The sequence below is a fragment of the Sphingomonas oligophenolica genome, assembly GCF_039522915.1.
Taxonomy (GTDB): domain Bacteria; phylum Pseudomonadota; class Alphaproteobacteria; order Sphingomonadales; family Sphingomonadaceae; genus Sphingomonas; species Sphingomonas oligophenolica.
Map to the genome: position 1 here is coordinate 1 of NZ_BAAAEH010000001.1, position 56,921 is coordinate 56,921.

The window sequence follows — 56,921 nt, forward strand, 5'->3', positions numbered from 1 at the left end:
ATGCGCCGGGCTTCATCTTCACGACCTCGCTGTCGCCGGTGCTGGTCGCCGGCGCGCTGGCCAGCGTTCGCCACCTCAAGGCCTCGAGCGCCGAGCGCGAGGGCCAGCAGGCGGCCGCGACCATGCTCAAGAAGATGATGGCCGAAGCCGGGCTGCCGGTGATGAACTCGACCACGCACATCGTGCCGCTGATGGTCGGCGATCCGGTCAAGGCCAAGAAGATCAGCGACATATTGCTCGCCGAGTACGGCGTGTACGTCCAGCCGATCAACTACCCGACCGTGCCGCGCGGCACCGAGCGGCTGCGCTTCACCCCCGGCCCCGCGCATGACGAAGCATTGATGCGCGAGCTCACCCAGGCGCTGGTCGAGATCTGGAGCCGGCTCGAGCTGCGCAAGGCGGCCTGAGCGCCCTTCCGGCCGAAAAGCTGGCTGTTCCTGGCTGTTATTTTCCGAATTTTATTTTGCTGGCTGTTATGTTGGAGCCGGCCCCGGGATTCGCGGCATGATTTCAAATGCCTGGCGCCATGCTGGCTGTTATCGAATAACAGCCAGGTATCAGCCAGCATAACAGCCAGCTTTTTCGCCGGAACAGCCAGGTAACAGCCAGGAACAGCCAGCTCACCCGGCGCCTGTCGCCCTGTTATGATTCAAGATGAGAAAGAGCGCGGCGCAAGACTGCGCCGTCCGCGCGCCCTGCACCGATTTGGGTTCCCATTGAATCGGGTCAGCCGATCCAGCGCCAAATCCCGGCCGGTATGCCCGCCAATGGCCCATGTGCCCAGGTTGCGGCGAGCCAGAGGACGACGCCGCCAGCGAGATCATGCGGTCGATATCCGCCCAGGCGCGCCCGGCCAGCGACCGCCGCGGCATAGGGCCAATAGGAGGTCTTCGCTTCCCAGGCGCGCCAGCGCTCGGGCTCGAGCGCCTCCTTCTTGCGGTCCTGCAGCGCCGCGCCGACCAGGGCGAGCAGGATGATCGCGCAGCACAGGATGAGGTTCGACGGGATCGGGAAGACGAGGATGTGCGAAACGCCCCAGAGCGCGAAGCTCCACATCATCGGATGGCGGGTGACGGCGAAGACGCCCCGCGCTTCAGCCGGCAGAGCGCCGGGCGTGCCGGGGTTGGGCAGCGCGGGATTGCCGAGCAGCGAGCCCATCAGCAGCATGCTCGCGGCCAGCATCATCACCGTCGCGATGGTCCAGAGATCGTCATCGACCGGCCACAAGGGCTGTTCGGGCCCGACCGCGCGATAGGCGATTGCCAGCCAGCCCAGAGTGACCGCCGCGACGAGCGAATAGAGGCCGAGAAACGCGCCCTCCCCGATCCGCCCGACGATCGGCGCGCGCAAGGGGTGCGACAGCAGGAAATGCGTGCCGAGGAACGCTATCGCTGCTGCCAGCACCATGCCCGTTTCGCCCATCGCCGCTCTCCCCAAATCTCCGGTGCGAGCCTATCTCATCAGTCCACGCCGTGCATCAGCTTCTTGAGCAAGGGCGAGATCAGCAGCAGCAGCACGCCCGCGCCGATGGTCAGCATGCCGCCGGTCTGGAAGGTGGCGAGATAGGTATGCAGGCTGAGCTCGGGGTTGGTCACCTGACCGCCGACCGTCTGCACCGAGGCTGACTGGGCCGCGGCACCGGCGAGATATTCGCCGACCGAGATCGAGAGGAACCATACCCCCATCATCATGCCGACGATCCGCGCGATCGACAGCTTGGTAATCATCGACAGGCCGACCGGCGAGATGCACAGCTCGGCGATCGAATGGAGGAAGTAGGTCAGCACCAGCCACCAGAGCGACACCCGGAACACCTCGTTCGCCGTCGATCCGCTGAGCGTCAGGGTAAGGAAGCCGAGGCCTACCAGCATCAGCGCGATGGCGAACTTGACCTGGATCGACGGCTCGAGGCCGCGCTTGGCCAGCGCCAGCCACAGCCAGCTCATCACCGGCGCGAAGGTCACGACGACGAGCGGGTTGAACTGCTGAGTCGCTGCCGCCGACATGTGGAAGCCGAACAGTTCGAGCGTCGTGTTGCGGTCTGCGAACAGGGTCAGCGACGAGGCCGCCTGCTCGAACAAGGCCCAGAAGGTGACGTTGAACACGACGAGAATGATCGCCGCCAGCATCATCTCGCGCTCGACCTTGTCGCCGACTCGCCACGACCAGATCGGAATGCCGATCACTGCCGCGAGGAAGATCGCAAGCAGCGCCTTGCCGAGAAACGGCGTCGCGATGATGTAGGCGATGATACCCCCGCCCGGCGTCGCCTCGGGGGTGGTCATCACATTCTGGAAGACGAGCCAGAAGACGATCACCGAGACGAAGGAAAGGACATAGATGAGCGGCGCGCGGTCAGGCCCTTCCTGAGTCGGCGGCTCGCCATAGCCGGTGAGGCGCCCGCCATCGAACTGAAGCAGCAGATAGGCGATCAGCAGAACGAACGAGACGATCAGGAACCCCGCCCACCAGCCGAAATGGTTGACCAGCCACGGACACGCCGCCTGGCCGAGGATCGAGCCGAGGTTGATGCCGGCATAGAAGATGGTGAAGCCGGCGTCGCGCCGCCTGTCGCCCGGGCCGTAGAGCGAGCCGACAACGGTCGAGATATTGGGTTTGAAGAAGCCGTTGCCGATCACGATCAGGCTGAGCGCGACGAGCAGCATGGTTGTGTAGAAAGGCGAGCGGTCGGCACCCGAGCTGAACGCTTTCGCCGCCACCGTCCGGGCGATCTGGCCGCCGGTGCCGAGCAGCTGGACCGATCCGTCGGGAAGCCCGTGAATGGTCAGAACCTGGTTGTTCATCACGATCGTCTGTGGCGCATCGTTGACCGCCAGCGGCGTCGCGGGCGCGGCCTGGGTCACGTTGTATCGGTTGCCGTCGACGGTCGCATAAGGCTGGCCCTGCTGTCCGCCGAAGCACAGCAGGAAATATCCCAGCGCCATCACCAGCGCGCCGAACTTCACCGAGCGCTTCGACCCGAGATAGCGGTCGGCCAGCCAGCCGCCGACCACCGGCGTCAGATAGACCAGGCTGAGGAAGCCGCCGACGACTCCGTTCGCCTCATGATCAGCGAGCAGGAAGTGCTTGGTGAGATACAGCACGAGCAGGGCGCGCATGCCGTAGAAGCCGAACCGCTCCCACATTTCGATCGAGAAGAGCCGGGCGAGCTGGGGCGGATGGCCCAGCCAGGTCTTTCCTGCATAAGGCGGGACATGGCTGATGTCTGGCTCGGCCGGGCTGTCGGCGGTCGGCGTTTCGACCATGGCATGAACTCCCTGAAATCATTGATGCGCCGTCGGATGCGGCGGTCTTGGTAACAATGGAGACTAGCGGCATCCGCCGGGGTGTAAATATGCGCCCTCCTCGTTAGAGGACGGCCATGCTCAACGACACCAGCTCTCCGCTCGCCCTTCTTGCCACCCGCCGTTCCGGCAAGCCGCGCGATCTCGTCGCGCCCGGCCCGAACGACGCGCAACTGGCGCAGATGCTCGAGATCGCGGCGCGTACGCCCGATCATGGCAAGCTCGCGCCGTGGCGCTTCGTGGTGGTGCCTTCCGATCGGCGCGATGCGCTGAGCGACCTCATCACCAAAGCCTATCTGGCCGAGCGTCCGCAGGCGACCCGGCTGGAGATCGAGGCGCTCGATCAGTTCGCTCATCAGGCGCCGACGCTGGTGGTCGTGCTGTCCGCGCCCAGGCACGAAAGCCATATCCCGCTGTGGGAGCAGGAACTCTCGGCCGGGGCCGCGTGCATGAACCTGCTCCATGCAGCACATGCCATGGGATTCGCCGGCGGGTGGCTGACGGGATGGTCGGCTTATTCCGATGTCGTGCGCGACGCCTTCGGCGCCGCCCCGGAGAAAATTGCGGGATTCGTCTTCATCGGGACAGTTTCGAAGCCTCCGGAGGAACGTCCGCGTCCGGAATCGGACAAAATTGTCCGATACTGGACATAGTACTGGACTCACCGCCCAAGCGGTGTATTAAGGCACCATGACAGCGCTCAACAGCGAAGACAGCCCGGTTTACATCAAGCTGCGCGGCACCATTTCAGCCGCGATCCTGCGCGGGGAGTATCGCGCCGGGGATCAGCTTCCGTCGGTTCGGGCGCTTGCCGCCGAGCACGGCGCCAATCCGCTTACCGTTGCCAAGGCCTATCAGAGCTTTCAGGACGATGGTTATGTCGAGGTCCGTCGCGGCGTCGGCATGTTCGTACTGCCGGGTGCCGCGGAGAAGCTCCGTCTCGCCGAGCGCACCCATTTCCTGAAGGACAGCTGGCCGCGGATCAGCGCGCATATCAAGCTGCTCGGGCTCGATGCCGAGGACCTGCTCGAGCGCGAAGGGGCCTAGGGCCGCTCGGTACTTAGGCTTGTTCAGGCGGTGATACCCTTCGCCGGGGAAGAGGGAAAAATACGCACCGGAGCGGCATTTCTGCCGGCATGATCTGGGTTTAGGCCGCGAACATCTCCGGCCCGACCGAATAGAGCAGCTCCGCCTTTGCCGTCGCCGCTGCCTTGAGCCCCATCGCCTCGGGCACGATCTGCTCGACATAGAAGCGCGCCGCCGCGGCCTTCATCGCCAGGAAGGCGGGATCGCCCTCGCTGGTCGCGGCGATGCGGCCCTGGCGTTCCATCAGCCAGCCGCACACTGCCGTCGAGAGCATGGTCAGGAACGGATAGCTCGCTGCAAGCCGGTCGTCGGTGTCGCGGGTGAGCAGCGACCGGCCGATCTCGTCGCACGCGTCGATCAACGCGACCAGCCCCGTGTCCTTCGCTTCGGCGCGCATATCGGCGATCAGCGCGGCGAACACGCCGCCATTGTCCATCGCCAGCTTGCGGCCGACCAGATCGGCTGCCTGGATGCCGTTGGTGCCCTCGTAGATCGGCGTGATCCGGGCATCGCGGAAGAACTGGGCGGCGCCGGTCTCCTCGATATAGCCCATGCCGCCATGGACCTGCACGCCGATCGAGCTCACCTCGCAGCCGATATCGGTGCCGTGCGCCTTGGCGAGTGGAGTCAGCAGGTCGAGCCGTGCCTGCGCGCCCGGCTCGCCGAGGGTGGCGCGGTCGACATGGCCGGCGGCGAAATAGACCAGGGCGCGCGCTGCCTGGGTCTGCGCCTTCATCCGCATCAGCATGCGGCGGACGTCGGGATGCTCGATGATCGCGACCGACTCGCGGCTCGGCGCGCCCGCGCGCGGCGACTGAATCCGGTCGCGGGCATAGGCAACCGCTGCCTGGGTCGCCGCCTCGGCCACCTGGGCGCCCTGAAGGCCGACATTCAGCCGCGCATTGTTCATCATCGTGAACATCGCGCGAATGCCGCCAAGCTCCTCGCCGATCAGCTCGCCGACGCAATCGTCATGGTCGCCGAAGCTGAGCACGCAGGTCGGCGAGGCGTGGAGGCCCATCTTGTGCTCGATCGAGACGACGCGCACGTCGTTCGCCTCGCCGGGATTGCCCTCCGCATCGAGCCGGTATTTGGGGACGAGGAACAGCGAGATGCCCTTGGTCCCCGGCGGCGCATCGGGGGTGCGGGCGAGGACGAGATGCACGATGTTCGGCGCCATGTCGTGATCGCCGAACGAGATGAAGATCTTGGTGCCCTTGATGCTCCATGTCCCGTCGCCGCGCGGCGTCGCGCGGGTGCGGAGCGCGCCGACATCGGAGCCCGCCTGGGGCTCGGTGAGGTTCATCGTGCCGGTCCATTCGCCGGTGGCGAGATGGGGCAGGTACAGCGCCTGCTGCTCGGGCGAGCCGTGGTGGATCAGCGCCTCGATCGCGCCGACGGTGAGGGTCGGGGCGAGCGCGAGGCCCATATTGGCAGCGCCGAGCGTGTCGAGCACTGCGGTCTGGAGCGCGAAGGGCAGGCCCTGGCCGCCGGCGCTTTCGGGAACGCCGATCGTGCCCCAGCCGCCCTCGACATAGTCGCGGTAGGCCTTGCCGAAGCCCTCGGGCATGACGACGCCGTCGGGCGTCCATCTGGCGCCGACCGTGTCGCCGGCGCGCAACAGCGGCGCCCATTCGCCGGCCGCGAAATCGCCCGCGCCCTGGAGCACGGCATCGACGACATCGTCGCTCGCCGCGGCGAAGCGTTCGCTTTCGGCAAGCCTGCCGATCCCGACGACATGGTCGAGTATGAAGCGCTGGTCGGCAGTGGGTGGGGTGAAGGTCATGGCGGTTCTCTTTTTGCAGTCGGGCGGGCTATAGCCGCGCGCGATGAGCCCGCCAAACCCAGCCTTTGACACCCGAACCTTACCCTACGGCGAGGCCGCGATCGCCGAGGCTGCCGCGCTGATCGCAGCGGGCGGTGTGGTCGCGGTGCCGACCGAGACTGTCTATGGACTCGCCGCCGACGCCACTGAGTCGCGTGCGGTGGCGGGCGTTTACGCCGCCAAGGGACGCCCGAGCTTCAATCCGCTGATCGTCCATGTCCTGGACCGGGCCGCGGCGGAGACGATTGCCGTGTTCGACGACGCGGCGGGGGCGCTGGCCGACGCGTTCTGGCCCGGGCCGCTGACGCTCGTGCTGCCGCTCCGGCCGGGCGCCGGGATTGCGCCGCTGGTGACCGCCGGGCTCGACACCATCGCGATCCGGGTCCCCAGGCACCGGGCGATGCGGGCGCTGCTGGCGGCCACCGGCAAGCCGCTTGCCGCCCCTTCCGCCAATGCGAGCGGGGCGATCAGCCCGACCCTGGCCGAGCATGTGACGGCGAGCCTTGGCGGGCGGATTCCATTGATCATCGATGACGGGGCGACCGAGGCCGGGCTCGAATCGACGATCGTGATGACGGGTGACGGCGTTCGCATCCTGCGGCCCGGGCCAATCACTGAAGAAGCGTTGGAAAAACTCTTCCCCGGCGAAGGCCGGGGCCCGGTTGCGATGACCTCCGATGCTCCTTCGCCGGCGAAGATATTGGTTACGGCGCCCGGCCAGCTCGAAAGCCATTACGCGCCGACCAAGAAGCTGCGTATCAATGCAGGCAATCGTCAGCCGGATGAGTGGCTGATCGGTTTCGGCGCAGTAACCGGGGACGACACATTGTCAGCCACAGGCGATCTCGTCGCAGCAGCCGCGGCCCTGTTTTCAGCGCTTCACCGGGCGGATGCCTCGATCAAGCCCCGCATCGCGGTCGCCCCGGTCCCCGAGATCGGGCTCGGCGTTGCGATCAACGATCGGTTGCGCCGGGCCGCCCATCAGGACTGACCCATTTACCTTGTTGCGCTGGCCGCTACTCTCCCTGCCGCGACTCGAAAGGGGAGAGTGATGATGACGAACACGCAGCGCGGGCTCGCTGAACTTCTCGGCACCTTCTGGCTTGTCTTTGGCGGTTGCGGCAGTGCGGTGCTTGCGGCCGGCTTTCCGGTCGCCGGGATCGGCTTTGCCGGCGTCGCCCTGGCCTTTGGGCTGACGGTGCTGACCATGGCTTATTCGATCGGCCATATCTCGGGGTGCCATCTCAACCCGGCGGTCACGATCGGGCTCTGGGCCGGGGGCCGCTTCCCGGGCAAGGATATTCCGCTGTACGTGATCGCCCAACTGCTCGGCGCGATCATCGCCGCTTATCTGCTTTACTTCATCGCCAGCGGTACCGCGACCTTCCCGAACCCGCTTCCCGCCAACGGCCTTGCCGTCAACGGCTATGATGCGCAGTCGCCGGGCCATTATTCGATGGCCGCCGGCCTGGTCATCGAGGTCGTGCTGACCTTCTTCTTCCTGCTGGTGATCATGGGATCGACCGATGCGCGCGCCCCCGCCGGGTTCGCGCCGATCGCGATCGGGCTGGCGCTCACCCTGATTCACCTGATCAGCATTCCGGTCACCAACACCTCGGTGAACCCGGCGCGCAGCACCGGGCCGGCGCTGGTCGTCGGGGGCCTCGCCCTGCAGCAGCTCTGGCTGTTCTGGGTCGCGCCGATCATCGGCGGCGTGCTGGGCGGCTTGGTCTACAAGACGCTCGGCGGCGACGCGACGGTCAAGCCGCCGGTCCAGGGCGAAGCGATACCCTGATCGCTTCGCCCCAGGAGGTCAGGCGGCAGCCTCGGCTGCTTTCGACCGGCTCGCGAAGCTCTTGCGGAGCTTGGCCAGCTTGGGCGGGATGACCGCGAGGCAATAGGGATTGCGCTGGCCTTCGCCCTCCCAATATTCCTGGTGATAATCCTCGGCCGGATACCAGGTGCCGAGCGGCTCGATCGTCGTGACGATCGGTGCCGGCCAGTTGGGGGCATTGCGGGCGATCGCCGCGTGCGCCTCTTCGCGCTGCTCCTCCGAATGCGGGAAGATCGCCGAGCGATATTGCGTGCCGACGTCGTTGCCCTGGCGGTTGAGCTGGGTCGGATCATGCGTCGCGAAGAACATGTCGAGGATGTCGCCATAGCGCACCTGGTCGGTGTCGAAAGTGACTCGGATCGCCTCGGCATGGCCGGTATCGCCGCCGCAGACCTGCTTGTAGGTCGGGTTGGGCACGGTGCCGCCGATATAGCCGCTCTCGACCTTCTCGACCCCGATCACGTCCTTGAACACCGCCTCGGTGCACCAGAAACATCCGCCCGCGAGGGTTGCGATTTCGCTTGCCATCATGTCCTCCTGAATTGCTCCGGTCCAAGATAGGGTGGCGCCCGGCAGGGGCAATGTCCCCCCTCGAGAGTGCCCGATCAGAAGTCCTTGCTGATCCCGAAGAAATAGCCGCGGCGCTGGCCATATTGCGGCGCGCCGACGCCGACCCCCGAGCCGTCGCGGATCTCGTAGACATGATCGAGCACATTGTTGATGTCGGCGCGGATCTCGATGCCCGCGCGCTCGAACTTGTGGCTCGCGGTCAGGTTGAACACGGCATAGGGGGGCAGCTTGCCGCCATTGGGCACGGCGCCGTCGCGGCGCAGCCCCGATCCATAGATCATGCTCGCGCCCGCCCTGGTCCCGCCGCCGAAGCGATAGGAGACGCCGGCCGAGCCAGTATAGGTCTGGTCGTGGTCGAGATAGATGTAGTTCGACTTGATATAGGCGAGATCGGCCGGATCGAAGTTGAACTGGCCCGAGACGATGTCACGCCCTTGCGCCTTGGCATAAGCGAAGTTCGCATAGACCATCAGCGGGCCGTGCTGGTAGTTGATATTGCCCTCGATGCCGTCGATCCGGCCCCTGGCGTAGTTGAACGGCGTCAGGATGATCGGCGCGCCGAACTGGCCTTCATCGAGAAGGTTGGTCGAGCGGCGGTGATAGGCGTCGATGCCGATCGAAAGCGACGGGGTGATCTGCTGCTGGATCCCGACATCGAAATAGTCCTGGCGCTCGGCAAAGGGGATGGTCGCGACCGTGCCAGGCGCCTCGGCGCTGGTGCCGACGAACAGCGCGACGCTGCTCGAGGCGACGTTGGCGAAGGGTGCCGGTGAGAAATAGCGGGCATAGCCGAGATGAAGCGTGGCGCCGCCGCCCGGCGTCCACACCGCATTGATGCGTGGGCTGAACTGATGCTCCGCGCGATAGCCCTTATAGGCATCGAAGCGGCCGCCGAAGTTGAGCACGACGTGCGGCAGCAGCTTCCATTCGTCCTGGAGATAGACGCTGTAGGTCATCTCGGTCGCAGCGCTGTTTTCGGCGATGACGATCGGCTGGCCGCTCTGGACGCCATTAGCATCGAGCCGGAAGACCGAGGTCGCTGTGTTGCTGGTGCCGTGATCGCGCGAGATGACCACCCCGGCGCGGATCGTGTGGGCGTCGCTTGCCCGGTAGACCGCCTCGACCTGGCCGCCGACATTGAAGTCGTGCTTGGTCGCGCGTTGCGAGGTGCCGTTGAACAGCAGTTCGCCGAGCGTGTCGGGCATGTAATCGAGGCTTGAGTAGCGGACGAATGCCGATGCCTGGATGGTGACGGGGCCGGCATCGTGCAGGAAGCTCGCAATGCCGAAGGCAGTCTTCTCGTGCTGGCGCTCGTCGAGATTGTCGCTCAGATAGTCGGTGACGCCGCCGACGTCGTAGGAATGGGTGACGCCGTTCGCGTCCTGATAGCCTTGCGGGTGCAGCCCGCGCGGATTGGGGATCTGGAAGCGCTGATCCGAATAGCCGCCGATGAAGGAGATGCGGTTGCTGTCGTCGAGCGTATGGTCGAGCAGCGCGAAGGCCTGATATTGGTTGGTATCGTCGTGAAGCGCCGTGCGGCCCGCATCGACCGCCTCGATGCCGAGATTATTGTGGCGGAAGCTGGCGGTGACGAAGTAGTTGGTGTTGCCGCTCGACCCGCCATATTCGACGCTCGGCTCGATCGTGTCGTGGCTGCCGCCATAGAGCGACACCGAGCCGCCATTCTTGAAGCCGCTCTTGGTGGTGATGTCGATGATGCCGGCGGTGCGCAGGCCATATTGCGCCGGCAGCGCGCCGGTCTTGAGGTCGAAGCGCTCGACCAGGCGCGGCGACAGGGTCTGGCCGAACACGGCGACGCCCTCGGGCAGGATGGTGCCATTGATCCGATATTGCAGGTTGTTGTGGTCGTCGCGGACATGGAACTGGCCCGAGCCGTCCTGGGCGACGCCGGGAAGCTGGAGCAGGACCTGGTTGAACTGCTGGTTGTCGCCGCCGGGCAGTGCCTGGATCGTCGCATTGGTGACTGAATAGGTGGTCGCGCCGAGGCTCGGCTGGATCGAGGCGCGCGCGGCGTCGAGCTTGCCGGTGACGACGACGTCCTTGCTCGTGTCCTCGGCCGCGACGGGCGCGGAACCGGCGCCAGCGCCGGAGTCCGCCGGCACGGCGGGAAGAGCGGTCTGCTGAGCCAGGGCGGGCTGGGCGGCAATGAGCGAGGCGCCCATGAGCAGGGCGAACTTAAGCGGCATTCGGGAGGCTCCGGCAATTCATGGTGCGGTGCAATAAGAGTAATGTGATAAAGTATCAATAGCCGTTCGACGCCTCCCGGGCACGGCTCGACTGCGTCAGCGCTTGGCTGGCGGATTATTGCGGAGACCTGAACGACGCTGCGAATGTCGCCGTTTTTCAGCGTCCGGCGCGCCGCAGGCGCAGCCACGCGCCGAGGGACCACCAGGCAAGCGCCCAGAGCGTACCGAAACTCCATCCCGCGAGCACGTCGCTCGGCCAGTGCACGCCGAGATAGATACGGCTGACGCCGATGATCGTGACGAGCAAGGCGGTGGTGACCAGGATATAGGCGCGCGCGCCGCGCCCTTCGACGATCTGGACGATCAGCGAGGCAATGGTGAGATAGACGATCGCGCTGTTTGCCGCGTGGCCGCTCGGAAAGCTGGCCGAGCTGACCTGCACCAAATGGTCGGTCAGCTCGGGCCGGGCGCGCGCGACCAGGGTCTTCACGATCGCGACCATGATCGAACCGCTGATCGTGCCGCCGAGCACCAGCCCCATCGTCAGCCAAAGCCGACGCACCGCGAGAAAGCCCGCAGTGACCGTGACGATGATCGGCAGCACCGTCACCCCGCCGATCGCGGTGACGTCGATCATCGCGACCTTCACCCAGGGCGGACCGAGCGCTGCGCCGTGCATCGTGCCGTGCCGCATCGCGAGCAGGATGCTGCGATCGAAGCCGAGCTGGAGGCCGCGATCGATGATGAAGCCAACCAGCCCGAGGAGCAGCACCCCGACCGCGACCGCCGCGGCGCCGATCATCAGCCATGGCGGATGACGGATCGCCTCGGGTATCTGCCCGGCGGCATCGGCACCTTCGGCGTGGAGCGGATCCTCGGCGATCAGCTCGCCAGCGATGGTCATCGGCGATTCTCTTGCCTGTCGAACCCGGCGACGACGTCGCCCAGCGTCTCCATCAACGGTCGATTGCGCGAATCGGGCGTGTTGCCGAGCCGCACCACGACCAGCCCGCGCCCCGGCCCGCTGTCGGGGCTGGCGATCACCAGCTGGCCGAGATGCCCGTCGGCGGCGACAGCGGTGGCCGGGCCCTTGCCGGGGAACAGGGTCGGCTTGCCCTCGGCGCCGCCCGGGCGGTTGAGCCAGAGCTGGGCGCCATATTCGGCATTGGCCGGCGACGGCGTCTTCATGAAGGCAAGCCAGGCGGGATCGACCACCTGCCGCCCGTCAGCTGCCTTGCCGTCGAGCAGCAGGCCGCCGATCCGGCCCCAGTCGTCGAGCGTCATGTGCAGGATCGAGCCGCCGATCTGGGTGCCTGCCCCGTCGAATTCGAGGACAAAGCTTGTGACGCCGGCGGGGGCGAAGAGGCGTGTCCTGGCGAAGTCGGTATAGGCCTTGGCGCGTGCCCGGGGATTGTGGCTGTCAGTCAGCGTCCGGGTGATGATCTCGGCCAGGATGATGGTGGTCAGCGAGCTGTAGCGGAAGGCCGATCCCGGCTTCGTCTCGAGCGGATGGGCGATCGCCGCCGCGGCCATCGCCTGGGTGTGGCTGACGAACAGGGTCTGGTTGGTGTCCGAATCCTCGACCGGGTTGCCGACCTCGATGTGCTTCAGCCCCGATTCCATCTGCAGCAGCTGGCGAAGCGTGATCGCCGCGCGGGGATCGCCCGGCTTGTGCCACTCGGCGATCGGCGCGGGCGCATCGAGCTTCAGCCTGCCGTCAGTCACGAGCGCGCCGACCAGCATGCCGGTGATGGTCTTCGCCATCGACCAGCTGATGAAGCGGTTGGCGTCCGAATAGCCCGGGGCATAAGCCTTGAGCACCGGGCAGCCATTGGCGGTGATCAGGACGGCGCGGGTTTCCGGGTTGTCGGCAAACAGCCGCCTGACCGCGGGCATCGACCGCGACAGGTCGACGCCGGGGCAGGGCCGGACGGTGTAGAACGGCTTGCCCTGAGTTGGCACGTCGGCGCCTGCGAGGATCAGCGGCACCAGCGCGAGAAAGGTGGCCTTGCGCAGCATGCCCGGCACGATAGGGTGCGAGACGATGAAGGCAAGACGCATCGGGATTGGGCGAATCACGATCGGCATTGGCGTGCTGCTGCTGGCGCTGCTTGCCGCCGGCTTTCTCTATGTCCGGTCGATCACGCCGCAGCTCGAGCTCGGCACCGGCTATGCCGCCCGCGTCGCCTGTGCCTGCCGCTATATTGGCAATCGCGACCTGCAGAGCTGTCGCGCCGATTTCGAGCCCGGCATGGAGCCGATCCGCCTTTCCGACGATCCGGCCACGAAGACGGTCACTGCCTGGGTGCCGCTGATCGCCAGCCGCAAGGCGCGTTACGATCCGGTGCTCGGCTGCCAGCCCGAGCCGTTCCGGGGCACGCCGCTCGTCGTTCACTAGGCAGGCGTGCGGGGATTTTCCCGCTGTTATCCGCTGTTCCTGCGAAAAATTTTTTCTTCCGCTGTTATGTTGGATTCTGGCGGAGAATTCATTAAGCTATTTCAATATCTTGCTTCGCTTTCCGCTGTTATTCGAAACAGCGGGATAACAGCGACGGAACAGCGGCGCGTCCGCAGCGGAACAGCGGGTAACAGCGACGGAACAGCGGAATAACAGCGAGACAGCCGAGCGCGCCCGGACACGGCGCGCAATCGTTCAGATCGAACAATGTGAAAGAACAGTCGGGAGCGGCGGCGCCATCCCGTCAGCGTCGCCCAATGCGCCGTTTCGCCCCGGCCTTGAATCGCGCGGAAGGCGCCGCTTCAGGCCGCGAGCAGGGCGCGTTCGGTTTCCTCGATCCAGCCGCCGCCGAGCACCCGGTCGCCGGCATAGAGAACGGCGGCCTGGCCCGGGGCGACGCCATATTCGGGTGCGTCGAAAATCACGCGATCGCCGGCGAGCCGTGCCGGGACCGGCCTGGCCATCGACCGGACCTTCACGGTCAGGGCCCCGGGATGATCGCCGCCGAGCCAGTTGATCCCGGAGAGCGACGCTGATCCGACCGCCAGCGCGGCGCGCGGGCCGACCACGACACGCCGGGTCTCGGGCTCGAGCCGCACCACATAAAGTGGCTCGGGCGTCCCGCCGATCTCGAGACCCCTGCGCTGGCCGACGGTAAAGTGGATGAGACCGCGGTGCCGGCCGAGCGTCCGGCCGGCCTCGTCGACGATATCGCCGCTCGTGTCCGCCTCGGGCCTGAGTTTCTTCACCAGCCCGGCATAATCGCCGTCGGGCACGAAGCAGATGTCCTGGCTGTCGGGCTTCGCCGCGACGCCCAGGCCGAGTTCGGCGGCGAGTTCGCGCACGCGCGTCTTGGGCAGCCCGCCCAGGGGAAAGCGCAGATAATCGAGCTGATCCCGGGTGGTCGCGAACAGGAAATAGCTCTGGTCGCGGGCGGGGTCGACGGCGCGGTGCAGCTCGGGGCCGTGGGTGCCCTCGACGCGGCGGACATAATGGCCGGTGGCCAGGCAGTCGGCGCCGAGCTCGCGCGCGAGGCGGAACAGGTCAGTGAATTTCGGGCCCATATTGCAGCGAACGCAGGGGATCGGCGTGCGCCCGCGCAGATATTCGTCAGCGAAGCCGTCGATCACCTCGGCGCGAAAGCTCGATTCGTGATCGAAGACATAATGCGCGATGCCGAGCCGGTCGCAGACCGCGCGCGCGTCGCGGATGTCGCGGCCGGCGCAGCAGCTGCCGGCGCGGCCCACCGCCTCGCCATGATCGTAGAGCTGGAGCGTCACGCCGATCGTCTCGGCGCCGGTCCGCGCCGCGAGCGCGGCCACCACCGAACTGTCGACGCCGCCCGACATCGCGACGACGATTCGCCGCGCGTTCAGGTCGGGACCCAGCTGAAAATCACCGTCGGACATCATGCGCGCCAGATAGGCGCAGCAGCGCCGCGATGCAAAAGCTGGCCCCGTTTCAGGATTCACGGGGAGCTTTACCGGAACTTCAGACCCTCTCGCTAGGAAAGGTCGGATCGAGTCGAAATCGCCGGAAAGGGCGTATGTGGATCTGAGTTTTCCCCGTTTCGAGGCGGATACGAGCGTTACCGTCCTGCCGCCCGACCTGGCGGTGCTGATGGTGGGCATAGCCGCGCGACAGGCGGCAAGCCCGACCGCGTTGTTTCACGCGCGCCTGTTTCCGTCGCTCGCCGAGACGGACTGGTTCGCGCCCGCGCACGGTGCCTTCAATCGCTCCGTCGCTGAAATGCTAACGCAAGTGCAACAGGAATGAACCCGCCGTTTACCGAGCCGCTTTAGCCGGTGTTCAAACCATGGGCCTAGAGACGTCTTTATTAGAGAGAGGGGGCCCCCCGCCCCGATCGAGGTTGATATATGATCGAGAACCAGAAGATTCGTCCGGCGAAAGTGATTGGCCCCCTGGGCGAGCCGCTGACGCTTGACACATTGCCCCCTCCGGAGACGACCCGCTGGGTGGTCCGCCGCAAGGCCGAGGTCGTCGCCGCGGTCAATGGCGGGCTGCTGTCGGTCGACGAGGTGTGCGATCGCTATAATCTGACGGTCGAGGAATTCGCCGGCTGGCAGCGCGCCATCGACCGGTCGGGCATGCCCGGCCTCCGGGTGACGCGGATTCAGCATTACCGGTCGCTGTACGAGCGCCAGCAGAAATATTGAGGCCGAACCGCGAGCGGAACAATCGATGAAGTGACGCGTCTTTCCAGTCCGAACCCGGGTTAGCCGGGAGCAACGGAGGGAAACATGGTCGGTCTTATTGTTTGGCTCGTGGTTGGTGGTGTGTGCGGCTGGCTTGCCAGCATGGTGATGCGCACCGACGGACAGCAGGGCATCATTCTCAATGTCGTCGTGGGTATTATCGGGTCGGTGATCGCTTCGTTTCTGTTCGGCGGCGGCATCAACCAGGTGATCACGGTCACGACATTCGTCTATTCACTGATCGGCGCGATCATCCTGCTCGCGATCGTCAATCTGGTGCGTCGCGGCAGCGTCCGCTGACCTGACGCTTCAGCCCAGCAGAAAAATCAAGGGCCGCCGGGCAACCGGCGGCCCTTTTCGTGTCATTTCAACAGGAAGCGCACGCTCAGCGTGACCGACACGTCGGTCTCGCCAGCGGCTATCGGCGTCGATGCCTCGGCCTTCATGCTGCGCGCGAACATGATCGGCTGCGGCATGCTGCCGTCATTCTGCCCGTTTTCCGAGATCGAAACGATCCGCGACACCGTCATGCCGGCGGCGCGCGCATAGAGCTCTGCACGGGCGCGGGCGCGCTTCACCGCATCGGCGCGGGCCTCATCGAGCGCCGCGTCGGGCTGGTCGATGGAAAGGCTCGGCCCGTCGATCTGGTTGGCGCCCTGTTTCACCAGGGCATCGAGGATCGCGCCCGCCTTGCCGACATCGCGAAAGCGGATCGAGACATTGTTGGTCGCCTGATAGCCGGTGATCGCGGGCGGCTGATTGTCGGCATAACGATATTGCGGGCTGAGGCCGACATTGGCGGTACGAATATCGCGCGGCTCGACGCCGGCGCGCTTCAGCGCGTCGAGCATCGCGGTCATGCGCCGGGCATTGTCGGCCAGCGCCGCGGCGGCGTCGGGCCCCTGGGTCACCACGCCGGCGCGAATCGTCGCGATATCGGGAATTCGGGTCGTCCGCCCCTCGGCCGAGACATCGAGGATGGTGCCGTCGGCAATGATCGGCGTCGCCAGCTGGGCTGCGGCCGGCGCCGCGCCCATCATCAGCGATGCGAGCGGCAGGGTGGCAAGCGCCAGGGCGGCAAAGGGCTGGGCGGTTGCTGGAAAGCGCATGATATACTCCCGTGTCAGTGCAGGCCGGTTCGGCCCGCGCGACCCTGATGGCGCCGCGCGGGTCAACCTCAGCTGAACGATACGCGGTTCAGGTACGGCGCGTCATCACCAGGCGATAGAGCGCGAGCAGCACCACGGCGCCCGCGGTCGCGGCGGCATAGCTCTGCCAGCCAGCCGCGACATGCAGCCCCATCATCGGGGAGAGATAGCCGGCGAGCAGGGCGCCGGCGATTCCGATCAGGATCGTCACGATGAAACCACCCGGATCCTTGCCCGGCATGATAATCTTGCCGAGGATGCCGGCCACCAGGCCGATCAGAATCCAGCCCAACAAGCTGTTGTGCAAAAGCATCGCCTCACTCCCCATCATGTGCGGCCCGCAGGCGCGAGCCGGCGGGAAGGTCGCCCTCATGCCGGCGATATGCAACCGTTTCTTTACCATGCGGCGGCGCCGTCGTGACCGATTTGGGGCGAAAGTCTTGCGAAAACTGGCCGAAACGGCCATGGCGCGCGACTGTGCAATAGACCCCTTGAGGTCGGTGACTTATTCCTATAATACAGCTGAACAATAGTGACGGCTATCGGCCGGGACGGGGCAATGTGACGCAGATGAACTACGGGCAGCCTAAATTCGGGAGTGACGAGCGCCTGGCGCTGCCCGGAGACCTCGAGGATCGTCCCAGCCGCCGCCCCTGGATCATCGGCGGGATCATCGTGGTCGCGCTGCTGCTCGTGGTCGCCCTGTGGATGTCGCTTGGCAAGAAGCCGGTCGATGCCGGGCCGAAGACCGAGCAGCTCCCGACCGTGTCGGTTGCCGTGCCAGGCCGCCAGACGGTCGCGCGCATCGTCTCGGCGACGGGCACGCTCGCTGCGAAGCGCGAAATGCCGATCGGCGTCGCCGGCGAGGGCGGCCGGGTCACCAGGGTCCTGGTCGAGCCCGGCCAATGGGTCGGCGCAGGCCAGGTGCTGGCGACGGTGGACCGGTCAGTCCAGACCCAGACGGCTGAATCGCTCGCGGCGCAGATCAGGGTTGCCCAGGCCGATGCGACGCTCGCGCAGTCGGAACTGGCGCGCGCGCAATCCCTGGTGTCGCGCGGCTTCATCTCGAAGGCCGATATCGAATCGAAGACAGCGACGCGCGACGCGGCGGTGGCGCGGGTTCGGGTCGCGCAGGCCCAGCTCGCCCAGCAGCGGGCGACCAACGGGCGACTCGATATCCGCTCGCCCGAGGCCGGCCTCGTGCTGACCCGCAATGTCGAGCCCGGGCAGATCGTGAGCTCAGGCTCGGGCACCTTGTTCCGGATCGCCAAGGGCGGCGAGATGGAGATGCGGGCGCAATTGAGCGAATCCGATCTGACGGGCCTTCATGTCGGGGTGCCCGCGCAGGTCACGCCGGTCGGCGGCAGCGTTTCCTTTGCCGGCCGGGTATGGCAGGTCTCGCCGGTCATCGACCCGCAGACGCGGCAGGGCATCGCCCGTATCCAGCTGAGCTATGATCCGGCGCTTCGGCCGGGCGGTTTCGCGTCGGCCTCGATCCAGAGCGGATCGACCAACGTGCCGCAATTGCCGAACTCGGCGATCCAGAGCGACGAGCATGGCAATTTCGTCTATGTCGTCGGCCCTGGCGACAAGGTGGTTCGCCGCTCGATCAAGATCGGCGAGGTATCCGATACCGCGGTGTCGATCGTCGAAGGCCTGAACGGTACCGAACGGGTCGTGCTGTCGGCCGGGGCCTTCCTCAGCGCCGGCCAGAAAATCAAGCCGGTGCTCCAGAAAACGCAGGGCTAATTTGGGCTGACACAGTCTAACACAAGGCTAATGCCATGAGTTTCCGCAATATCTCCGCCTGGTCGATCCGGAATCCGGTCCCCTCGATCGTGCTGTTCTTCATGCTGACGGTAGCCGGCATCGTCAGCTTCAGCACGATGGAAGTGAACAACGATCCCGATATCGACTTCCCGGTGGTGATCGTGTCGATCAGCCAGCCGGGCGCTGCGCCGACCGAACTGGAGACTCAGGTCACGCAGCAGGTCGAGGCGGCGGTGCGCAGCCTGCAGGGCATCGACGAGATCGATTCGACCGTGACCGAGGGCAGCTCGACCACTGTCGTTCAGCTCAACATCGGCACGCCGATCGACCGCGCGGTCGAGGATGTGCGCAGCGCGATCCAGCAGGTCCGCTCCAATCTGCCCGACGGCATTCTCGAGCCGCAGATCGAGCGCGCCAACACCACCGGCAACGATCTTGCGAGCTATGCCGCGGTCGGCACCGACATGACGATCGAGCAGCTGAGCTGGTATATCGACAACAACGTCTCCAAGGCACTGCTGTCGGTGCCCGGCATGGCGACGGTGAGCCGCAATGGCGGGGTCGATCGCGAAATCCGCATCATCCTCGATCCAGCGAAGCTCCAGGCCCAGGGCCTGACCGCGACCCAGGTCAATCAGCAGCTTCGCCAGGTTAACCTGAACGCCGCCGGCGGCCGCGCCGAGATCGCCGGCTCCGAGCAATCGGTGCGCGTGCTCGGCAATGCCAAGAATGCCTATGATCTCGGCCAGACCCAGATTGCCGTCGGCAATGGCAGGTCGATCAAGCTGGCGGACATCGCCCAGGTCCGCGATCTCTATGCCGAGCAGCGCTCGGCATCGGAAATGGACGGGCGCCAGGTGCTCAGCTTCGACTTCCAGCGCTCGAAGGGCGGCTCCGACGTGTCGGTGTTCCACGGCGCCGAGGCGAAGCTGGCCGAGCTCGAGAAGCGCAATCCCAAGGTGCATTTCCAGCTCATCTTCAACCAGGTGAAATATGCCGAGGAGCAATATCGCTCGGCAATGGAGGCGATGCTCGAAGGCGCTGCGCTCGCCGTGCTGATCGTCTTCCTGTTCCTGCGCGACTGGCGCTCGACGGTGATTTCGGCGCTCGCCATTCCGCTGTCCGCGATCCCGACCTTCTGGTTCATGGACCTGCTCGGCTTCACCCTGAACAGCATGACGCTGATGGCGCTGAGCCTGGTCGCGGGTGTGCTGGTCGATGACGCGATCGTCGAGATCGAGAACATCGTGCGCCATATGCGGATGGGCAAGACCGCCTATCAGGCAGCGATCGACGCCGCCGACGAGATCGGGCTGGCGGTGCTCGCCACGACGATGTCGATCGTCGCTGTGTTCCTGCCGGTCGGCCTGATGCCGGGCGTCTCGGGCCAGTTCTTCAAGAATTTCGGGCTCACCGTCGTCGCCTCGGTGCTGATGAGCCTTGGCGTCGCCCGCCTCGTCACGCCGATGATCGCCGCCTATTTCCTGAAGGCCAAGGGACATGCATCGCACGGCGAGGGCCCGGTGATGGACGTCTATATGAGCGTTCTCAAATGGACGCTCAGGCATCGCTGGTCAGCGGTCGTCGGCGGAGTCATCTCGTTCGCGCTGACCATCTATCTGTTCAGCGCGATCCCGATGACCTTCCAGCCCGACCAGGACCAGGACAGCAGCACTGCGCTGGTCGAGATGGTGCCGGGCACGACGCTGGCGGAAACCGAGGCGGTGGTGCGCAACGTCGCGAGCTTCCTGCGCAAGCAGCCCGATGTCGATCATACCTATTCGCGTGCCTTTGTCGGAAACGGCCGGGTGACCGCGATCTTCAAGGCCAAGAAATCGATGAAGAGCACCGATTTCGAACGGTCGCTCGCGCCCCAACTTGCCCAGATCGCCGATGCCCGCGTCTCGTTCCGCTCGAATGGCGGCTGGGGCGGCAGCGGCCGCGACCTGACCATCACGCTCGGCGGCGACGATCCCAAGGTGCTGAGCGCGACCGCGATCAAGCTGGTCGAGGAGATGTCGAAGCTGCCGGCGCTGATCGCGCCGCGCATCACCGGGGATCTGCAGCGGCCCGAAATCGTCATCAAGCCGCGGATGGACCTCGCCGCGAGCCTTGGGGTGACGACTCAGGCGCTGTCCTCCGCCATCCGGATCGCAACGCTCGGCGACATCGATCAGAACAGCGCGAAATTCTCGCTCAGCGATCGCCAGATTCCGATTCGCGTCGCGCTTGACCAGAATTCGCGGCAGAAGCTCTCGACGATCCAGAATCTGCCGGTGCAGACGTCGAATGGCGGATCGGTGCCGCTGAGCCTGGTCGCCGATGTCGGCCTCGGTGCCGGCCCGACCAAGATCTCGCGCGTCGCGCAGCAACGCCAGATCACGATCGGCGCCGATCGCGGGCTCGTGGGCGGCAAGCCGATCGTCAGCAGCGTCGCGATGGAGCAGATCCATGCGCTGCCGACGATGAAGAACCTGCCGGTCGGGGTCAGCGAGCTCACGCTCGGCAATGCCAAATGGCAGGCCGAGATGATCAAGAACTTCATCGTCGCGGTGATCGCGGGCATCTTCCTCGTCTTCGCGGTGCTGGTGCTGCTCTACCGCCGCTTGCTGCCGCCTTTCGTCAACATGCTCTCGCTGCTCGTCGCGCCACTGGGTGGATTGCTGGCGCTGATGATCGTCGGCGACCCGATTTCGCTGCCGGTGCTGATCGGCATCCTGATGCTGCTCGGCATCGTCGCCAAGAACTCGATCCTGCTGATCGATTTCGCGCTCGAGGAGATGAACAAGGGTGTCGATATAATAACCGCGATCATCGATGCGGGCCACAAGCGCGCCCAGCCGATCGTCATGACGACGGTAGCGATGGTCGCCGGCATGGTGCCGACCGCACTGTCCCTGACCGGCGACGGCTCGTGGCGCGCGCCGATGGGCATCGTGGTGATCGGCGGCCTGATCCTCTCGACGGTGCTGACCCTGGTGATCGTGCCGGCGAGCTTCAGCCTGGCGGTCGCGATCGAGGCCTGGGCCGGGCCGAAGCTCGGCCGTCGCCTGCTCACCTACCGGCCTGGAGACGATGGCCGGCCGGTGATCGACAATGACCCAACGCCGCCGCGGATCGGGGGGAGGCCGACGACGATCGGCTATCGGCCCGGTGACGACCAGCCCCAGCCGGCGGAATAATGCGGCTGAATCGACGAGCCCCTTGAACAATCCCCGGTTTCGGGGATTGTTTCGGGCATGAAGCTGCTCGCCCGCGCGCCCCGGAACGGAGAGGCAATCCCCGCGGGGCTGCGCCGCATGCGCTGGATCGCGACCGGGCTGCTTGTCCTGATGGCCGCGATCTTCCTCGCGACGCGCGCCATCGACCCCGGTTTCGCCCGGGCGCATCCGGCGATCGGCTTCATCCGCGCCTTTGCCGAGGCAGCGATGGTCGGCGGGCTTGCCGACTGGTTCGCGGTCACCGCCCTGTTCCGCCATCCGCTTGGCCTGCCGATCCCGCACACCGCGATCATCCCGCGCAACAAGGATCGAATCGGCGAGACGCTGGCTGCTTTCCTGCGCGATAATTTCCTGGTGCCCGGGGTGGTCGCGCGGCGGATGCGCCGGGTCGACGTCGCCGGCGCTGCCGGTCGGTGGCTGGCGAGCCCCGAGGGAACCCAGGGGCGGCTGCGCAAGGGCGCATCCCGGCTTGCCGCCGATATGCTCGAGGCGTTCGACCAGCAGCGGCTCGGCGGCATGGTCAAGGCGACGATCGGCCAGCGGCTGCGCGCACTCGAGATTTCGCCGTTGCTCGGCCAGGCGCTGACGGCGGCGATTGCCGAGGGGCGGCACGCGCCGCTGCTCGACGGCATTGTCCGCTGGGCGGCCAAGGTCCTCGCCGCCAATGAGCATATGATCCGCGCGATCGTCCATGAACGCGCCGGAACGGTGATGCGCTGGACAGGTCTCGACGAGACTCTTGCCAACAAGATCATCGATGGCCTGGACAAGCTGCTTCACGACATGGCCGAGGATCCCGATCATCCGCTGCGCGCCAAGGCCGAGGAAGGGCTGACGGCGCTTGCCTTCGACCTCCAGCATGACGACCGGATGCGCGAGCGGGTCGAGGGCCTCAAGGCCGAGATCATCGAGAATCCGGCGATGCAGCGCTGGCTCGACGGAATATGGGAGCAGGCGCGCGCCGGCATGTTGCGCATCGCCCGCGATCCCGATGCGGCGCTCACCGGCCAGCTCGGCGAGGCGATGCGCCAGCTCGGCGGCACCTTGCAGCAGGATGCGATGCTGCGCGCGACGATCAACCGCTTCGTCCGACGCACTGCGGTCGGCATGGCGGCCGATTATGGCAGCGACATCGTCAGGCTGGTGTCGGAGACGGTCCGGGGCTGGGATGCGCGGACGATCACCCGGCGGCTCGAAAATGCGGTCGGCCGCGATCTGCAATATATCCGGGTCAACGGCACCCTGGTCGGCGGGCTGGTCGGGCTGGTCCTGCACATGATCGACGTCCTGCTATGAGGTTCGAGCCAGCGGCCCGACGTCGGAATCGACCTGCTCGTTCAAGGCTTTCGGCGTCGCATCGTCAAACGCTGAAAGCCGGTGCCCGTCCCCGCATTCATGAGGACAGGCATGGGCGGCACGACGCTCAGTGCTCCCAGTCGACGATCGGCCAGCCGCGCGCCCGCGCCAGCGTGCGCAGGGGCCCGTGCGCATTGACCGCGAAGGGCTCGTCCGCCCAGTCGAGCACCGGGGCGTCGGACACATGATCGGAATAGAAGCGTATATCGGCCTCGGCGCGCGCGATGTGATTCGCCGCCATCCAGGCCTCGATCATCCTGAGCTTGGCCGGGCCGTAGCAATTCTCGCCGGAAATCCGCGCGCGCAGCCGGTCGCCCGCCAGCTCGACCTCAGTGCCGATCACATCGTCGAAGCCGAGCCGGTCTGCGATCGCCAGGGCATAGAAACGGTAGGAGGCGGTCGCCATCACCAGCCGATAGCCGGCAGCGCGGTCGGCGGCGATCTGCGCGCGCGCGCCGGCGAACACGCCCGAGGCGGCAACCCGATCGGCGAAACGCTCGGCCGCGCGCCGCGCGTCGGTGTCGCGCATCCGGTGGCCGAGCAGGAGGCGCTGGGAGATCTGCTTCAGCCGCGCCCGGTCGATCGCCTTTACGGCATAGGCAGCGCTGGCGAGCCCGGCGAGCGGGAGCAGCGCAAGCCGCCACGGCGCCTGGCGCCGCGCCGTCTCGATCAGGAAGGCAGGCCAGGTCGGCGCATGCGTGATCGTCTTGTCCATGTCGTAAATGGCGAGCTTCGTCATCGCTTCGTCTTACGCGGCATGCGGCTTGCCGATCCAGCGCGATTGCACCATTGGTGGCCAATATGAACGGGATGGCCGCTTTCTCGCACGAAAACGCCCCGGAGGGCGATATCCTGCGCTTTACCGGCAGCCTCACGCTGGCCCGGATCGGCGACCTGCCGGAACGGCTGCGCGGCTATGACGGCCCGGCCTCGGTGGTCGATCTGAGCGGGATCGAGCGGATCGATACGATCGGCGCCTGGCTGGTCCACCGCTTTGCGGCAGCGCATGATGCGCGGATCGAGGGGCTGGATGCCGATAGCGAGCACCTCCTCAAGCAGATCGAGGCGGCCGACCAGCCGGTGGCGATGCGGCCGACCCAGGCGGTCGGCGTGGTTCGGGTGGTCGGCGAGATCGGCGACGCGGTCGTCGCCAGCTTCAAGACCTTATACGGCCTGCTCGGCTTTCTCGGCGCGACGGTGATCGCCATCGGCAGCGTCATCAAACATCGCCGCTTCCGCTTCAACGCGACGGTGCAGCGTTTCGAGGTGGTCGGCGTCACCGCGCTCGGCATCATCGGGCTGATGAGCTTCCTGATCGGCATCGTCATCGGCCAGCAGGGTGCTGTCCAGCTCCAGCAGTTTGGCGCCGAAGTCTATACGATCAACCTGATCGGCCGGATCACGCTGCGCGAGCTCGGCGTGCTGATGACGGCGATCATGGTCGCTGGGCGTTCCGGATCGGCCTTCGCGGCCCAGATCGGCACGATGAAGCTGACCGAGGAGATCGACGCGATGCGCACGATCGGCGTGTCGCCGATGGAGGCGCTGGTGCTGCCCCGGATGATCGCGGCGGTGGTGATGATGCCGCTGCTCGGCTTCTATGCCTCGCTGCTTTCGATCATCGGGGGCGGGCTGTTCTGCTGGATTTCGCTCGGTATCCCGCCGATCACCTTCATCCAGCGAATCCGCGAGGTCGTGCCGATCACTGATCTCTATATCGGGCTGTTGAAGGCGCCGGTGTTCGGCGCGATCATCGCGATGGCGGGCTGCTTCCAGGGCATGCTGGTCGAAGCCGATGCCGAGCAGGTCGGGATGCGCACGACCTCGGCGGTGGTTCAGGCGATCTTCCTCGTCATCGTGCTCGATGCGGTTTTCGCGGTGTTCTTCACCTCGGTCGGCTGGACGTGATGGCGCGGCGCGACAACGAGACCGTCATCTCGGTCCACGGCCTCAGGAACAGCTTTGGCGAGCAGGTCGTTCATGACGGCCTCGACGTCGAGGTGAGGCGCGGCGAGATTTTCGGCGTGGTCGGCGGCTCGGGCACCGGCAAGTCAGTGCTGATGCGCTCGATCATCGGCCTTCAGGTGCCCGATGAAGGCGAAATCACGGTCTTCGGCGAATCGACGATCGGCCGCGAGGAAACCGAGGCGGTCGATATCCGCAAACGCTGGGGCGTGCTGTTCCAGGGCGGCGCGCTGTTCTCGACGCTGACGGTTGCCGAGAATGTGCAGGTTCCGTTGCGCGAATTCTATCCGCACCTCGATCAGTCGCTGCTCGACGAGATTGCCGGATACAAGGTGGTGATGACCGGCCTGTCCGCTGACGCCGGACCGAAATATCCGGCCGAACTTTCAGGCGGGATGCGCAAGCGCGCCGGCCTTGCCCGGGCGCTGGCGCTCGACCCCGAATTGCTGTTCCTCGACGAGCCGACCGCTGGCCTCGACCCGATCGGCGCGGCTGCCTTCGACGAGCTGATCGCTTCGCTCCAGAAGACGATGGGGCTGACGGTGTTCCTGATCACCCATGATCTCGATACGCTGTACGCGATCTGCGACCGGGTCGCGGTGCTTGCCGACCAGAAGGTGATTGCGGTCGGCACGATCGACGAGTTGCTCGCGCTCGACCATCCGTGGATCCAGGAATATTTCAAGGGCCCGCGCGGTCGCGCGGCGACGGCGACGATCAACAGGGCGCGGCAGGCGGAGAACGCCGCTTCGCGAACTGCAGAAACGATGCCGGCAGGACTAGGGGCTAGCGACTGATGGAAACCCGATCGAACCATGTCCTTGTCGGCGCGGTGGTGCTGATCCTCATCGCCGTCCTGGCGCTGTTCTTCGTCTGGATCGCCCGGGTGAATGGCGGCTCGGAGAAGCAATATGACATTTTCTTCAAGCAATCGGTCGACGGCCTGAGCAAGGGATCGACCGTGTCCTTTTCGGGCGTGCCCTCGGGGCAGGTCACCGAGATCGCGTTGTGGAAGGACGATCCCCAGTTCGTCCGCGTGCGGATTACGGTCAAGGACGAGACCCCGGTGCTGCTGGGCACCACCGCGACGATCCAGTGCAGCTTCACCGGTACCTGCACCGTGCAGCTCGACGGTGCGGTCAAGGGCGCGCCGCCGATCGACTGTCCGGCGGACAACCCGCGCAGCGCCTGCCCCGACGGCGTGCCCGTGATCCCGACCAAGCCGGGCGGGCTGGGCGCGTTGCTGAGCTCGGCGCCGCAATTGCTCGAGCGGCTGTCGAGCCTGACCGAGCGGCTCACTGAGTTGCTGTCGGACAAGAACCAGGCCTCGATCACCGGAATCCTCGCCAACACCAACCGCCTGTCCAAGGCGCTCGCCGATCGCGGGCCGGAAATCGCCGCGACCGTTGCCGAGACGCGCGTGGCGATCCAGAAAGCCGGCGACGCGGCCCAGCAGATCGGCGTGCTCGCGGGCACGACCAACACGCTGCTCAACGAGGATGTCCGTCCCGCGGCGCAGAATCTCAACAAGGCAGTCGCCGCAGCCCAGCACAGCATGGAGTCGCTCGACGCGGCGATCGGCGATGCGCGGCCCGGGTTGCAGGCCTTCTCCAAGCAGACGATTCCAGAGGTCGGTCAGCTCGTCCATGATCTGCGCCGGATGTCGGCGGCGCTCACCGACGTCGCCGAGAAGATCGACCAGGGCGGTGCGGGCTCGCTGGTCGGCCCGCCCAAGCTCCCTGACTATAAGGGCCCGAAGAAATGAGGTTTGCGATGCGCACCGGCACCCTGAAGGCCTCGCTTGCCCTGCTCGCGATGGCGCCGCTCTCGGCCTGTATCAGTTTCGGGGCCAAGCCGCCGCCCTCGCTGCTGACGCTGACCTCTGCGGCGGCGATCCCGGCCGGGCAGACCCAGTCCTCGGCCAATGCGGCGACGATCACGATCATGGTGCCGGCGGTATCCCAGGCGCTAGCGACAGCGCGCGTGCCGGTCCAGACCAGCGACACCTCGATTGCCTATATCGTCAACGCCCAGTGGGTCGAGCCCCCGGCAAGGCTGTTCGCGCGGCTTGTGTCGGATACGGTGGCGGCGAAGACCGGGCGGGTGGTGCTGAGCACCGCCCAGTCAATCTCGGATCCAGGCGCGCGGCTGTCCGGCGAACTGCGCAGCTTCGGCGTCGATGCCGCGACGAAAGAGGCAGTCGTGATCTTCGACGGCGCGCTGATGCGCAGCGAAGGCCATGTCATCGAGAAAAGGCGGTTCGAGGCGCGCGTGCCGATTGCGAAGATCGAGGCAGAGGATGCCGGTACCGGCATCAACCAGGCGGCGAACCAGGTCGCGGGCGAAGTGGCCGACTGGGTCGGTCACTGAGCCGGGGCGCTATTTCGCGCCGACCCGGCGCGTCGCGAGCGGCAGGTCGCAAATGTCGATGCCGCCCAGTCCGATGGTCGGCGCAGGGGGATTCTCGCGCAGCCTGATATAGGCGGCGAAGCGCAGATTGTCGGTCGAGCGATATTCGAATTTGGGCCGCTCGGCGGCGGGCATGTCGCTCGCCAGGCGGACCGAGATGATCGGCGTCCGCTCGCCCTCGGTCGCGTAGACCCCGAGCGGCGCGTCGCTGCGCGGCATTGCCGACAGATATTTCATGCCCTCGATGATCCGCCCGACAATCGTATAGTTGCGATCGAGCCGCCGCGCCGCGCCGCTGATCGGGGTGAACAGCTCGGCGCCGGTGCCGGTGTCGGGCGCGGCATCGCGGGCGACACCGACGCTGCCATAGCAATGCGGCAGCCAGGCAGCCTTGCCGTTGCCGACGACCGGCCAGCCGTCATCGGTGAAGCCAGACATTGCCGAATAGGCATCGGCGCGCGTCAGCCGCTGGGCGAGCGCGACGGCGGGGAAATCATATTCGGCCGGCGGCACCTTCACGATCGCATCGGGCAGAGGCTTCTTCTCGCTTGCGTCGCCCCACTGCGCGACCCAATTCTCCTGCACGCGATAAACGCTGGTCTCGTCCCACCAATGCGCCAGCGCGAGCTTGCGGATATTGGCGACATGTTCGGGCGCGAGCCGCGCGGCGAGGCGGATCACCACGGTCCGGTTGCCGGCGAGCGTGACGACCATCAGTTCGTCATCGGGGATCGGCCGCCAATCGGCCGGGGCTGCGTCGGAGGGAAGCGGCGGCGGCGCGGGCGCCGCCTGGGCGCCGGCGAGCAAGGCGAGGAGCGGAATCAGCATCATCGGCTTGTGGCATGGAGCGCCTGGCCGGCGCAATCGCCAGCGCTTGCGCGTCCGCTCGCCAGCCTCTAGGGCCGGCCTCCTGCCAGGGAATGCGGAGCGGTGGCCGAGTGGTCGAAGGCGCTCGCCTGGAAAGTGAGTATACGCCAAAAGCGTATCGAGGGTTCGAATCCCTCCCGCTCCGCCACGGACCTGTTCCCGGTGGTCCGCAACGGACCACCGGGATCGACTTTTCTCTCCTGAAATCCAACACTTAGCAGACCGGCTCGGCCTCGGCCGTTCGTGCCCGTTCGTGTCCATCCGGCGATTCGGAGGTACTCGCGCATGGTATCGGCGGTCGAAAAATATGGTATTTTGGAGAAGACCGTTGCTCAGTGATGCGAAAGCCCGCGCGGCCAAGCCGCGCCCCAAACCCTACAAGTTGACCGACAGCAACCAGCTGTTCCTTCTGGTGACGCCCAGTGGCGGAAAGCTATGGCGCTGGAACTACAGGTATGACGGCAAGCAGAAGTGCATGGCGTTTGGCGCCTATCCTCTCGTCTCGCTCGCCGATGCGCGCGGAAAGCGCGACGAAGCCTTTACGGTTCTCTGTGAAGGCCGCGACCCGAACGTGGCGAAGAAGCTCAAGATCGAGGAGAATATCGAGGCAGGGCGACAGACGTTCGAGCGCGTTGCCCGCGAATGGCACGAGAACGCCAAGTCGCAGTGGGCCAAGATCCACGCCGCCGATATAATCCGCAGCCTCGAGCGCGACGTCTTCCCCTCGATCGGCGGGCTGCCAATCGCCCAGCTGACACCGCCGCTCGTGTTGGGAGTCCTGCGAGAGATCGAAGCCCGCGGATCGATCGAGACCGCCAAGCGCATACGACAGCGGATTTCTGCCGTCTTCGTCTACGGCATCGCCCAAGGCATCGTGCAGAGCGATCCGGCGGAGAAGCTCGGCGCTGTGCTGAAACCGCTCCGCAAGGGCCGCCAGCCGGCTATCACCGATCTCGTCCCCTTGCGGAAGATGATCATCGCGGCCGAGGAAGATTATGCGCGCCCGATCACCCGGCTTGCGCTGCGGCTCCTTGCGCTCACCGCAGTGCGTCCAAGCGAACTGCGCGGGGCACGTTGGGACGAGTTCGAGGACCTGAACGGCAAGCTGCCGCTATGGCGCATACCGTCCGCGCGGATGAAGGGCGACCTCGACCGCAAGGACGAAATCGATGGCGATCATCTCGTCCCGCTGACGCCTCAGGCGATATCGGTGCTCAAGGCGCTATGGCCGCTGACCGGTGATGGCCCGCTTCTTTTCCCGAGCAATCGCCACACGCACCGGCCGATGAGCGAGAACGCCATCGGCTATCTGCTCAATCGCGCTGGCTACCATGGTCATCATGTCCCGCACGGCTTCCGCGCCGCATTCTCGACGATCATGAACGAATGGGCCGAAAGAAACGGCAAGGACCATGATCGAAAGGTAATCGACCTGATGCTTGCCCACGTTCCGAAGGAAAAGGTCGAGGGCGCCTACAATCGCGCCGCCTACCTGCCGCGTCGGCGTGAACTGGCCCAGGTGTGGGCCGATATGCTCAGCGAGGGCCTTCCAGATCCGGGCTTGCTAGTCGATCTGCCGGTCAAGGCGATCGGATCGCGGTCCCGTCGTAGTGTTCCTGCCCGCGTCGAGTCCGATTTCCGCTTTCCGACGCGTAGGCACGCTGCTTGAGAGGAGATAGTCCCGTCACCGTCGACTGGGGTATTTCTCCATCAGTGCGGCGGTGACGCCGTTGGTCCAGCCAAACCCCTCCTGCACGGCATATTCGCCACCGCCGCCGGCCGAGCGTTCCTCGACGTCGTACTTCTCGATCATGCGACCGGTTTGCGCGTAAAAGGACGTGACTGTACCCAGCCAGCGCTCGGCGATCTCGTGCGCCAGCTTGCTTTCGCCGTACCGGTCGAGCCCTTCGATCGCGATCCACTGCAAGGGCGCCCAGCCATTGGGATCATCCCATTGCTGGCCGGTTCGCAGCGTCGAGGTGCGCAGGCCTCCCGGCGCGAGCAGCTGCCTTTCGGTCAGCCGTGCGGTCGCGCGGGCCTGATCGGGCGTCGCGAGGCCGACGAACAAGGGCGCAAGGAGTGCAGCGGACACGATCGGCGTCGGCGCGTTCGCCTTGCGGTCGTAGTCTGCGAAGCGCTGCGTGCGAGTGTCCCAGAGGTATTTGGCGATCGCCGCGCGACGAATCTCGGCGCGCCGATTGAAGTCGCGTGCGCAGGCCCGGTCGCCCGACGCGGCGCAGCGGCGCGCGATCGCACGTTCGAGGTTCCACATCAGGCTGTTGAGGTCGACCGGCACAATGTCGGTCGTATGGATGGTGGAAAGCGTATGCCCGTCCGCCAGCCAGCGTGAGCTGAAGTCCCAGCCGCTTTCCGCCGCCGCGCGCAGATCGCGGTTGACCTTGTGTTGCCCGCGCGGCGCAGCTGCGGCTGAGGTGGTGCGGTCCTCGACAAAGGATTCGTCGCGTGGTGTGTCGCGCGCATCCCAATATCGGTTGAGCAGGCTGCCGTCGGGCATGCCGACCACATGCTGACAGGCGCCATCCTTCAGGCAGGAGGCACCGGCCATCCAATAGGCGTGCTCCGCCTTGAGCGCCGCCAGCCGCCGGCGGGCGAGCACGGGGTCGCGATCGTCCGACATATCAAGCATGAGCGCAAAATACGGCGGCTGCGACCGCGAGAGATAATAGGTGCGTGAGCCGTTGGGGATGTGGCCGTAGCGCTCGATCAGCGAGACGAAGTTCGCGATCATGCTGTCGATCATCGGCTGCTCGCGGTCTGCCTTCAGCCCCAGCATGGTGAAGTACGTGTCCCAGTAATAGAACTCCTGATAGCGCCCGCCCGGCACGATGAAGGCGGCAGGGAGGGAGAGCGCGGACGATCCCTCTGGCGGCGTCATCGGGGGCTTCGCCAGGACGGGCCACAGCGAGCGGATATGATCGCGGATATCCGCATTCGCGGCTTGCGCTCCATGCCCGGTGAAATGCCGCGCGACGAACATCGCGAGCGCGTCCCTGCCGGTCGGCTTTTCCGCCCGGTAAGCCGCCATGATCACCGACGCCGGCTCGAGAGGTACCAGGTCGACGAACGTCTTGCTGTCGGGAAAGACACGCTCGAGCTGCACCGCCTCGAACAACGCGCCATACAGGTCGGCCGGGGACGTCGCCGGAGCGACGGCGTCGCTGTTTGAGCGCGTCACCTGCTGCGCATGAAGCGCCCCGCCAAATAGGAGCAGCCCGAAAAGCGGTAACGTCCTGGCGAAATTTCGTCGTGTCATGTCACGCCTCATCAGGAGGTGAACGTTGGGCAGTCCGAGCTTCACTCAATCCGCTTGGTAGGGGCCGAAGTGCGCGATCACTTCGTGCGCCACGTCCGCGTCGTTGAGGATGAACACCTCATAGGTGCCGCCACCCGGCGCCACGCGGATGACCACATGCCCGGAATAGCTCTTGTAGATGCGGTCCATGATCGGACCGATCGCTATCCGGGTCTCGGGGCTCATGCCCGTCGCAAAGACGTCTCGCGGCCCGGAATAGAATTCGCGAGACGCCATCCGCACGACGACCTCCTCGCCCGGCTGGGGCGACAGCCAGTTCTGCTGGATGATCACCCGAGGCCGGAGGGCACGCAGAATGGCTCCGTTGGTGGAATCGCGATTGCCGTGATGGTCGAGCGTCATCACGTCGACAGGTCCCACGACGGCGGCGACCGGTGTTTCGACATCGCGCCAATAGGGCTGCGTGTAATCGGGCACGCCGGGGATGTCGCCGCCCGCGTAGTAATCGAACTTCCCGTAGGTCATCTTGATGACGTTGCTGAACGGGTTCTCATCGAAGCGGCAGGCCTTGACCGCGTCGGCCGGTATGTAGCGCTCCGTTTCGCTGCCCCGACCCGTCCATATCACCCCGCTCGAAGCGACATTGCGGATATGAAACTCCGGGAAAGCCTGTGGTTTGCGAAGATGGATCTGATCGAGTTCGCCCGCGTGAAGGCCGACCACGGGCTGGCCGCGGCCGAGCCGGAACGCGACCAGGCCTAGATAGTTCTGCAGGGCCTTCGCGTCGTTGCCTTCCGAGCATCCCCGCAGGTCGAGGGGAACCTTATAGTCCGGTGCCGCCCGGTCGATCAGCGTGCCGATCGGAATCAGGTCTGCAACCTCGGTGATGCCGGCAAGCCGGTAGTTGCCGTTTGCTGACAAGGGGCTCGACGCGGTGATCGTCCCGATATGGTCGGTGTGAAAGTGCGTGATCATCGCATAGTCGAGCGTTACCGGCCGGCCTGCCGGCGCGAACTGCCGGATATATCGTGCGATCTCATAGCCCGCCGAGTGCGACCCGTCCGGCCTGGGAGGGAACGGCTTGAGGGGCGCCACCGATGCGATGAATTCAGGATCCGCTTCGCCGGCGTCGACGAGCATCGTCGTGCCGTCGGGCATGACGAAATATGCGGCATTCCCCCGGCCGGTGCTGATGTGATGGATGTACAAATAGCCTGGGGTCCAGGCGGGGAGCTCCGGTTGCGCCGCGCTCGCGCCTGCGGTGGAGAAGCAGGCGAGCATCATGGCCAGGGCTCGAAGGATTGTCCTGGCGCGGCGGGTTGGAAAGCCGCGGTCGCTTTTTCCGAGTGGCGCGGCTTCGGAATACACACGTTCGACGCGCTTTGGTGCGATGCGGCTCATGCGGTCCTTCCAGCTGATTCGGTTTGCCGCACGCGCTGTTGCGCACGGCACCTCTATTTATCTCACTGAGAGATATTAAGTAATGGACCGGGCCGCAAGGCAGAAGTAGGTTTGAGCGTGGCGATGGCTTCCGCTGCCCCTTTTGCTTGACACAGGGCCAAGGGTTTAATGATGGCTGGGTTACAAACTTTCGCCTGAGTCCGGCGAGCTTTGACAAGGAACAGAATGAAGCAGCGCGCGCACTTCCTGAAGGACATAGTGCCCGCGCGGCCGAAACGGTCGCCAGGCTTTTCCGTCTCCAGCAACGAACGGCTCGTACTCGACCTGATACGACGCAACGAAGGGATATCGAGGGCGGACGTCGCGCGGGAGGTCGAGCTGACCCCTCATTCGATCTCACGCATCGTCGATGCCCTGGATCAGCGCGGATTCCTCATATTCGGGGAACGCGTGGTGAACGGCCCCGGGAAGCCCAGCACCCTCGTGCGCCTGGCCCCCGATGTCGCATATTCGGTCGGCTTTTCGATCATGACCGATGCCATTTCCTCGGCGCTGATGGACTTCACCGGTGCGGTCATCGATACGCAATATGGCCGGCTCAGCTCGTTTGAGCTTGATGACATTTTCGGTCTCCTGACCGCACAGTTCCAGCACCTGACTACCGGCCACGCGGAGAAGATTTGCGGCGTCGGAATCGCCGTCAGCGGTTATTTCACGGGCGAGCGCAATCAGCTCAATCCTCCGCCGCCGCTCGATTCCCTCGCCATGTTCGACATCGACAGCGCCGTCGCGGACAGGCTGCAACTGCCGGTCTGGATCGAGAACAACGCCCGGGCAGCGGCGGTCGGCGAAAGCCTGAACGGCGTCGGGCGCGAATACCCGACTTTCGCCTACCTCAACCACGAGATGGGCTTCGGCGGCGCGCTGATCATCGATAACGAGCTGTTCCGCGGGGTGTCGGGCAATGCTGGTGAGTTTTCGGGGATCCTTGCACCCGAGTTGCTGCCGACCCGGCCGACGCTCGAACTGCTCAGGACGATCCTTGTCGAACAGGGTCTCGAGCTTGAGAACATCGACAGGATGCTCGAGATTTTCGATCCGGCTTGGCCGGGCGTCGATGACTGGATCGCCATCGTGAAGCATCCCATCAACCGGGTGATAACCGCGATCTCCGCCGTGTTCGATCCCACGGCGATCGTGGTGGGTGGAGGCCGCATGCCGCACTCGCTTGCAGAAAAGCTGATCGGCGTGCTGGAATTCTACGATGGCCCCAAGCGGCGCGGGCGGCATCAACCGAGGCCCGAGCTCGTCGTCAGCAAGATAACCGGTGACGCCACAGCGATCGGCGCCGCCTCGATGCCGCTCAAGGCCAATTTCTTCATGTAGCTGGGCTCTGGGCTACAAAGGCGCCGCGAAAGGCTCGGCAAAGTGGATGAAGGCGAAGGGAATACCGCGGAAGGTTCCACCGGGGTTGTCCGCCGCCGCCGGAAGGATGGTTACGCCATCCGCTATTCGTCCGGCAATTTCGCGAAGAGCCTGTACGAATCCACGTTCAGTCTTGTGTACCTCTTCTTCCTGGTCGACGTCCTCAAGCTGGATCCGGCATCGGCGGGAACCGCGCTGCTCCTGTCGATCATATTCGACGCAGCGATCAACCCGCTGCTAGGCCGCGGCATCGACCGCTGGCTGCAGAAGGCCTGGTCCTACCAGCGGATAATCCGGGTCGCCGCGCCATTCACCGCTGTCTTCTTCGTCTTGCTGTTCGCGGTGCCGGCAATGGCGTCGCCGCCATTGCTGCCGGTCGTGATCGTCGCAACGGCGCTCTTTCGCGCCGGTTGCACATTGGTCGACCTGCCCCACAATGCCCTCCTCGCCGATTTGACGTTGGACAGCCGGGACCGGGTGAAGCTTTCCTCGTGGCGCTTCTTCTTCAGCTCGCTCGGGAACATTGCCGTCCTGTTCGGGCTTGCTCCCGCGCTCTCGCAGTCAGGCAGCTCCCGCCCGCTTGATTTCATCATTCTCGCCGTGATCACCGGCTTTATCTATGTCGGGATCATGATCTACTGTGTCGGCGGCAGCGTGGCGGGGCGGAGCAAGCAGCCTGCGCCGGCGAGCGTCCAAACGACCGCAGCGCTCATGGATCTCGCGCGGAATGGCAGGCTGCTGAGAGTGCTCGCGGTCTGCGTGCTCTCCGCAGGTCTCGCGACCGTGTTCATGCGCATGACCGTCTTCTACGCGAAGACATCGTTCGGCGATGCCGCGGTCTCGATCTATCTGCTGGGCGCGCAGATGTGCGGCCAGATTGCAGGGCTGCCGCTTTGGCAGCGCATCGCCTCCCGGTCCGAGAAGACGTCAGCCGCCATCGCGGCACAGTTGCTCCTGGCAATATCGATGGTGGCATTCTTTGTTGCCGCTCCCCGATCGCTCCCGATCGCCCTGCCGCTTTTCTTCCTCACCGGCCTCGGCATGGGCGGATTGACCGTCATGAACTGGGCCATCGTTCCGGACACCATCGAGTACACCGAGGCGGCCTGCGGTCGCAGGCATGAGGCGCTGACCTTCGGGGCGTTTCTTTTCCTCAACAAGCTGGGGTCCGGCTTTGCCCTTGCCTCGGTCGGCTGGCTCCTGGCGGCACTGCATTACAACGGGGAGACGAGCGTGTCCGCGCTGGCGCTGACAGGCGCGATGGCCGGCGTGCCGTTCGTCGGCGCAGTGGCATCCGCCGTGATCCTGGGAGGCCTGAAGATGACCCATGTCGAGCACGCTGCCTTGAGCAGGAAACCTGCCCCCTGACACCGGCCTCAGCGCCGACCGAAAATCGACTTGCGCCCTCATAATATAATAAGTAACTCACGGTGACATAAAAACGCAATAAGACTGTGGTGAGGGTGTGCGGACGGCGTCCTTTGCGACGCCAGCCGCCTTGAGGGGAAACGACATGAACAAGATTGTGCCGCAAGTCGGCTTGCTGACGCTCGCTTTTGCCATGGCTGGCCAAGCGCAAGCGCAGACTACTCCGGAAGCGCCGCGCCCTGCGGATCCGGCGGCGGCATCCACTGCCGATGCGGGTTCCAGCCCGGACATCGTCGTGACGGGTATCCGCCGCGCAAACCAGGCGGCGATCGACAGCAAGCGACGCGCGGTGAACATCACTGACGTCGTCAGCGCCACCGATGTCCGGGCTCTTCCCGACAACACGGTCGCGGAAGCGTTGCGCCGCGTGCCCGGCCTTTCGGTCGTGCCGGCCGCCGACAATGAGCATTCCCGCGACGAGGCCACCACTGCCGTGATTCGTGGCCTGAACGCCTCCTACAACAACGTGACGGTCGACGGCCTCAATATCGCGTCGCTCGGCGCCCTCAACGCGCAGGCGGGCTCGATCACGCGCGGCCTGCGTCTCGACATTCTGCCCTCATCGATGATCAGCGAAATCGCGGTCGTGAAGACCTTCAGCCCTGATCTGGACCCCAATGCTGTTGGCGGCGCCGTCAACCTCAAGACGCGCAGCGCGTTCGAGAATGGCGGAAAGCCGTTCTTCACCATTGAAGGATCGCTTGGTCATTCGAGCGACACCGGAAAGCCCTATTCCCAGCCGGACCCCGGATACCGCCTGGTCGGCACCGCGAGTACGACCTTCGGTCCGGGCGGCATGTTCGGCGCGGTACTCTCCGCCAACTACCAGCGGTTGAGCACCTACACCGTCACACACATGTCGAACGACACGGTCTTCTACAATTTCTACAACAATGCCGGACAACTCCAGTCGGGCAACAACCTCGGCAACGGCTACGGCGTGCCCCAGCTCGACAAGAGCTGGTACGTCGAAGATCAGCGGACTCGCTACGGGCTGACGGGCAAGCTCGAGGCGCGCCCGAGTGACCAGCTCTATCTGTACGCGATGGGCGGCTATTATTTCTTCCGCGACGATATGACGCGGTACGAGGGCCTGATCAATTCGCGTGGTCAGAACGTCCAGAACCAGACGCCAACCTCAGGCTTCTTCCCGACGAGCAGCAGCGAGATTGGCTACGACAACCAGCTGACCACCACCCGGACGCGCGTGGGGCAGTTCGGGGCCGACTGGAAGCCCGGCGAGCACCAGAAGCTGTCGCTCCGTACGTCATACTCGACGATGAGCTACGACGAGCCGTGGTACATGATCAAATATATCAATGCCGCGGCTCCGCGGCCCGCGCCGGGGACCGCCGGCGCCGGCAATGTGGGCAATCCTGCGTTGGCGATCACCTACGATACGAGCAACTTCCAGCACGTGTTCAACGTGAATCCGACCGCCTATTACGACACCAGCAAATATGCGCTGACCTACTGGCGCCCGGACATGGGACGGAACGCCGGCGACAAGATTTTCAATCAGCGCATCGACTACCACTACAACCAGGATGAAGCCGATCGCGGCCTCGGCTTCGGGCTCGGCGGCGCCTATGTCGATGACCGGTCGTTCTACAAGTTCCACCGGCTGGAATATGACCCCAACAACACGGCGCCGGCTCTAACGCTGTCGGACGTGCTCGGGCCGTCGGTGCCGCTGCCGTACAACTCGCTCAATCTTCTGACCGTCGATGCCGCCAAGGCCAAGGCGATCCTCGACGCCCTCCCGAAATCGATGTTCAACGCCCCCGATGCGACCGCGGTCAACAATCAGGACAATTTCAGCCATCACGAGAAGATTGCCGGCGCCTATGCGATGGCCAGCTACCACAGTGACCAGCTGCTGTTCCAGGCGGGCGTCCGCTATGACCATACCGATCAGTCGACGACGTCGCGCGTTCGCGTGCCCGGAGCCACAATTGCCTATACGGACCTGACGACCTCTTCGCGGTACGGGCGTCTCCTGCCGTCCGCGATCGCGATCTACCATCTCACCGACACGCTCGATCTTCGCGCCGCCTATAGTCGTACCCTCGGGCGCCCTCCCTATGACGCCTATGCCGCGCGGAGCGCCCTCAACTTCGTGAACGTGTCTGACATCGGCAACCCGAATGCCATCGGCGTCACGGCTACGATCGGCAATCCGAACATCAAGCCGCGTGTCTCGGACAATTTCGATCTGTCGGCCGAATGGCGCATTCCGGGCAAGAGCAGCGGGCTTCTTTCGCTCGCCTTGTTCGACAAGGAGATCAAGGACGAGATCTTCACCCTGGGAACGCTGGGATATACCGATCCGTCGAGCGGCGTTTTCTACAAGAACGCCATCGTCTCCACGCCCGTGAATGCCTCGAGCGCCCGGATCCGGGGCGTGGAAGGCAACGTGATCATCAACTCCTTCGCCGATATCTCGCCCTTGCTGTCGGGATTCGGCGCCAGCGCAAATGCGTCGTTGCTTGATGGCAGGGTCGCTGTTCCGCTCAGTGCCGGAGGGACGCGGACGATCGACAGGCTGGTTGGGCAACCCAACTACGCGATCAACGCCACGCTTTTCTACACGACGAAGAATCTGGAGTTGCGTGCCGCCTTCAATCGTCAGGGTCGCGCATTGCGGCTCATCCAGGCCGATGTGAGCTGGCAGGACCTCTATTGGGCGCCACGATCGCAGCTTGATCTCTCCGCGACCTACCAGGTCCGGCCCGGCATCTCGCTGGTCGGTCAGGTGAGCAACGTCACCAGAAGCCCCATCACAAGCGTCACCGGCCCGGGCAAGAACCTCCTGAAGGACGAATATTCGATTCCGGCGACATTCTGGCTTGGTGTTCGGTTCACGCCGAAATTTCGCTGATCGCACCGCCGGCCAACGCTTCCCTCTCCCTAACTTGCGTCCGCCAGCGGCGGGCGCACCTTTTTGAAACACGGAGCGCAGGGCTCTTCGATCCCTTGCATGTCTGGCGGCTGTTACTGGTGGGTTTGCCGAGCGGCCAGCAGCGGTTCGAGCCGGGCTGCGATCTGTTGCCAGCGCTCAACGCCTGCAATGTCGCCATTGATCGCAAGCGCGCCGATGCGCTCCGCGACGTGAATCGCGGATCTCTCGCCGTGGGTACGCCATACGGCGAGCGCCTCTGCCATGCGCTCCTGCTCAGGGGTCAAATCAGGGTCTCAGCCTGTGCGATCACAGGCTTGCGCTTGACCCAAAGTTCGTCCGTTCGGGTCATCTCGATCAGCTCATCGGGGAAACAGCGGTTCTGGAATGCCACCGCATCGTCGAAACTGCCGTGGAGCCAGCGATCATAGTCGTCCACATGGAGCAGCACAGGCATTCGATCATGGATGGGTCGGATTGCCTCGTTGCAGTCGGTCATCACACCCGAATAGACCGGCCCCCATTCGTCGCTCACACGCCAGAGGCCAGCCCATGCAAAGATCGGCTGGTCCTTCACGTTGAACCAGGTTCTCGTCTTCGCGCCTTTGGGACCTTCAGCCTCGGCGAACGCCGTCAGGGGAATGAGGCATCGCCATTGCGGTTTCGCGGCGAGGCCCTTCCACATCGGCTTGTTGAGATCGGCGATATTGTTGACCGGCTTCGGCTTTGCGGTCGGGGACATGCCCTTCAGCCGCAGCGGAAAACCCCACGCCATCGACTGCATGATGCGCGCGCCAGCCTCTTCCCGCACGACCATGCCAGGAGTGCCCGGATAGACCTCGTCCGGAGCGTTGGACTGAGCAGGATCGCTCACGCCGAAATGTGCCGCGACTTCGGCTGCGCTCTTCCGCACGGTGTAGAGATTGCACATGGCGCTACTTTATCAGCAAATCGCGCCGGCGCACCCGTTCAGAGCAGCGCCAGTTGCGGTTGCATGCTCGCGGGCCGCTTGCCGCTGCGCCACAGATCGTCGGTGTGCAGAACCTTTGTTCGTTCGGCTGCCAGTGGCGCGCGAAACTGGAACCCGATCACGTCCTGAATCGACCCGTGCAGCCAGCGGTCATATTCGTGGGGGTCGAGCAGGACCGGCATGCGGTCGTTATAGGGTTCGACCACCGCGTTCGCTGTCATCGTCATGCCGGCATAGACCGGGCCATAGTCGGGAACATTGCGGCAGAACCCGGCCCAGGCAACCAGCGGCTGCCGGTCGACCGAAAACCACGTCCGCGTCTTTTCTCCCGGATCGCCGTTGGGGTTGGCGAAATGGCTGAGTGGGATCAGGCAGCGATACCGCTGGTCGACCACCAGCTGTTCCCACAGCGGATTGGTCAGGTCGGCGACGAGCCCGATCCGCCCAGGCGGGTCGCCCCGCTCGCGCATCTCTCGCGTCAGTCGGGGAAACCCCCAGTCCATGAGTCGCAGATGGCGCCGGCCGCTCCGTTCGAACACGACCAGTCCGGGAAGCGCCTCGATGGTTTCGGATGGCATCTTGATATCCGCGGGCGCTTCCGCCGCGAAGTGGGCGGAAACCTCTGGGATGTTGCTCGCGACCGCATAGAGGCGGGACATTTCCTGACCTTTCCATCAGGGACTCGACATCAGCCATATTATCACGGAACAGATAGAGAACAATAGCGCCCGTTGCTCGTCGCCGGCGCTTGCTCTTGTGCACGTCGGTCACGATGCCCATTTCCGCTTTGCCTCCTTGAGACACGCGAAAGCGCAATCAGTGGTGGGGCGCTACAGAGACCGTGGGAGGAACCTTCCTCGCCGGCATTTCCAACCTCGGCGGGCTTTGCCCGGCCGTGACATGGGGCGGCCTCGGCCTCCTCGCTTTCTACCGGTCGCTGAAGCCGGGTTCCAAGTTCGGCGATTCGAATGACGACACGAAGACCAAGACCGACAACAAGACGAGAAAGGCGGTAGCCATGATCAAGACCACCAGCCGCGAACTCGTGAAGAGTGCTGCGATTTCCATTCTGTTTCATACCGTTGGCGTGGATGCACTGTCTCTGTAGCGCCCCATGTTCCTCCCAGCACCAATTCGAATGGCCGGCCTTCGGGTCGGCCTTTTTTTTGACCGGCGGTCAGCGAAAATCCCGCGGCTTGATCTTGATGCCTTCGGTGGGCTGACCGGGAATGATGCCCGATCCGAGGCGCAGGTCGGGAATATAGATGTCTCTCGGGGGCTTGCCCAACGGCGCTTCAGCTGGATCGCGCGGGTCCGGGCGCATGGCATTCTTGACCACATCGGCGCGGCTCACCCGGTAGATGTCGGCGACATCGGCCCGGTTGCCGACGCTCGCCAACAGCGATGACAGATCATCGAGGCGCTGCGCGATGACATGGATGACTTCGCCCTCGCGCTGGACCTGGCCGCGCACCCCCATCATCGACGCACCGAGCACCGTGCGGCGATTCTTCTCGAAGACATTGGTCCAGACGACGAGATTGGCGACGTTGGTCTCGTCCTCGAGTGTGATGAACATGACGCCCTTCGCCGACCCCGGTTTCTGGCGCACCAGCACAATGCCGGCGAGCTCGATCCAGCGGCCATCCTTCACGGTCTGGAGCTGCTCGCAGGTGATCATCCTGCGTGCCTTCAGCTCATCGCGGAGGAACGCCAGCGGGTGCGCGCGCAGTGACAGGCCCGACGCGCGATAGTCCTCGACGACTTCCGCTCCTTCGCCCATCGGCGCGAGGATGACGGTCGGCTCGATCGCTTCCTGGCGCAGCTTGCCGTCGCGTTCATCGGCTGCGGCAAAAAGCGGGAGCGCCGCGTTGCCGAGACCCTTGACGCTCCAGAGCCCTTCGCGACGACTGTTCCCGAGCGATCCGAACCCGTCCGCCTCGCCGATCCGGTCGAGGGCGCCGCGACCGACACCGGCGCGGCGCTGGATCTCCTCGACGCTGTCATAGGGCGTGCCGGCGCGTGCGGTCACGATCGCGGCCGCATCGTCGTTCGACAGGTCACGCACCATGCGGAGCCCGAGTCGGACGGCGAGATATCGGGCCCCGGTCGGCTCGAGCGTGCAGTCCCAGCGGCTGTGGTTGACGTCGATCGGACGGATTTCGACGCCGTGCTGCCGGGCATCGCGAACGATCTGTGCCGGGGCATAGAATCCCATCGGCTGCGCGTTCAGCAGGGCCGCGCAGAAGACGTCGGGATGATGGCACTTCATCCAGCTGCTGGCATAGGCGATCAGCGCGAAGCTCGCGGCGTGGCTTTCCGGAAAGCCGTAAGAGCCGAAGCCTTCGATCTGCTTGAACGTCTTTTCGGCGAAATCCTGGTCATAGCCCCGGTTGACCATTCCGCTGATCAGCTTGTCCCGGAAGTGCGATACGCCGCCGGTGAGCTTGAACGTCGCCATCGCCCGCCGCAGAAGATCCGCCTCGCTGGCGGTGAATCCCGCGCACTCGATCGCGACCCGCATCGCCTGCTCCTGGAACAGCGGCACGCCCAGGGTCTTCTCCAGCACCCGGCGCAGTTCCTCAGTCGGATAGGTGACTTCCTCCTGACCGTTGCGGCGGCGGCGGTAGGGATGGACCATGTCCCCCTGGATCGGGCCGGGGCGCACGATCGCGACCTGGATGACGAGGTCGTAGAAGGTGCGCGGCGCCATCAGCGGAATCGATGCCATCTGCGCCCGGCTCTCGATCTGGAAGACGCCGAGCGTGTCGGCCTTCCGGATCATCGCGTAGGTGGCGGGGTCCTCCGCCGGGATGGTGGCGAGGTCGTGCCTGGTCCCCTTGTCGTTCTCCAGGAATTCGAACGCGCGGCGCATGCAGGACAACATGCCGAGCGCGAGGACATCGACCTTCATGAAGCCCAGAAGATCGATGTCGTCCTTGTCCCATTCGATGACCTGCCGATCGTCCATCGCGGCCGGCTCGATCGGTACCAGCTCGTCAAGCCGGTCACGGGTCAAGACGAACCCGCCGGGATGCTGGGAAAGATGCCGCGGCGTGTTGATGAGGGTGCGGGCCAGGTCCAGCGTCAATGCGAGGCGCCGATCGCCAAGGTCGAGGTTCATCTCCTCGGCATGCTTGGCTTCGACCCCCTCGCGGCTCCAGCCCCACACCGACGAGGCAAGCCCGGCGGTCATGTCCTCGCTGAGGCCCAGCGCCTTGCCGACCTCGCGCACCGCGCCCTTGGACCGGAACCGGGTAACGACGGCGGTCAGCGCCGAGCGGATCCGGCCATAGGTTTCGTAGATCCACTGGATCACTTCCTCGCGCCGCTCATGCTCGAAATCGACGTCGATATCGGGCGGTTCCCTTCGTTCGGCGCTGACGAACCGCTCGAACAGCAGCTCGGAGCGGACCGGGTCGATCGAGGTGATGCCGAGCACGTAGCAGACGGCGCTGTTCGCCGCCGATCCTCGGCCCTGACAGAGGATCTCACGCCGTCGCGCCTCGGCGACGATCGAATGGACCGTCAGGAAATAGGGCGCATATTCGAGCTCGGCGATGAGCCTCAGTTCATGCACAAGCTGCTCGCGCACCTTGCCCTCGATGCCCTCGGGATAGCGCTCGGGCGCCTTTTCCCAGGTCAGCCGCTCCAGCTCTTCCTGCGGCGTCCGGCCGGGGACGCGGATTTCGTCGGGATATTGGTAGCGCAGTTCCTCAAGGCTGAAGGTGCAGCGCGCCGCCAACTCGACGCTGCGCCCAACGGGTGACGCGTCCTTCAGGTAGCGGCGGAACAACCGCTCCATCTCCTGGCCGCTCTTGAGATAGCGATCCGCGAATCGCTCACGTCGGTCGCCCAGCTCGTCGATCGTACATTTCTCGCGGATGCAGGTGACCACGTCCTGCAGCAGCCGGCGCTCGGGCGAATGGTACAGCACGTCGTTGGTGGCGACGGTCGGCACGCGTGCCGCCACCGCCATCGCCGACAAGTCACGCAGGCGGATCGCGTCGCGCGGCCGACGCCGAACCGACAACGCCATATAGGCGCGGTCTCCGAAGATCCGCTTCGTACGCGCCAGCGCGGTCTCCGCGACGGCATCGGCACGATCGGGGACGAGCATGACGATCAGCCCCTCCTGCCATTGCTCGACATCGGACCAGTCGAGATGGCACGCGCCTTTGCCGGCGCGCGCCTTGCCGACGCTGAGGAGGCGGCACATCCGGCCATAGGCGGCGCGATCGGTCGGATAGACCAGCAGCGCCGTGCCATCGATAAGGTCGAGCCGGCAGCCGATGATTGCCCGGACACCCGTGGTCTTCTCCGCATCCCACGCGCGAACGATGCCGGCGACCGAATTGCGGTCGACCACGCCCAGCGCCGGCAGGCCGAGCAGCGCGGCGGCAGCGAACATCTCCTCGGGCGAGGACGCACCTCGCAGGAAACTGAAATGGGTCGTGACCTGCAGCTCGACATAGCCGGGTGCATCGTCGGTCATGCGAACGCGCCATGGATGAACCAGCGCATGTTTCCGGTGGCATGGCTTGTCCCGTCGCCGAGCCGGAACAGCCAGTAGCGACCGCCCGTCTCGGTTTCGACCTGGTAATAGTCGCGCACGGCCAGCGGCGTGCCGGCCTCATGCCCGCCCTCGCGCCACCATTCGCCATGCAGGCGCTCTGGGCCATCACCCTGCGTGACGCGATATCGCTTGAGCCGCCAGATGAACATGCGCGGCGCGTCGTCGGGCAGCAGCGCGATCACCTCGATCGGCTCCGGGCGCTCCAGCATCCGCGAAGGTCGCGGGAGGTCGTCGTCCCACGCGGCGCCGGTCGGCCTGCCAAGCGCCGGCGACAGGGCAATCGAGCGCTCGGGCATCGCGCTGGCCCGGGGACCGCTGCGGTGAAGAGAGCGCTGGCCGAACCGGTTGGCGAGCGCGTCCACCAATGCCGCGAGATCCGGCCCGCGCCGACCGAGGCTTTCCAATCCTTCGCCCTGCCGGGCCGCCATGCCCTCGACCAGCGGCGTGACCAGGATCATCGCCTCGATGCCAAGCCCCGGCTCGACCGTCTCGATCCTCGCGCAAAGCAGTTTGGCGAGGTGGCGCGCATCGCGCGACGGCGCGGCAGTGCCGATGCGGATCGCCTGGGTATGGCCATCGACCCGGTGGAAGTAGCAGTCGAGCCGGCGGGCGCCCTTGCCGATACGGCCAAGCTGCTCGACGACATCGCCGACCAGATCACCGATCACCCGTGCAAAGGCTTCCGAGGTCGCGATCGGCTCCATGAAACCGCGCCGCGCGCGCGGCACATTCTCCGGAAAGATCGGTTCGATCGGCTCGGGCACATTACCCAGGGCCTGGTCGAGGCGGCGATGGAGATCGCGCCCGAAGCGCTTCGCAAGCGGGCCGCGCGGCGCCCCGATCAGCTGCTCGATGCGCTCGAACCCGAGCTTGCGCAGGCCCTCGACGTCACTGGCCGGGAGGCGCAGGGCCACGATCGGCAGCAGGGCGATGGCCTTGCGATGGTCTCCCGGCTCGATCGTCACCGGGCGCCCCGCTGGGACATGCCGCGCCACGGCATGGGCGCAGCCCGCGGTATCGGCGACCGCAATCTGCACGGTCAGGCCGAATGCGGCGATCCGGCGATGGAGATCCTTCAGAAGCGCCTTCTCGGTGCTGAACAACGAGGCGCATCCGGTGATATCGAGCCAGATGCCGTCGGGCGCATCCGGCGAGACAAATGGCGAATATCGCTGGCCCGCCCAGAGCGCGAGACGGCGAAGGCCTTCAAGATCAGCTTCTGGCTCGGCATCGACGACCTCCAGTTCGGGCGCGAACGACCGCGCCTGCGTGACGGTCATGCCAGGACGAATGCCGAGTGCCCGCGCAGCCAGGTCGACCGCGGCAATCACGCGGCGGCGATGGTCCGGGATCGCCGTTACGAGCGGACGGTCGCGCGCGAGGGCGTCGCGGTCAGGCGACGAATTTGCGGTCGTCCGCCGCAGCCGGTCGGTCGACCAGTGCGGAAGATAGACCGATGCGACCCGTCGCATCGCAGCCCTCCACAATCCATGCGTGCGGGTTGCCGCCGCGTACCCTTTCCAGCGTCACGTTCCAGCGCGGTCGCCCAAGGCTAGGAATACCCAGGTCCTCGCTCGGGAACGCCGTGATGCGCCAGCGTGTCACGGCCGCCGTGCCTTCCGCCGCTTGCTCGATTTTCGAGGCCCGGCGGAACACGAAGGCGGCGACACCCGAGCTCTCGGCCGCGAGCTGGAGCCGCTTCGACGCGGTCGTCGTATATTTGGAGACCTCACCCACGACACCGGCAAGCCCGCTGTGCCGGAGGCATTCCTCCATCGCCAACAGGACGTTGGTATCGCTGCCCGCCTCGACATGGATTACACGATCGGGGTGGAGGCCCGCCAGGTGGAGCGCGGGCGCGAACAGGTCGCGCCAGCGGAGACACCAGAAGACCGGACCTTCGATCCGCGCAAGGATGCCAGCGAGAAAGATCGTCGCGCTGGCGTCGTCCGCCAGATCGGGGCTGCCGGCTATCTCATGCAACGCACCGACGGCGATTCCCCGGCCGGGCAGGCGGAGGTCGAGCTCGTCTATCCCGAAGGGAATCGCAGCATGACGAACGCCCACGCCCTCGATCCGCGCGATTTGCGCTCGTAGTTTTTCGAGGACAGCGGGCTGGTACATGGCATCAGGAGACTCGGGTGGCGGTGGATTGTTCCCTATTTGTTCCGACGCGTGGCGCGAAGAGTCAAGCGCGCGTTATGAGGCTGCGGGATATTCCGGGAGCCCCAATCACGAAATTGGCGGAATCGCGCTGCTTGCACAATTCGTCCGAGTAGCTCGCTCAGCGCGAATGGACGCGGCCTATTTCGGCGTCCGGTTCAGCAGTGCGCTGCGCAGGCACTGGCAAACGACCTCGTCGCGCTGATTGATCAGACGATGCGAGAAGGTGACGATGCCTGCGCCTGGCCGCGATCTACTATCCTTCAGGTCGACCACTTCACTCTCCGCCCGCATCGTGTCGCCGATGAACACGGGCTTGGGATGCACGAGCTTGTCGTAGCCGAGATTTGCGACGAGCGATCCGAGCGTCGTCTCGCCCACCGAAAGACCGATCATCAGCGCGAAGGTGAAAGTGCCGTTGACGAGAATCTGCCCGAACTCGCTTGCCTTCGCCGCCTCGACGTCCAGATGGAGCGGCTGCGGATTGTGAGTCATCGTCGAAAATAACAGATTGTCGGTCTCAGTGACGGTGCGGCGAATCACGTGGACGATGTGATCGCCGATCGCCCATTCATCGAAGAAGCGTCCGGCCATGTCAGGCGTCCTTCTCGATGCGCACGAGCAACGCGCCTTCGGACACCTGGGCGCCATCCACGGCTCTGATCTCCGCCACAATGCCATCGAATGGCGCGACGAGGCCCTGCTCCATCTTCATCGCCTCCAGGACCAGCAACCGCTGTCCTTTGGTCACGGCATCGCCCGGCGAAACCGCCACCGAGATGATCCTGCCGGGCATTGGCGCGACGATCATCCCATCGGATAGGGCATCGCCACGCACGATATCGTCGGCACGCGGCCGGGAGAACGGCCACGCCTCGCCATCGGCAAACAGCACGCTACCGCCGTCGAACGCGGCGATGCTGGTTGGAACGGGCGTGGCCAGCGTGACGAGATGCACCTGGCCGCCCACGGTCACTTCTGCGCGCAGATCGGGTGCCGCATTGGCGCGGAAGCCGGTCAGCCCGCTCCATGGATCGAGGGAGACCGGCGAAAGGATAGCGCGGGCAGCACTGGTAAGGACGCGGGCAGAAGGCTCGTGCGGGGGCACCAACGCTTCGATATGCCGTTCGATGAACCCCGTATCGATCCGGGCCGCCACGAATTCGGGATGCCGAGCGGCGCGCGCCAGGAAGGCGGCGTTGGTCTTTACCGGCCATACCTCGGTGCCGCCCGCGGCATCGCCGAGCTTGCCGGCAGCGGCAGCGCGGGTGGGCGCGTGGACAACGAGTTTGGCGATCATCGGGTCGTAGAACGGTGTAACCTCGCCGCCTTCCTCAACACCGCTGTCGATGCGGACGCCCTGCGGAAAGCGCAGACGCTCTAGCGGGCCGGTCGAAGGCAGGAAGCCGCTCGCCGGGTTCTCGGCATAGAGGCGCGCCTCCATTGCCCAGCCGGTGATCGACAGCTCCTCCTGTCGCCTCGGCAGCCGCTCGCCCGACGCCACCCGCAACTGCCACTCGACCAGATCCTGCCCGGTGATCGCCTCGGTCACCGGATGCTCGACCTGGAGACGGGTGTTCATCTCCATGAACCAGATGCGATCCGCCCGCAGGCCCTCGCTCGCGTCGGCGATGAACTCGATCGTGCCGGCACCGACATAGTCCACCGCCTGCGCCGCCCGCACAGCTGCGGCGCAAATCGCATCGCGCGTCGTTTCGTCCATACCTGGCGCCGGCGCTTCCTCGATCACCTTCTGGTGGCGGCGCTGGAGCGAACAGTCGCGCTCGAACAGGTGCACCACATTGCCATGTGTGTCGCCGAACACCTGCACTTCGATATGGCGTGGCGAGAGGATATATTTTTCGATCAGCACGCGATCATCGCCGAACGATGACGCGGCCTCGCGCCGGCAGCTTTCCAAGGATTCAGCGAAGGCGTGCGCTTCGTCAACCTTGCGCATGCCCTTGCCGCCGCCGCCCGCGACCGCCTTGATCAGCACCGGATAGCCGATTGCGTCCGCTTCGCTCTGGAGCCGTTCTGGGGATTGATCCACGCCCAGATAGCCCGGCGTTACAGGCACACCTGCCGCAATCATCCGCTCCTTGGCGGCGTCCTTCAGGCCCATCGCGCGGATGCTGGCAGGCGGCGCACCGACCCATACCAGGCCGGCCGCCTGCACTAGCTCGGCAAACTCGGCATTCTCTGAGAGGAAGCCATAGCCCGGATGAATCGCTTCTGCTCCCATCGCCTTTGCGGCCTCCAGGATCCGGTCCTGACGCAGGTAGCTATCCCTTGCGAGCGCGGGACCGATGCACACCGCTTCGTCTGCTTCGCGGACGAAGGGCATGGCCGCATCGACGTCGCTATGTACGGCGATCGTGCGTATGCCGAGAGATCTCGCCGTACGAAAGATCCGCAGCGCGATCTCCCCTCGGTTGGCGATGAGAACAGAAGCAATCATCGGCTCAGCGCAGTCGATCGAGGCAATTTGTCTCGAAAATTGCCTCGTCCCGATCATTAAACAGAACTGTCTTGATGCTATTTCGGCCGATAGAATCTACGTAGTGCATCGATAATGCTTGGTGCCCTCTATAGACCTTCACCATCTCGAATGTGAGATTTGGCAATCGGCGGATAGCTTCTTGCCAATATGCCAGAACATCGGCCCTGCCCTTGATCAGGCCCTCACTTGCGTAAACCTTCGCGAACGGCGAACGCAGTTCAATCTCCAAGGAATAGAGCGAAAGCAACGATTCCATGTCGCGTCTATTCCAGCCGTCGATCCATTGATCGGCCCACCGCTCAGGAAAGATCATTGCGTATGCCTCACATTCGGAACACGCCGAACGTCGCGCGTTCGGGGATCGGGGCGTTGAGCGTGGCGGAGAAGGCGAGGCCCAACACGTCGCGCGTCTGGGCGGGATCGATGATGCCGTCGTCCCACAGCCGCGCGGTGGCGTAATAGGGGTTGCCCTCGTCCTCGTATTTCTGGCGGATCGGCGCCTTGAACGCTTCGGCCTGTTCCCGCGTCCAGCTTTCGGCATCGCGGTGAACTGTCGCAAGGACGGCGGCGGCCTGCTCGCCGCCCATCACCGAGATCCGCGCGTTGGGCCAGGTAAAGAGGAAGCGTGGTTGATAGGCGCGGCCACACATGCCGTAATTCCCTGCGCCGAAGCTGCCGCCGATCAGCACGGTAATCTTGGGCACGCTGGCGGTGGCGACGGCCGTCACGAGCTTGGCGCCATGCTTGGCGATCCCCTCAGCTTCGTATTTCCCACCGACCATGAAGCCCGAGATATTCTGTAGGAATAGCAAGGGTGTTCGCCGCTGGCAGGCCAGCTCGATGAAGTGCGCACCTTTCTGCGCGCTCTCGCTGAACAGCACGCCGTTATTGGCGAGAAGCGCGACGGGCATGCCCCAGATCCGCGCGAAGCCGCAGACGAGCGTGGCGCCGTACAGCGCCTTGAACTCATGGAAATCGGAGCCGTCGACGATGCGGCCGATCACCTCGTGCACATCATAGGGCGCTCGCACGTCGTTGGGGACGATGCCGTAGAGATCGGCCGGGTCGAGCTTGGGCGGGCGCGGTTCGGCAATCTCGATATCCACCGACTTGGGATGATTGAGCGTGGCGACGATATCGCGGACGATCAGCAGCGCATGCTCGTCATTCTCCGCGACATGATCGACAACCCCGGATTTGCGGCCGTGCGTTTCCGCGCCGCCCAGTTCCTCTGCGCTGATCACCTCGCCCGTCGCCGCCTTCACCAAGGGAGGCCCGGCGAGGAAGATCGTGCCCTGGTTGCGGACGATCACCGTCTCGTCCGACATCGCGGGCACATAAGCGCCGCCTGCGGTGCAGCTTCCCATCACGCAGGCGATCTGGGGGATACCCTCCGCGCTCATCTGCGCCTGGTTGTAGAAGATGCGCCCGAAATGATCGCGATCGGGGAAGACCTCGGCCTGGTGCGGCAGGTTGGCACCGCCGCTGTCGACCAGATAAACGCACGGAAGCCTGTTCTCACGCGCGATCTCCTGTGCGCGTAGATGCTTCTTGACCGTCATCGGGAAATAGGCGCCGCCCTTTACGGTCGGATCGTTGGCCAGGATCAGGCACTCGCGGCCCGAGACGCGCCCGATGCCGGCTATCACGCCCGCGCCGGGCGCGCCGCCTTCATACATGCCGTTTGCCGCCAGTGCGCCGACTTCGAGGAAGGGCGATCCGGTATCGAGCAAACGATGGATGCGATCACGAGGAAGCAGCTTGCCCCGCGAAACATGGCGCTCGCGATGCTCGGGCGACCCGCCGAGCGCGGCGGCCGCCACCTTGCCGCGCAACTCCGCCGCCAACGCGCCATTATGCGCGGCATTGGCAGCGAAGCCTCCCGAGGTGGGGTCCGCAAGCGTGGAAATCGTCGTCATGGGCCGATCAACTCCCGCCCGATCAACATCCGCCGCACCTCGTTGGTACCGGCACCGATATCGAGCAGCTTGGCGTCGCGCAGATAGCGTTCCACCGGCCAATCCCTCGTGTAGCCGGCGCCACCCAATGCCTGGATCGCCTCGTTCGCGACCTTCACCGCGTTTTCGGAGGCGAGGAGGATCGCGCCGGCAGCATCGTGGCGGGTCGTCTTGCCCGCATCGCACGCCTTCGCCACCGCATATACATAGGCCCGCGACGAGTTGAGCGCGACCACCATGTCCGCGATCTTGGCCTGCATCAGCTGGAAGGTACCGATCGCCTGCCCGAATTGTTTGCGCTCACGCACATAGAGCAGTACGACATCGAGGCAGGCTTGCATGATGCCGAGCTGGATGCCTGAAAGCACGACCCGCTCGTAATCGAGGCCCGACATCAGCACTCTCACGCCGCCGTCGAGCGGCCCCATGATCTGCTCTTCGGGCACGAAGCAGTCGTCGAACACCAACTCGGCGGTCGGGCTTCCGCGCATCCCCATCTTGTCGATCTTCTGGCCAATTGAGAAACCGGCGAAATCCTTCTCGATCAGGAAGGCGGTTATGCCCTTCGATCCGGCGTCAGGCGATGTCTTGGCATAGACCACCAGCGTGTCCGCATAGGTTGCGTTGGTGATCCAGAATTTGGTGCCGTTGAGCATGTAACCGCCGTCCACCATATCGGCGCGCAGCTTCATACTCACGACGTCCGACCCGGCACCGGCCTCGGACATGGCGAGGCTACCGACATGCTCGCCCGACACCAGCTTGGGCAGATATTTTGCCTTCTGCTCGGGCGAACCCCAGCGGCGGATCTGGTTGATGCAGAGGTTGGAGTGCGCGCCGTAGGAGAGGCCGATCGAGGCCGAAGCGCGACTGACTTCCTCGCAGGCAATGACATGCTCGAGATAGCCAAGACCTAAGCCGCCAAACTCCTCCTCGACGGTGATGCCGTGCAGGCCAAGCGCGCCCATTTCCGGCCATAGATCGCGCGGGAAGCTGTCCTCCGCATCAATCCATGCGGCGAGCGGCGCGATACGATCGGTAGCGAAGCGATGCGTGGTGTCGCGGATCATGTCCGCATTCTCACCAAGGAAAAAGTCGAGAGGCCTCATCATCGACCGTCAGTCTGCAAACAGCAGGACAGGCGTTTCGATAAAGCGCTTTAACGCCTGGACAAAGCTCGCCGCGTCCCACCCGTCTACCACGCGGTGGTCGCAACTGATCGAAAGGTTCATCAGCTTTGCACGAACGATCTCCTTGCCCGCGAAGACGGGCCGCTCGACGATCTTGTTTGGGCCAATGATCGCCACCTCCGGCCGGTTGATGACGGGCGTCGTCGCGATCCCGCCCAGCGGTCCCAGCGACGTGATTGTGAGGGTGCCGCCACCCATCTCATCCGGCTTGAGCTTGCTCGCTCGGGCCGCTTGGGCCAGCCGAAGGATTTCCGCCGCGAGTTGCCACACATTGCGGTCCTGCGCATCCCGAATGACCGGCACGGTGAGCCCAGCGTCAGTTTGCGTCGCCATGCCAAGATGGACACGACCGTGCCGTGTCACCACGCCTGCGTCGTCGTCATAGCGGGCGTTGATCATCGGATAGGCCGGGATCGTCTTGCAGATCGCCGCGATCAGGAGCGGCAGCATAGTCAGCTTCGGGCGGTCACCGCGCGTTTCATTCAGGTCGCTGCGCACTGCTTCCAATGCTGTGACATCGATCTCATCTACATAGGTGAAATGTGGAATGGCCCGCTTGGACGCGGCCATGTTCTCAGCGATCCGACGGCGCATGCCGATGACCTTGATCGCTTCGTCTGGCCTGCGGTGTGATGCGTGCGGAGAATGATATCCTTGCTCCGCGCGGTAGCGAAGATAGGCGTCGAGGTCGGCATGCCGCACGCGCCTGCCTTCGGTTCGCAGAAGTGACAGATCGATGCCCAAATCGATTGCGCGAGCGCGGACTGCGGGGGAGGCAAGTGGGGGTGCGTCCGAACCAGATGCGGCTTCCTGAGGCGCTGCCTCGGTGGATTTCGAAATTCCCCGTCCCGTTGTCGGTGGGGTTTCGGCCGCCTGTGCGACGATCGGCGTAGGTTCCAGCCTGCCCTGGCGGTCCGCCACATCAGGCGCGTCAATGCGAGGACTGGCTTGTGACGCGGCATCGACCTCTTCTGCGGTATCTTCCGCGATGGTCTCCGTTTCAATTACCATCAGGGCCGCGCCAATCGGGACCTGCTCGCCGACCTCACCTGCGAGTTCCACCACTATGCCCGACACTGGCGATTCCATTTCGACCGTCGCCTTGTCGGTCATCATGTCAGCGACGCCCTGATCTTCCTCGACGCGCTGGCCGACCGCCACGTGCCAAGCTACGATTTCAGCCTCTGCGATGCCCTCGCCGATGTCCGGAAGTTTGAAAACATAGCGCGCCATCAGAGGTTTTCCGTCACACGACGGAGCGCGGCGGTCACCCGCGCGGGCCCCGGAAAATAATCCCACTCGAATGCGTGCGGGTAGGGCGTGTCCCAGCCGGCGACGCGCTCGATCGGGGCTTCAAGGTGGTAAAAGCAGCGCTCCTGGACCAGCGCCGCCAATTCACCGCCAAAGCCCCCAAATCGCGAGGCTTCGTGCAGGATAATGCAGCGACCGGTTTTCGAGACGGACCTTACAATCGCGTCGATGTCCAAAGGGACGATCGACCGCAGATCGATCAGCTCAGCGTCGATGTCGCTGTCCGCGATACCAGCCAGTGCGACGTGCACCATCGTCCCGTAGGCGAGTATGGTCACATCATTCCCCTGCCGGACGATCGCGGCTTTCCCCAATGGGACCAAATAATGTCCCTCCGGGACCTCGGCATCCCTGTGCCCGGTCCAGTTCCCAACAGCCACGTCATGACGACCGTCGAACGGTCCATTGTAGAGCCGCTTTGGCTCAAGAAAGATCACCGGATCATCGTCCTCGATCGCGGCGATCAGCAGCCCCTTGGCGTCGTAGGGATTGGACGGGATGACCGTCTTCAATCCGGTGATGTGGGCGAAAATAGCTTCTGGACTCTGGCTGTGCGTCTGCCCGCCGAAGATGCCGCCGCCATATGGAGACCGCACCGTGATCGGCGCCCAAAATTGTCCCCCGGAGCGATAGCGCAGCCGCGCCGCCTCAGACACCAACTGGTCGAAAGCGGGGAAGATATAGTCGGCGAATTGTATTTCCGCGACGGGCCGCAGACCGTACGCGCCCATGCCGATGGCGGCCGCCACGATTCCACCCTCAGCTATAGGCGTGTCGAAACAACGCGTCAGGCCATGCCTCTTCTGCAACCCGTCGGTGGCGCGAAAGACGCCTCCGAAATATCCCACGTCCTCCCCGAATATCAGCACATCGGGATCCTGCTCGAGCTTCACGTCGAGCGCCGAGTTGAGAGCCTGTATCATGTTCATCGTCGGCATCTTCAGATCCCGAGCTCACGGCGCTGCTCAAGCACGCGCCAGTCGGGTTCCTTGAAAACACCCTCGAACATTTCCGACAGCGGCGGCTTGGATTTGCCGAGGGTGCCGACTGCCTCTGCCTCTTTCACCGCCCTTCGGACTTCCTTGTCCAACTCGTCGGCGAGCGCGGCATCGCGCTCCTCGTCCCATTCGCCAAGATGGATGAGATGCTGCTTTAGCCGTTTGATCGGATCTCCGAGCGGCCAGTACTCCGCCTCGTCTGCCGGACGGTACTTGGTCGGATCGTCGGAAGTCGAATGGCCTGCGACGCGGTAGGTGTAGAGCTCGATCAGCGTTGCGCCGCGGTTTGACCGCGCACGTTCAGCCGCCCATTCGGTTGCAGCCCACACGGCAAGGAAGTCGTTCCCGTCTACCCGCAGCCCGGGGATGCCGTAGGCAAGCGCCTTTGCCGCAAATGTCGTCTCGGAGCCGCCGGCGATTCCAGAAAAGCTGGAGATCGCCCATTGATTGTTCGTGACGCAGAAGATGCACGGCACATGATAGACCGAAGCGAAAGTAAGCGCCTCGTGGAAGTTGCCCTCAGCGGTGGTGCCTTCGCCCACATAGGCGAGCGCGATCTTGTCGTCATTTTTGTAGGCGGACGCCATCGCCCAACCGACCGCATGCCCATACTGGGTGCCAAGGTTCCCCGATAAGGAAAAGAAGCCATAGTCGCGCGCGGAAAAGAGGATTGGGAGTTGGCGGCCCCTCAACGGATCCTTCTCGTTCGAGAATATCTGGTTGACCATTTCGGAGAGAGGATAGCCTCGAGCGTGCAGCCAGCTGGCGACACGATAGGTGGGGAAACACATGTCGTCGGCACCAAGGACCATCGACTGGGCCGCGCCGATCGCTTCCTCGCCCGTTGATTTCATGTAGAAGCTGGTCTTGCCCTGACGATGGGCGCGGAACAGCCGATCGTCGAACACCCGCGTCAGCATCATCGCGCGCAGTCCGCGCACCAGTTGTTCGCCCGTGAGCGACGGCGCCCATGGGCCGACCGCGCAATCATCCTCGTCCAACACGCGGATCAGGCCAAACGGCAAATCCCGCATGTCGGCTTCCAACGCCAATGTGTCGGGGCGGCGGGTTTGGCCTGCTGCTGGCAATTGTGAAGCGCCGAAATGTGCCGCATCGCCGGGCCTCGCCGCCGGCTCGGGTATATGCAGCTCAAGAGACGGACGGTTTGCAACGCCCTGGGAAGACTTCCTGTGCATGTTCGGTCATGCCTGAAGCGGCAAAGCCGCCGTGACGATGATCTCGACCAGCACTTCGGGCGAGCCCATGTCGCATTGAGCAGTCGCGCGCGTTGGCGGGGAGCCCGGCACCGTCCAGGCATCCCAGATCTCATTCATGATCGGGAAGTCGTTGACGATGTCCTTGATCCAGATCTGCGCAGTCAGGAGGCGGCTCTTGTCCGTGCCGGCGAGGGCGAGATATTTCTCGATCCTGGCCAATGCCTGCTGAGTCTGGCCGCGTATGTCCTGACTGCGATCTTCAGCTGTCATGCCGCAAAGATAGACAATGCCATTGTAGATGACGGCGCGACTGGCACGCGAGTTGGTCTCAATCCGGATGATATCGTTCACGACGAATCCTTGCTCATGATCTGAAGATGCCGCCTGCACCGCTACGTGGAAGGCTTCTATTCGTCCAAGTCCAAAGATCGGCCGGATTATTCTCGGGAGTTATGGACTTTGGGTCGACGACAAACGCCCGCACCAATGGTTCGACGGCATCGCCAACGATGGCCGCGCTACGCAGATGGTGGAAGATTGGTGGCAACGCACTCGGCAACGCACCGGACCGGACCGGCTTAACTTGCCGGGGGTACTACCCGCCGAGTGCCGTGATCAGGTAGACCGCTGCAAAGCCGACCACACAGAGAATAGCGAACAGCGGTGCTACGAAGCGGAACCACTCACCGTAATCGACCTTCGCCACCGCCAGAAATGCCAGCAACAGGCCGTTGGTCGGAGAAATCATGTTGATCAGGCCGGTCCCGACAAGCAGGCTCGTCACCGTTTGCTGGCTGCTTACGCCAGCGAAGTGGGCAATTGGTGCCAGGATCGGCAAGCTGATCGCCGATTTGGGCACGGCAGAGTGTATCAAGAATCCAAAAACCATCTGGCCAAAGACCATGCCCTCCACGACCACGAAGGACGTTTGTCCTGCGATCATATTGGCGAACGATTGCACGACCGTGTCCAAGACCTGGCTGGTTTGGAGGAGTATCTCCATGGAGCTTGCCAGACCCAGCATGATCCCCGCCAGGAGCATGCTTTGCATACCGTCTAGGAAGGCGTCCGCCGCCGAACCCGGTGCCAGCTTTCCCGCAAAGGCAATCAGGACGCCATAGGCAACGAACGCGGCGCCAAGTTCGGGACTGCCCCAATCCCAGAGCCCTGTGCCCGTGAGCAAAGCTATTCCGCCCAGCGCCACGGCCATGAGGACAGCGGAGTGGCGCTTCGTCAGTCGCGTCGCTTCGGGAACGTGATCGACCTTTGGCTGCCGACTCACGTAGAGCAGCACATAAGCCAGCCCCACTCCGAACATCGCAGCAAATATCAAAAAGCGCGGCACAAAACCGCTGAATATCGGCACGCCGG

The 56,921-nt window shown here is 64.8% G+C and carries 51 protein-coding genes and 1 tRNA gene (1 of these 52 running past the window's edge); 22 read left to right on the forward strand and 30 right to left on the reverse strand.

Features of this window, described 5'->3' with window-relative positions:
• Nucleotides 1-407, forward strand: a 407-nt coding sequence (locus tag ABD050_RS00005; protein ID WP_343887053.1) for an aminotransferase class I/II-fold pyridoxal phosphate-dependent enzyme, incomplete at its 5' end; no start/stop codon positions are given.
• A 319-nt stretch (nt 408-726) separates the two neighbouring features.
• Here the strand turns inward: ABD050_RS00005 and ABD050_RS00010 are convergent.
• A complete protein-coding gene (locus ABD050_RS00010) occupies nt 727-1,422 on the reverse strand; it encodes an NnrU family protein (RefSeq protein WP_343887054.1) in 696 nt (231 codons plus the stop codon).
• 38 nt (nt 1,423-1,460) lie between these two features.
• Nucleotides 1,461-3,266: a peptide MFS transporter gene (locus tag ABD050_RS00015; RefSeq protein WP_343887055.1), complete on the reverse strand. Its 1,806-nt coding sequence runs from the start codon at nt 3,264-3,266 to the stop codon at nt 1,461-1,463.
• A 116-nt stretch (nt 3,267-3,382) separates the two neighbouring features.
• Between ABD050_RS00015 and ABD050_RS00020 the strand changes: the two genes are divergently transcribed.
• Entirely contained in the window at nt 3,383-3,958 is a 576-nt protein-coding gene (locus ABD050_RS00020; protein ID WP_343887056.1) for a nitroreductase family protein, read from the forward strand.
• Between the two features lie 37 nt (nt 3,959-3,995).
• Nucleotides 3,996-4,352 carry a GntR family transcriptional regulator gene (locus ABD050_RS00025; RefSeq protein ID WP_343887057.1) on the forward strand — a complete coding sequence of 119 codons (357 nt, stop codon included), beginning with the start codon at nt 3,996-3,998 and terminating at the stop codon, nt 4,350-4,352.
• A 100-nt stretch (nt 4,353-4,452) separates the two neighbouring features.
• Here the strand turns inward: ABD050_RS00025 and ABD050_RS00030 are convergent, their stop codons facing one another.
• The gene (locus ABD050_RS00030) at nt 4,453-6,177 is read right to left on the reverse strand and encodes an acyl-CoA dehydrogenase family protein (RefSeq protein WP_343887058.1); all 1,725 of its coding nucleotides are present in this window, start codon (nt 6,175-6,177) and stop codon (nt 4,453-4,455) included.
• A gap of 43 nt (nt 6,178-6,220) precedes the next feature.
• Between ABD050_RS00030 and ABD050_RS00035 the strand changes: the two genes are divergently transcribed.
• Nucleotides 6,221-7,207 (forward strand): L-threonylcarbamoyladenylate synthase, encoded by a 987-nt coding sequence (locus ABD050_RS00035; protein WP_343887059.1) that lies wholly within the window; start codon nt 6,221-6,223, stop codon nt 7,205-7,207.
• Nucleotides 7,208-7,270: 63 nt separating this feature from the next.
• Nucleotides 7,271-8,011, forward strand: coding sequence for an aquaporin Z (aqpZ, locus tag ABD050_RS00040; protein WP_343887111.1), 741 nt, complete (start codon nt 7,271-7,273; stop codon nt 8,009-8,011).
• An 18-nt stretch (nt 8,012-8,029) separates the two neighbouring features.
• On the opposite strand, the gene msrA is transcribed toward aqpZ, so the two are convergent.
• From msrA to ABD050_RS00060, 4 genes are all read right to left on the reverse strand, one after another.
• Complete coding sequence (gene msrA, locus ABD050_RS00045) at nt 8,030-8,578, reverse strand: peptide-methionine (S)-S-oxide reductase MsrA (RefSeq protein WP_343887060.1); 549 nt, start codon at nt 8,576-8,578, stop codon at nt 8,030-8,032.
• Nucleotides 8,579-8,655: 77 nt separating this feature from the next.
• Complete coding sequence (locus ABD050_RS00050) at nt 8,656-10,827, reverse strand: TonB-dependent receptor (protein ID WP_343887061.1); 2,172 nt, start codon at nt 10,825-10,827, stop codon at nt 8,656-8,658.
• A gap of 157 nt (nt 10,828-10,984) precedes the next feature.
• Nucleotides 10,985-11,731 (reverse strand): phosphatase PAP2 family protein, encoded by a 747-nt coding sequence (locus ABD050_RS00055; protein ID WP_343887062.1) that lies wholly within the window; start codon nt 11,729-11,731, stop codon nt 10,985-10,987.
• Entirely contained in the window at nt 11,728-12,846 is a 1,119-nt protein-coding gene (locus ABD050_RS00060) for a serine hydrolase domain-containing protein (RefSeq protein WP_343887063.1), read from the reverse strand. The genes ABD050_RS00055 and ABD050_RS00060 overlap by 4 nt, the downstream gene beginning before the upstream one ends.
• Nucleotides 12,847-12,871: 25 nt before the next feature.
• On the opposite strand from ABD050_RS00060, the gene ABD050_RS00065 reads away from it, so the two are divergent.
• Nucleotides 12,872-13,225, forward strand: coding sequence for a hypothetical protein (locus tag ABD050_RS00065; protein WP_343887064.1), 354 nt, complete (start codon nt 12,872-12,874; stop codon nt 13,223-13,225).
• A 362-nt stretch (nt 13,226-13,587) separates the two neighbouring features.
• Here ABD050_RS00065 and mnmA read toward each other — a convergent pair whose 3' ends face one another.
• Nucleotides 13,588-14,694, reverse strand: a complete 1,107-nt coding sequence (gene mnmA, locus ABD050_RS00070; protein ID WP_343887112.1) for a tRNA 2-thiouridine(34) synthase MnmA — start codon at nt 14,692-14,694, stop codon at nt 13,588-13,590.
• A 139-nt stretch (nt 14,695-14,833) separates the two neighbouring features.
• On the opposite strand from mnmA, the gene ABD050_RS00075 reads away from it, so the two are divergent.
• The 3 genes from ABD050_RS00075 to ABD050_RS00085 all read left to right on the forward strand — a co-directional run bounded on the left by ABD050_RS00075 (nt 14,834) and on the right by ABD050_RS00085 (nt 15,801).
• Entirely contained in the window at nt 14,834-15,061 is a 228-nt protein-coding gene (locus ABD050_RS00075) for a hypothetical protein (RefSeq protein WP_343887065.1), read from the forward strand.
• A 101-nt stretch (nt 15,062-15,162) separates the two neighbouring features.
• Nucleotides 15,163-15,462 carry a CtrA inhibitor SciP gene (gene sciP, locus ABD050_RS00080; RefSeq protein ID WP_343887066.1) on the forward strand — a complete coding sequence of 100 codons (300 nt, stop codon included), beginning with the start codon at nt 15,163-15,165 and terminating at the stop codon, nt 15,460-15,462.
• A gap of 84 nt (nt 15,463-15,546) precedes the next feature.
• Nucleotides 15,547-15,801 carry a GlsB/YeaQ/YmgE family stress response membrane protein gene (locus tag ABD050_RS00085; RefSeq protein WP_343887067.1) on the forward strand — a complete coding sequence of 85 codons (255 nt, stop codon included), beginning with the start codon at nt 15,547-15,549 and terminating at the stop codon, nt 15,799-15,801.
• A gap of 62 nt (nt 15,802-15,863) precedes the next feature.
• On the opposite strand, the gene ABD050_RS00090 is transcribed toward ABD050_RS00085, so the two are convergent.
• The gene (locus tag ABD050_RS00090) at nt 15,864-16,610 is read right to left on the reverse strand and encodes an SIMPL domain-containing protein (protein ID WP_343887068.1); all 747 of its coding nucleotides are present in this window, start codon (nt 16,608-16,610) and stop codon (nt 15,864-15,866) included.
• 88 nt (nt 16,611-16,698) lie between these two features.
• Nucleotides 16,699-16,962: a GlsB/YeaQ/YmgE family stress response membrane protein gene (locus tag ABD050_RS00095; protein WP_343887069.1), complete on the reverse strand. Its 264-nt coding sequence runs from the start codon at nt 16,960-16,962 to the stop codon at nt 16,699-16,701.
• Between the two features lie 257 nt (nt 16,963-17,219).
• Between ABD050_RS00095 and ABD050_RS00100 the strand changes: the two genes are divergently transcribed.
• From ABD050_RS00100 to ABD050_RS00110, 3 genes are read left to right on the forward strand one after another with little or no spacing between them, the layout of a single operon-like run.
• The gene (locus tag ABD050_RS00100) at nt 17,220-18,398 is read left to right on the forward strand and encodes an efflux RND transporter periplasmic adaptor subunit (protein WP_343887113.1); all 1,179 of its coding nucleotides are present in this window, start codon (nt 17,220-17,222) and stop codon (nt 18,396-18,398) included.
• A 35-nt stretch (nt 18,399-18,433) separates the two neighbouring features.
• Nucleotides 18,434-21,601, forward strand: coding sequence for an efflux RND transporter permease subunit (locus tag ABD050_RS00105; RefSeq protein WP_343887070.1), 3,168 nt, complete (start codon nt 18,434-18,436; stop codon nt 21,599-21,601).
• Between the two features lie 57 nt (nt 21,602-21,658).
• Nucleotides 21,659-22,936, forward strand: coding sequence for a DUF445 domain-containing protein (locus ABD050_RS00110; protein WP_343887071.1), 1,278 nt, complete (start codon nt 21,659-21,661; stop codon nt 22,934-22,936).
• A 127-nt stretch (nt 22,937-23,063) separates the two neighbouring features.
• On the opposite strand, the gene ABD050_RS00115 is transcribed toward ABD050_RS00110, so the two are convergent.
• The gene (locus ABD050_RS00115; protein WP_343887072.1) at nt 23,064-23,735 is read right to left on the reverse strand and encodes an HAD family hydrolase; all 672 of its coding nucleotides are present in this window, start codon (nt 23,733-23,735) and stop codon (nt 23,064-23,066) included.
• Nucleotides 23,736-23,797: 62 nt separating this feature from the next.
• On the opposite strand from ABD050_RS00115, the gene ABD050_RS00120 reads away from it, so the two are divergent.
• The 4 genes from ABD050_RS00120 to ABD050_RS00135 are packed head-to-tail and all read left to right on the forward strand — an operon-like array spanning nt 23,798 to nt 27,331.
• Nucleotides 23,798-24,904 (forward strand): ABC transporter permease, encoded by a 1,107-nt coding sequence (locus ABD050_RS00120; protein WP_343887073.1) that lies wholly within the window; start codon nt 23,798-23,800, stop codon nt 24,902-24,904.
• The gene (locus ABD050_RS00125) at nt 24,904-25,758 is read left to right on the forward strand and encodes an ABC transporter ATP-binding protein (RefSeq protein WP_343887074.1); all 855 of its coding nucleotides are present in this window, start codon (nt 24,904-24,906) and stop codon (nt 25,756-25,758) included. Before ABD050_RS00120 ends, ABD050_RS00125 begins: the two co-directional genes overlap by 1 nt.
• Entirely contained in the window at nt 25,758-26,726 is a 969-nt protein-coding gene (locus ABD050_RS00130; protein WP_343887075.1) for an MlaD family protein, read from the forward strand. Before ABD050_RS00125 ends, ABD050_RS00130 begins: the two co-directional genes overlap by 1 nt.
• A gap of 8 nt (nt 26,727-26,734) precedes the next feature.
• Complete coding sequence (locus tag ABD050_RS00135) at nt 26,735-27,331, forward strand: ABC-type transport auxiliary lipoprotein family protein (RefSeq protein WP_343887076.1); 597 nt, start codon at nt 26,735-26,737, stop codon at nt 27,329-27,331.
• Between the two features lie 9 nt (nt 27,332-27,340).
• Here ABD050_RS00135 and ABD050_RS00140 read toward each other — a convergent pair whose 3' ends face one another.
• Nucleotides 27,341-28,198, reverse strand: a complete 858-nt coding sequence (locus tag ABD050_RS00140) for a peptidylprolyl isomerase (RefSeq protein WP_343887077.1) — start codon at nt 28,196-28,198, stop codon at nt 27,341-27,343.
• A 96-nt stretch (nt 28,199-28,294) separates the two neighbouring features.
• Here ABD050_RS00140 and ABD050_RS00145 point away from each other — a divergent pair.
• Nucleotides 28,295-28,385 (forward strand) — tRNA-Ser (locus ABD050_RS00145).
• Nucleotides 28,386-28,565: 180 nt separating this feature from the next.
• Complete coding sequence (locus ABD050_RS00150; RefSeq protein WP_343887078.1) at nt 28,566-29,906, forward strand: tyrosine-type recombinase/integrase; 1,341 nt, start codon at nt 28,566-28,568, stop codon at nt 29,904-29,906.
• Nucleotides 29,907-29,921: 15 nt separating this feature from the next.
• Here the strand turns inward: ABD050_RS00150 and treF are convergent, their stop codons facing one another.
• Both treF and ABD050_RS00160 read right to left on the reverse strand, forming a co-directional pair.
• Nucleotides 29,922-31,511, reverse strand: coding sequence for an alpha,alpha-trehalase TreF (gene treF, locus ABD050_RS00155; RefSeq protein WP_343887079.1), 1,590 nt, complete (start codon nt 31,509-31,511; stop codon nt 29,922-29,924).
• 45 nt (nt 31,512-31,556) lie between these two features.
• Nucleotides 31,557-32,912, reverse strand: coding sequence for a ComEC/Rec2 family competence protein (locus ABD050_RS00160; protein ID WP_343887080.1), 1,356 nt, complete (start codon nt 32,910-32,912; stop codon nt 31,557-31,559).
• Between the two features lie 225 nt (nt 32,913-33,137).
• On the opposite strand from ABD050_RS00160, the gene ABD050_RS00165 reads away from it, so the two are divergent.
• The 3 genes from ABD050_RS00165 to ABD050_RS00175 all read left to right on the forward strand — a co-directional run bounded on the left by ABD050_RS00165 (nt 33,138) and on the right by ABD050_RS00175 (nt 38,646).
• A complete protein-coding gene (locus ABD050_RS00165; protein ID WP_343887081.1) occupies nt 33,138-34,298 on the forward strand; it encodes an ROK family transcriptional regulator in 1,161 nt (386 codons plus the stop codon).
• Between the two features lie 42 nt (nt 34,299-34,340).
• Entirely contained in the window at nt 34,341-35,705 is a 1,365-nt protein-coding gene (locus ABD050_RS00170; RefSeq protein ID WP_343887082.1) for an MFS transporter, read from the forward strand.
• A gap of 145 nt (nt 35,706-35,850) precedes the next feature.
• A complete protein-coding gene (locus ABD050_RS00175; protein ID WP_343887083.1) occupies nt 35,851-38,646 on the forward strand; it encodes a TonB-dependent receptor in 2,796 nt (931 codons plus the stop codon).
• Between the two features lie 113 nt (nt 38,647-38,759).
• Here ABD050_RS00175 and ABD050_RS00180 read toward each other — a convergent pair whose 3' ends face one another.
• From ABD050_RS00180 to ABD050_RS00190, 3 genes are read right to left on the reverse strand one after another with little or no spacing between them, the layout of a single operon-like run.
• The gene (locus ABD050_RS00180) at nt 38,760-38,930 is read right to left on the reverse strand and encodes a DUF6961 family protein (RefSeq protein ID WP_343887084.1); all 171 of its coding nucleotides are present in this window, start codon (nt 38,928-38,930) and stop codon (nt 38,760-38,762) included.
• Between the two features lie 17 nt (nt 38,931-38,947).
• Nucleotides 38,948-39,595: an SOS response-associated peptidase gene (locus ABD050_RS00185; RefSeq protein WP_343887085.1), complete on the reverse strand. Its 648-nt coding sequence runs from the start codon at nt 39,593-39,595 to the stop codon at nt 38,948-38,950.
• 38 nt (nt 39,596-39,633) lie between these two features.
• Nucleotides 39,634-40,212 (reverse strand): SOS response-associated peptidase family protein, encoded by a 579-nt coding sequence (locus tag ABD050_RS00190; RefSeq protein ID WP_425542388.1) that lies wholly within the window; start codon nt 40,210-40,212, stop codon nt 39,634-39,636.
• Between the two features lie 263 nt (nt 40,213-40,475).
• On the opposite strand from ABD050_RS00190, the gene ABD050_RS00195 reads away from it, so the two are divergent.
• Complete coding sequence (locus ABD050_RS00195; RefSeq protein WP_343887087.1) at nt 40,476-40,742, forward strand: hypothetical protein; 267 nt, start codon at nt 40,476-40,478, stop codon at nt 40,740-40,742.
• A gap of 69 nt (nt 40,743-40,811) precedes the next feature.
• Here ABD050_RS00195 and ABD050_RS00200 read toward each other — a convergent pair whose 3' ends face one another.
• From ABD050_RS00200 to ABD050_RS00260, 13 genes are all read right to left on the reverse strand, one after another.
• Nucleotides 40,812-44,129: an error-prone DNA polymerase gene (locus ABD050_RS00200; protein ID WP_343887088.1), complete on the reverse strand. Its 3,318-nt coding sequence runs from the start codon at nt 44,127-44,129 to the stop codon at nt 40,812-40,814.
• On the reverse strand, nt 44,126-45,682 hold the full coding sequence (locus ABD050_RS00205; RefSeq protein WP_343887089.1) for a DUF6504 family protein: 1,557 nt from the start codon (nt 45,680-45,682) through the stop codon (nt 44,126-44,128). The genes ABD050_RS00200 and ABD050_RS00205 overlap by 4 nt, the downstream gene beginning before the upstream one ends.
• A complete protein-coding gene (locus ABD050_RS00210) occupies nt 45,603-46,334 on the reverse strand; it encodes an ImuA family protein (protein ID WP_343887090.1) in 732 nt (243 codons plus the stop codon). Before ABD050_RS00210 ends, ABD050_RS00205 begins: the two co-directional genes overlap by 80 nt.
• 180 nt (nt 46,335-46,514) lie before the next feature.
• Nucleotides 46,515-46,967, reverse strand: a complete 453-nt coding sequence (locus ABD050_RS00215; RefSeq protein ID WP_343887091.1) for a MaoC family dehydratase — start codon at nt 46,965-46,967, stop codon at nt 46,515-46,517.
• 1 nt (nt 46,968) lies between these two features.
• On the reverse strand, nt 46,969-48,834 hold the full coding sequence (locus ABD050_RS00220) for an acetyl/propionyl/methylcrotonyl-CoA carboxylase subunit alpha (protein WP_343887092.1): 1,866 nt from the start codon (nt 48,832-48,834) through the stop codon (nt 46,969-46,971).
• A gap of 4 nt (nt 48,835-48,838) precedes the next feature.
• Nucleotides 48,839-49,189: a nuclear transport factor 2 family protein gene (locus tag ABD050_RS00225; protein ID WP_343887093.1), complete on the reverse strand. Its 351-nt coding sequence runs from the start codon at nt 49,187-49,189 to the stop codon at nt 48,839-48,841.
• 10 nt (nt 49,190-49,199) lie between these two features.
• On the reverse strand, nt 49,200-50,795 hold the full coding sequence (locus ABD050_RS00230) for a carboxyl transferase domain-containing protein (protein WP_343887094.1): 1,596 nt from the start codon (nt 50,793-50,795) through the stop codon (nt 49,200-49,202).
• Nucleotides 50,792-51,943 (reverse strand): isovaleryl-CoA dehydrogenase, encoded by a 1,152-nt coding sequence (locus ABD050_RS00235; RefSeq protein ID WP_343887114.1) that lies wholly within the window; start codon nt 51,941-51,943, stop codon nt 50,792-50,794. Before ABD050_RS00235 ends, ABD050_RS00230 begins: the two co-directional genes overlap by 4 nt.
• Before the next feature lie 9 nt (nt 51,944-51,952).
• The gene (locus tag ABD050_RS00240) at nt 51,953-53,257 is read right to left on the reverse strand and encodes a dihydrolipoamide acetyltransferase family protein (protein WP_343887095.1); all 1,305 of its coding nucleotides are present in this window, start codon (nt 53,255-53,257) and stop codon (nt 51,953-51,955) included.
• Nucleotides 53,257-54,264, reverse strand: a complete 1,008-nt coding sequence (locus tag ABD050_RS00245; protein ID WP_343887115.1) for an alpha-ketoacid dehydrogenase subunit beta — start codon at nt 54,262-54,264, stop codon at nt 53,257-53,259. Before ABD050_RS00245 ends, ABD050_RS00240 begins: the two co-directional genes overlap by 1 nt.
• 11 nt (nt 54,265-54,275) lie before the next feature.
• Nucleotides 54,276-55,529 (reverse strand): thiamine pyrophosphate-dependent enzyme, encoded by a 1,254-nt coding sequence (locus tag ABD050_RS00250; RefSeq protein WP_343887096.1) that lies wholly within the window; start codon nt 55,527-55,529, stop codon nt 54,276-54,278.
• Between the two features lie 6 nt (nt 55,530-55,535).
• Nucleotides 55,536-55,901 (reverse strand): RidA family protein, encoded by a 366-nt coding sequence (locus ABD050_RS00255; protein ID WP_343887097.1) that lies wholly within the window; start codon nt 55,899-55,901, stop codon nt 55,536-55,538.
• Nucleotides 55,902-56,145: 244 nt separating this feature from the next.
• Nucleotides 56,146-56,921, reverse strand: partial view of a YfcC family protein gene (locus ABD050_RS00260; RefSeq protein ID WP_343887098.1) — the 3' portion only. Its footprint extends 622 nt past the window's final position; only the last 776 of its 1,398 coding nucleotides appear in the window; its start codon lies off the right edge, out of view — the gene reads right to left on this strand; its stop codon occupies nt 56,146-56,148.

Coding starts and splice junctions, on each gene's coding strand:
- ABD050_RS00010 (WP_343887054.1), bottom strand. CDS start 1,422: ATGGGCGAAACGGGCATGGTGCTGGCAGCAGCGATAGCGTTCCTCGGC.
- ABD050_RS00015 (WP_343887055.1), bottom strand. CDS start 3,266: ATGGTCGAAACGCCGACCGCCGACAGCCCGGCCGAGCCAGACATCAGC.
- ABD050_RS00020 (WP_343887056.1), top strand. CDS start 3,383: ATGCTCAACGACACCAGCTCTCCGCTCGCCCTTCTTGCCACCCGCCGT.
- ABD050_RS00025 (WP_343887057.1), top strand. CDS start 3,996: ATGACAGCGCTCAACAGCGAAGACAGCCCGGTTTACATCAAGCTGCGC.
- ABD050_RS00030 (WP_343887058.1), bottom strand. CDS start 6,177: ATGACCTTCACCCCACCCACTGCCGACCAGCGCTTCATACTCGACCAT.
- ABD050_RS00035 (WP_343887059.1), top strand. CDS start 6,221: ATGAGCCCGCCAAACCCAGCCTTTGACACCCGAACCTTACCCTACGGC.
- aqpZ (WP_343887111.1), top strand. CDS start 7,271: ATGACGAACACGCAGCGCGGGCTCGCTGAACTTCTCGGCACCTTCTGG.
- msrA (WP_343887060.1), bottom strand. CDS start 8,578: ATGGCAAGCGAAATCGCAACCCTCGCGGGCGGATGTTTCTGGTGCACC.
- ABD050_RS00050 (WP_343887061.1), bottom strand. CDS start 10,827: ATGCCGCTTAAGTTCGCCCTGCTCATGGGCGCCTCGCTCATTGCCGCC.
- ABD050_RS00055 (WP_343887062.1), bottom strand. CDS start 11,731: ATGACCATCGCTGGCGAGCTGATCGCCGAGGATCCGCTCCACGCCGAA.
- ABD050_RS00060 (WP_343887063.1), bottom strand. CDS start 12,846: ATGCTGCGCAAGGCCACCTTTCTCGCGCTGGTGCCGCTGATCCTCGCA.
- ABD050_RS00065 (WP_343887064.1), top strand. CDS start 12,872: ATGAAGGCAAGACGCATCGGGATTGGGCGAATCACGATCGGCATTGGC.
- mnmA (WP_343887112.1), bottom strand. CDS start 14,694: ATGTCCGACGGTGATTTTCAGCTGGGTCCCGACCTGAACGCGCGGCGA.
- sciP (WP_343887066.1), top strand. CDS start 15,163: ATGATCGAGAACCAGAAGATTCGTCCGGCGAAAGTGATTGGCCCCCTG.
- ABD050_RS00085 (WP_343887067.1), top strand. CDS start 15,547: ATGGTCGGTCTTATTGTTTGGCTCGTGGTTGGTGGTGTGTGCGGCTGG.
- ABD050_RS00090 (WP_343887068.1), bottom strand. CDS start 16,610: ATGCGCTTTCCAGCAACCGCCCAGCCCTTTGCCGCCCTGGCGCTTGCC.
- ABD050_RS00095 (WP_343887069.1), bottom strand. CDS start 16,962: ATGCTTTTGCACAACAGCTTGTTGGGCTGGATTCTGATCGGCCTGGTG.
- ABD050_RS00100 (WP_343887113.1), top strand. CDS start 17,220: ATGAACTACGGGCAGCCTAAATTCGGGAGTGACGAGCGCCTGGCGCTG.
- ABD050_RS00105 (WP_343887070.1), top strand. CDS start 18,434: ATGAGTTTCCGCAATATCTCCGCCTGGTCGATCCGGAATCCGGTCCCC.
- ABD050_RS00110 (WP_343887071.1), top strand. CDS start 21,659: ATGAAGCTGCTCGCCCGCGCGCCCCGGAACGGAGAGGCAATCCCCGCG.
- ABD050_RS00115 (WP_343887072.1), bottom strand. CDS start 23,735: ATGACGAAGCTCGCCATTTACGACATGGACAAGACGATCACGCATGCG.
- ABD050_RS00120 (WP_343887073.1), top strand. CDS start 23,798: ATGAACGGGATGGCCGCTTTCTCGCACGAAAACGCCCCGGAGGGCGAT.
- ABD050_RS00125 (WP_343887074.1), top strand. CDS start 24,904: ATGGCGCGGCGCGACAACGAGACCGTCATCTCGGTCCACGGCCTCAGG.
- ABD050_RS00130 (WP_343887075.1), top strand. CDS start 25,758: ATGGAAACCCGATCGAACCATGTCCTTGTCGGCGCGGTGGTGCTGATC.
- ABD050_RS00135 (WP_343887076.1), top strand. CDS start 26,735: ATGCGCACCGGCACCCTGAAGGCCTCGCTTGCCCTGCTCGCGATGGCG.
- ABD050_RS00140 (WP_343887077.1), bottom strand. CDS start 28,198: ATGCTGATTCCGCTCCTCGCCTTGCTCGCCGGCGCCCAGGCGGCGCCC.
- treF (WP_343887079.1), bottom strand. CDS start 31,511: ATGACACGACGAAATTTCGCCAGGACGTTACCGCTTTTCGGGCTGCTC.
- ABD050_RS00160 (WP_343887080.1), bottom strand. CDS start 32,912: ATGAGCCGCATCGCACCAAAGCGCGTCGAACGTGTGTATTCCGAAGCC.
- ABD050_RS00165 (WP_343887081.1), top strand. CDS start 33,138: ATGAAGCAGCGCGCGCACTTCCTGAAGGACATAGTGCCCGCGCGGCCG.
- ABD050_RS00175 (WP_343887083.1), top strand. CDS start 35,851: ATGAACAAGATTGTGCCGCAAGTCGGCTTGCTGACGCTCGCTTTTGCC.
- ABD050_RS00180 (WP_343887084.1), bottom strand. CDS start 38,930: ATGGCAGAGGCGCTCGCCGTATGGCGTACCCACGGCGAGAGATCCGCG.
- ABD050_RS00185 (WP_343887085.1), bottom strand. CDS start 39,595: ATGTGCAATCTCTACACCGTGCGGAAGAGCGCAGCCGAAGTCGCGGCA.
- ABD050_RS00190 (WP_425542388.1), bottom strand. CDS start 40,212: ATGCCATCCGAAACCATCGAGGCGCTTCCCGGACTGGTCGTGTTCGAA.
- ABD050_RS00200 (WP_343887088.1), bottom strand. CDS start 44,129: ATGACCGACGATGCACCCGGCTATGTCGAGCTGCAGGTCACGACCCAT.
- ABD050_RS00205 (WP_343887089.1), bottom strand. CDS start 45,682: ATGCGACGGGTCGCATCGGTCTATCTTCCGCACTGGTCGACCGACCGG.
- ABD050_RS00210 (WP_343887090.1), bottom strand. CDS start 46,334: ATGTACCAGCCCGCTGTCCTCGAAAAACTACGAGCGCAAATCGCGCGG.
- ABD050_RS00215 (WP_343887091.1), bottom strand. CDS start 46,967: ATGGCCGGACGCTTCTTCGATGAATGGGCGATCGGCGATCACATCGTC.
- ABD050_RS00220 (WP_343887092.1), bottom strand. CDS start 48,834: ATGATTGCTTCTGTTCTCATCGCCAACCGAGGGGAGATCGCGCTGCGG.
- ABD050_RS00225 (WP_343887093.1), bottom strand. CDS start 49,189: ATGATCTTTCCTGAGCGGTGGGCCGATCAATGGATCGACGGCTGGAAT.
- ABD050_RS00230 (WP_343887094.1), bottom strand. CDS start 50,795: ATGACGACGATTTCCACGCTTGCGGACCCCACCTCGGGAGGCTTCGCT.
- ABD050_RS00235 (WP_343887114.1), bottom strand. CDS start 51,943: ATGAGGCCTCTCGACTTTTTCCTTGGTGAGAATGCGGACATGATCCGC.
- ABD050_RS00240 (WP_343887095.1), bottom strand. CDS start 53,257: ATGGCGCGCTATGTTTTCAAACTTCCGGACATCGGCGAGGGCATCGCA.
- ABD050_RS00245 (WP_343887115.1), bottom strand. CDS start 54,264: ATGAACATGATACAGGCTCTCAACTCGGCGCTCGACGTGAAGCTCGAG.
- ABD050_RS00250 (WP_343887096.1), bottom strand. CDS start 55,529: ATGCACAGGAAGTCTTCCCAGGGCGTTGCAAACCGTCCGTCTCTTGAG.